49 protein-coding genes and 1 tRNA gene are annotated in these 57,671 nt (G+C 41.2%); 26 read left to right on the forward strand and 24 right to left on the reverse strand.

The annotated features are described in order from the left end of the window. Positions 1 to 139: 139 nt before the first annotated feature. Positions 140 to 1,576 (reverse strand): sodium:proton antiporter NhaD, encoded by a 1,437-nt coding sequence (gene nhaD, locus A923_RS0117240; RefSeq protein ID WP_017222938.1) that lies wholly within the window; start codon positions 1,574 to 1,576, stop codon positions 140 to 142. 297 nt (positions 1,577 to 1,873) lie between these two features. Between nhaD and A923_RS0117245 the strand changes: the two genes are divergently transcribed. Then, on the forward strand, positions 1,874 to 3,130 hold the full coding sequence (locus tag A923_RS0117245; RefSeq protein WP_017222939.1) for a mechanosensitive ion channel family protein: 1,257 nt from the start codon (positions 1,874 to 1,876) through the stop codon (positions 3,128 to 3,130). 148 nt (positions 3,131 to 3,278) lie between these two features. After that, positions 3,279 to 5,777: a bifunctional diguanylate cyclase/phosphodiesterase gene (locus tag A923_RS0117250; protein ID WP_017222940.1), complete on the forward strand. Its 2,499-nt coding sequence runs from the start codon at positions 3,279 to 3,281 to the stop codon at positions 5,775 to 5,777. Between the two features lie 104 nt (positions 5,778 to 5,881). Here the strand turns inward: A923_RS0117250 and rluB are convergent, their stop codons facing one another. The 5 genes from rluB to rnm form a co-directional block, all read right to left on the reverse strand. Then, positions 5,882 to 6,889 (reverse strand): 23S rRNA pseudouridine(2605) synthase RluB, encoded by a 1,008-nt coding sequence (rluB, locus tag A923_RS0117255; protein WP_017222941.1) that lies wholly within the window; start codon positions 6,887 to 6,889, stop codon positions 5,882 to 5,884. 58 nt (positions 6,890 to 6,947) lie between these two features. After that, a complete protein-coding gene (scpB, locus tag A923_RS0117260) occupies positions 6,948 to 7,514 on the reverse strand; it encodes an SMC-Scp complex subunit ScpB (protein ID WP_017222942.1) in 567 nt (188 codons plus the stop codon). Between the two features lie 15 nt (positions 7,515 to 7,529). Then, positions 7,530 to 8,315, reverse strand: coding sequence for a segregation and condensation protein A (locus A923_RS0117265; RefSeq protein WP_017222943.1), 786 nt, complete (start codon positions 8,313 to 8,315; stop codon positions 7,530 to 7,532). 3 nt (positions 8,316 to 8,318) lie between these two features. Then, on the reverse strand, positions 8,319 to 8,939 hold the full coding sequence (locus A923_RS0117270; RefSeq protein ID WP_017222944.1) for an L-threonylcarbamoyladenylate synthase: 621 nt from the start codon (positions 8,937 to 8,939) through the stop codon (positions 8,319 to 8,321). 161 nt (positions 8,940 to 9,100) lie between these two features. Further along, on the reverse strand, positions 9,101 to 9,982 hold the full coding sequence (gene rnm / locus A923_RS0117275; RefSeq protein WP_017222945.1) for an RNase RNM: 882 nt from the start codon (positions 9,980 to 9,982) through the stop codon (positions 9,101 to 9,103). A gap of 346 nt (positions 9,983 to 10,328) precedes the next feature. On the opposite strand from rnm, the gene A923_RS22320 reads away from it, so the two are divergent. The 8 genes from A923_RS22320 to ybaK all read left to right on the forward strand — a co-directional run bounded on the left by A923_RS22320 (position 10,329) and on the right by ybaK (position 19,773). Continuing rightward, positions 10,329 to 12,014 carry an anthranilate synthase component 1 gene (locus A923_RS22320; protein ID WP_017222946.1) on the forward strand — a complete coding sequence of 562 codons (1,686 nt, stop codon included), beginning with the start codon at positions 10,329 to 10,331 and terminating at the stop codon, positions 12,012 to 12,014. Positions 12,015 to 12,024: 10 nt separating this feature from the next. After that, the gene (locus tag A923_RS0117285; protein WP_017222947.1) at positions 12,025 to 12,630 is read left to right on the forward strand and encodes an aminodeoxychorismate/anthranilate synthase component II; all 606 of its coding nucleotides are present in this window, start codon (positions 12,025 to 12,027) and stop codon (positions 12,628 to 12,630) included. Positions 12,631 to 12,634: 4 nt separating this feature from the next. After that, positions 12,635 to 13,675 (forward strand): anthranilate phosphoribosyltransferase, encoded by a 1,041-nt coding sequence (gene trpD / locus A923_RS0117290; protein WP_017222948.1) that lies wholly within the window; start codon positions 12,635 to 12,637, stop codon positions 13,673 to 13,675. Positions 13,676 to 13,735: 60 nt separating this feature from the next. Continuing rightward, entirely contained in the window at positions 13,736 to 15,148 is a 1,413-nt protein-coding gene (gene trpCF, locus A923_RS0117295; protein WP_017222949.1) for a bifunctional indole-3-glycerol-phosphate synthase TrpC/phosphoribosylanthranilate isomerase TrpF, read from the forward strand. An 11-nt stretch (positions 15,149 to 15,159) separates the two neighbouring features. After that, positions 15,160 to 16,350, forward strand: coding sequence for a tryptophan synthase subunit beta (gene trpB / locus A923_RS0117300; RefSeq protein ID WP_017222950.1), 1,191 nt, complete (start codon positions 15,160 to 15,162; stop codon positions 16,348 to 16,350). Then, positions 16,350 to 17,156: a tryptophan synthase subunit alpha gene (gene trpA, locus A923_RS0117305; protein ID WP_017222951.1), complete on the forward strand. Its 807-nt coding sequence runs from the start codon at positions 16,350 to 16,352 to the stop codon at positions 17,154 to 17,156. The genes trpB and trpA overlap by 1 nt, the downstream gene beginning before the upstream one ends. Positions 17,157 to 17,377: 221 nt before the next feature. Next, positions 17,378 to 19,252 carry a monovalent cation:proton antiporter-2 (CPA2) family protein gene (locus tag A923_RS0117310; RefSeq protein WP_017222952.1) on the forward strand — a complete coding sequence of 625 codons (1,875 nt, stop codon included), beginning with the start codon at positions 17,378 to 17,380 and terminating at the stop codon, positions 19,250 to 19,252. Positions 19,253 to 19,302: 50 nt separating this feature from the next. After that, a complete protein-coding gene (gene ybaK, locus A923_RS0117315) occupies positions 19,303 to 19,773 on the forward strand; it encodes a Cys-tRNA(Pro) deacylase (RefSeq protein ID WP_017222953.1) in 471 nt (156 codons plus the stop codon). Between the two features lie 115 nt (positions 19,774 to 19,888). Here ybaK and A923_RS0117320 read toward each other — a convergent pair whose 3' ends face one another. Continuing rightward, the gene (locus A923_RS0117320; RefSeq protein WP_017222954.1) at positions 19,889 to 20,893 is read right to left on the reverse strand and encodes a porin; all 1,005 of its coding nucleotides are present in this window, start codon (positions 20,891 to 20,893) and stop codon (positions 19,889 to 19,891) included. Between the two features lie 281 nt (positions 20,894 to 21,174). Continuing rightward, the gene (locus A923_RS0117325) at positions 21,175 to 22,542 is read right to left on the reverse strand and encodes a sodium-dependent transporter (protein WP_017222955.1); all 1,368 of its coding nucleotides are present in this window, start codon (positions 22,540 to 22,542) and stop codon (positions 21,175 to 21,177) included. 361 nt (positions 22,543 to 22,903) lie between these two features. Here A923_RS0117325 and A923_RS0117330 point away from each other — a divergent pair, with 361 nt between their 5' ends. The 3 genes from A923_RS0117330 to A923_RS22550 all read left to right on the forward strand — a co-directional run bounded on the left by A923_RS0117330 (position 22,904) and on the right by A923_RS22550 (position 26,630). Further along, positions 22,904 to 24,190, forward strand: a complete 1,287-nt coding sequence (locus tag A923_RS0117330) for a sphingomyelin phosphodiesterase (RefSeq protein ID WP_017222956.1) — start codon at positions 22,904 to 22,906, stop codon at positions 24,188 to 24,190. Between the two features lie 554 nt (positions 24,191 to 24,744). Continuing rightward, on the forward strand, positions 24,745 to 26,085 hold the full coding sequence (locus tag A923_RS0117335) for an SLC5/6 family protein (protein WP_017222957.1): 1,341 nt from the start codon (positions 24,745 to 24,747) through the stop codon (positions 26,083 to 26,085). A gap of 242 nt (positions 26,086 to 26,327) precedes the next feature. After that, the gene (locus A923_RS22550; RefSeq protein WP_017222958.1) at positions 26,328 to 26,630 is read left to right on the forward strand and encodes a substrate-binding domain-containing protein; all 303 of its coding nucleotides are present in this window, start codon (positions 26,328 to 26,330) and stop codon (positions 26,628 to 26,630) included. A gap of 89 nt (positions 26,631 to 26,719) precedes the next feature. Here A923_RS22550 and A923_RS0117345 read toward each other — a convergent pair whose 3' ends face one another. Next, positions 26,720 to 29,284, reverse strand: a complete 2,565-nt coding sequence (locus A923_RS0117345) for an ATP-binding protein (protein ID WP_026006314.1) — start codon at positions 29,282 to 29,284, stop codon at positions 26,720 to 26,722. Between the two features lie 328 nt (positions 29,285 to 29,612). Continuing rightward, a complete protein-coding gene (aroC, locus tag A923_RS0117350) occupies positions 29,613 to 30,701 on the reverse strand; it encodes a chorismate synthase (RefSeq protein ID WP_017222960.1) in 1,089 nt (362 codons plus the stop codon). A 467-nt stretch (positions 30,702 to 31,168) separates the two neighbouring features. Between aroC and A923_RS0117355 the strand changes: the two genes are divergently transcribed. After that, the gene (locus A923_RS0117355) at positions 31,169 to 31,738 is read left to right on the forward strand and encodes a hypothetical protein (protein WP_026006315.1); all 570 of its coding nucleotides are present in this window, start codon (positions 31,169 to 31,171) and stop codon (positions 31,736 to 31,738) included. A 106-nt stretch (positions 31,739 to 31,844) separates the two neighbouring features. Here the strand turns inward: A923_RS0117355 and prmB are convergent, their stop codons facing one another. Further along, the gene (prmB, locus tag A923_RS0117360; RefSeq protein ID WP_017222962.1) at positions 31,845 to 32,774 is read right to left on the reverse strand and encodes a 50S ribosomal protein L3 N(5)-glutamine methyltransferase; all 930 of its coding nucleotides are present in this window, start codon (positions 32,772 to 32,774) and stop codon (positions 31,845 to 31,847) included. Between the two features lie 77 nt (positions 32,775 to 32,851). On the opposite strand from prmB, the gene smrB reads away from it, so the two are divergent. Both smrB and A923_RS0117370 read left to right on the forward strand, forming a co-directional pair. Then, a complete protein-coding gene (gene smrB / locus A923_RS0117365) occupies positions 32,852 to 33,481 on the forward strand; it encodes an endonuclease SmrB (protein ID WP_017222963.1) in 630 nt (209 codons plus the stop codon). Between the two features lie 3 nt (positions 33,482 to 33,484). Next, positions 33,485 to 33,754 (forward strand): hypothetical protein, encoded by a 270-nt coding sequence (locus A923_RS0117370; protein WP_017222964.1) that lies wholly within the window; start codon positions 33,485 to 33,487, stop codon positions 33,752 to 33,754. Positions 33,755 to 33,851: 97 nt separating this feature from the next. On the opposite strand, the gene A923_RS0117375 is transcribed toward A923_RS0117370, so the two are convergent. Next, positions 33,852 to 34,049 (reverse strand): DUF1107 family protein, encoded by a 198-nt coding sequence (locus A923_RS0117375; RefSeq protein WP_017222965.1) that lies wholly within the window; start codon positions 34,047 to 34,049, stop codon positions 33,852 to 33,854. Positions 34,050 to 34,208: 159 nt separating this feature from the next. After that, the gene (sixA, locus tag A923_RS0117380; RefSeq protein WP_017222966.1) at positions 34,209 to 34,676 is read right to left on the reverse strand and encodes a phosphohistidine phosphatase SixA; all 468 of its coding nucleotides are present in this window, start codon (positions 34,674 to 34,676) and stop codon (positions 34,209 to 34,211) included. Positions 34,677 to 35,005: 329 nt separating this feature from the next. Between sixA and A923_RS0117385 the strand changes: the two genes are divergently transcribed. Then, positions 35,006 to 37,813: an insulinase family protein gene (locus A923_RS0117385; protein ID WP_017222967.1), complete on the forward strand. Its 2,808-nt coding sequence runs from the start codon at positions 35,006 to 35,008 to the stop codon at positions 37,811 to 37,813. 108 nt (positions 37,814 to 37,921) lie between these two features. Here A923_RS0117385 and A923_RS0117390 read toward each other — a convergent pair whose 3' ends face one another. From A923_RS0117390 to traF, 5 genes are all read right to left on the reverse strand, one after another. Then, a complete protein-coding gene (locus A923_RS0117390) occupies positions 37,922 to 38,533 on the reverse strand; it encodes a LysE family translocator (RefSeq protein ID WP_026006318.1) in 612 nt (203 codons plus the stop codon). A gap of 68 nt (positions 38,534 to 38,601) precedes the next feature. Next, positions 38,602 to 39,528 carry a LysR family transcriptional regulator gene (locus A923_RS0117395; protein ID WP_017222969.1) on the reverse strand — a complete coding sequence of 309 codons (927 nt, stop codon included), beginning with the start codon at positions 39,526 to 39,528 and terminating at the stop codon, positions 38,602 to 38,604. Next, positions 39,521 to 41,974, reverse strand: a complete 2,454-nt coding sequence (locus A923_RS0117400; protein ID WP_017222970.1) for a bifunctional acetate--CoA ligase family protein/GNAT family N-acetyltransferase — start codon at positions 41,972 to 41,974, stop codon at positions 39,521 to 39,523. The genes A923_RS0117395 and A923_RS0117400 overlap by 8 nt, the downstream gene beginning before the upstream one ends. A gap of 17 nt (positions 41,975 to 41,991) precedes the next feature. Continuing rightward, on the reverse strand, positions 41,992 to 42,813 hold the full coding sequence (locus A923_RS0117405) for a crotonase/enoyl-CoA hydratase family protein (RefSeq protein WP_017222971.1): 822 nt from the start codon (positions 42,811 to 42,813) through the stop codon (positions 41,992 to 41,994). A gap of 173 nt (positions 42,814 to 42,986) precedes the next feature. After that, positions 42,987 to 44,078: a conjugal transfer protein TraF gene (traF, locus tag A923_RS0117410; protein ID WP_017222972.1), complete on the reverse strand. Its 1,092-nt coding sequence runs from the start codon at positions 44,076 to 44,078 to the stop codon at positions 42,987 to 42,989. A gap of 288 nt (positions 44,079 to 44,366) precedes the next feature. Between traF and A923_RS0117415 the strand changes: the two genes are divergently transcribed. Then, positions 44,367 to 44,454, forward strand: a tRNA-Ser gene (locus A923_RS0117415). 271 nt (positions 44,455 to 44,725) lie between these two features. On the opposite strand, the gene A923_RS0117420 is transcribed toward A923_RS0117415, so the two are convergent. From A923_RS0117420 to A923_RS22555, 5 genes are all read right to left on the reverse strand, one after another. Then, complete coding sequence (locus tag A923_RS0117420; RefSeq protein WP_017222973.1) at positions 44,726 to 45,325, reverse strand: hypothetical protein; 600 nt, start codon at positions 45,323 to 45,325, stop codon at positions 44,726 to 44,728. Positions 45,326 to 45,530: 205 nt separating this feature from the next. Continuing rightward, complete coding sequence (locus A923_RS0117425; protein WP_017222974.1) at positions 45,531 to 45,935, reverse strand: hypothetical protein; 405 nt, start codon at positions 45,933 to 45,935, stop codon at positions 45,531 to 45,533. A gap of 53 nt (positions 45,936 to 45,988) precedes the next feature. Beyond that, the gene (locus tag A923_RS0117430; protein ID WP_017222975.1) at positions 45,989 to 47,164 is read right to left on the reverse strand and encodes an OmpP1/FadL family transporter; all 1,176 of its coding nucleotides are present in this window, start codon (positions 47,162 to 47,164) and stop codon (positions 45,989 to 45,991) included. Between the two features lie 76 nt (positions 47,165 to 47,240). After that, positions 47,241 to 47,540 (reverse strand): hypothetical protein, encoded by a 300-nt coding sequence (locus A923_RS23280; protein WP_017222976.1) that lies wholly within the window; start codon positions 47,538 to 47,540, stop codon positions 47,241 to 47,243. Next, on the reverse strand, positions 47,510 to 48,070 hold the full coding sequence (locus tag A923_RS22555; RefSeq protein WP_237716238.1) for an SDR family NAD(P)-dependent oxidoreductase: 561 nt from the start codon (positions 48,068 to 48,070) through the stop codon (positions 47,510 to 47,512). Before A923_RS22555 ends, A923_RS23280 begins: the two co-directional genes overlap by 31 nt. Before the next feature lie 273 nt (positions 48,071 to 48,343). On the opposite strand from A923_RS22555, the gene A923_RS0117440 reads away from it, so the two are divergent. The 5 genes from A923_RS0117440 (at position 48,344) to A923_RS0117460 (ending at position 52,808) form a co-directional block, all read left to right on the forward strand. After that, positions 48,344 to 48,889 carry a hypothetical protein gene (locus tag A923_RS0117440; protein ID WP_026006319.1) on the forward strand — a complete coding sequence of 182 codons (546 nt, stop codon included), beginning with the start codon at positions 48,344 to 48,346 and terminating at the stop codon, positions 48,887 to 48,889. Between the two features lie 42 nt (positions 48,890 to 48,931). Then, the gene (locus tag A923_RS0117445; protein ID WP_017222978.1) at positions 48,932 to 49,420 is read left to right on the forward strand and encodes a methylated-DNA--[protein]-cysteine S-methyltransferase; all 489 of its coding nucleotides are present in this window, start codon (positions 48,932 to 48,934) and stop codon (positions 49,418 to 49,420) included. A gap of 312 nt (positions 49,421 to 49,732) precedes the next feature. Then, a complete protein-coding gene (locus tag A923_RS0117450; protein WP_017222979.1) occupies positions 49,733 to 50,686 on the forward strand; it encodes a YbgA family protein in 954 nt (317 codons plus the stop codon). 35 nt (positions 50,687 to 50,721) lie between these two features. Then, positions 50,722 to 52,137, forward strand: a complete 1,416-nt coding sequence (gene phrB / locus A923_RS0117455) for a deoxyribodipyrimidine photo-lyase (RefSeq protein ID WP_026006320.1) — start codon at positions 50,722 to 50,724, stop codon at positions 52,135 to 52,137. Positions 52,138 to 52,463: 326 nt separating this feature from the next. After that, positions 52,464 to 52,808, forward strand: coding sequence for a winged helix-turn-helix domain-containing protein (locus A923_RS0117460; protein ID WP_017222981.1), 345 nt, complete (start codon positions 52,464 to 52,466; stop codon positions 52,806 to 52,808). A 109-nt stretch (positions 52,809 to 52,917) separates the two neighbouring features. Here the strand turns inward: A923_RS0117460 and A923_RS0117465 are convergent, their stop codons facing one another. Then, positions 52,918 to 53,772 (reverse strand): crotonase/enoyl-CoA hydratase family protein, encoded by an 855-nt coding sequence (locus tag A923_RS0117465; RefSeq protein ID WP_017222982.1) that lies wholly within the window; start codon positions 53,770 to 53,772, stop codon positions 52,918 to 52,920. 345 nt (positions 53,773 to 54,117) lie between these two features. Here A923_RS0117465 and A923_RS22335 point away from each other — a divergent pair, with 345 nt between their 5' ends. From A923_RS22335 to A923_RS0117480, 3 genes are all read left to right on the forward strand, one after another. After that, on the forward strand, positions 54,118 to 55,029 hold the full coding sequence (locus tag A923_RS22335) for a hypothetical protein (RefSeq protein ID WP_017222983.1): 912 nt from the start codon (positions 54,118 to 54,120) through the stop codon (positions 55,027 to 55,029). Between the two features lie 77 nt (positions 55,030 to 55,106). Further along, a complete protein-coding gene (locus A923_RS0117475) occupies positions 55,107 to 56,297 on the forward strand; it encodes a DUF5692 family protein (protein ID WP_017222984.1) in 1,191 nt (396 codons plus the stop codon). A gap of 481 nt (positions 56,298 to 56,778) precedes the next feature. Further along, complete coding sequence (locus A923_RS0117480) at positions 56,779 to 57,645, forward strand: hypothetical protein (RefSeq protein WP_017222985.1); 867 nt, start codon at positions 56,779 to 56,781, stop codon at positions 57,643 to 57,645. The last annotated feature ends 26 nt before the right edge of the window (positions 57,646 to 57,671 follow it).

Genomic DNA, 57,671 nt, shown 5'->3' on the forward strand with positions numbered 1-57,671 from the left:
CAGTTAATACAGTTAATACAGTCTAAATAATAAAAACAGAACTAACCCACATTATATGTAAGTTAGTTCTGTTTATTTATTCCAGTACACACAGCTTCGATAACGCTAATTAAGCTGCTTAGTCACAAGTAATTACCCGTTAAAACAAGGCTTCATTCAACCATAGATGACATAGAATAGACGCGATGTAACCCAGTGCAATCACTGGTGCCCAACGTAAGTGACCTGCAAACGTATACAGACCACGCGCTTGACCCATTAGCGCCACACCAGCTGCAGAACCGATAGACAGTAAACTACCGCCCACGCCGGCTGTTAACGTCACTAATAACCATTGGCCTAATGACATATCAGGTTGCATGCTTAATACCGCAAACATCACCGGAATATTATCTACAACTGCAGACAACAGACCCACGACCACGTTAGCAACCGTCGTATCCCACGAGCCGTACATGATGCCAGATGCCAGACTGAGGTAACCCATAAAGCCTAAACCACCCACACACATGATCACACCGTAGAAGAATAACAGCGTATCCCACTCGGCTTTCGCCACTTTGTGAAATACATCAAACGGCACGACGCTACCAAGCTGTTCTAACGCTTTCTCGTCCTGAGCAAGTTCTGCTTTAGCACGTTTACGTTCTAACGAAATGGGTAATGTTTTACGCAGGAAGTAACCGAAGAATTGTAGATAACCCAGACCTGTCATCATACCCAGAACTGGCGGCATGTGCAGAACACTGTGCGCAGCAACCGCTGATGCCACAGTCAGTAGGAATAACAACACAATACGTTTGGCACCACGCTTGGTATGCACAACTTCTTGAACGCCGGATAACTTGGCATTTTTAGGAATGAAGAACGTCATGATAGTCGCTGGTACAACAAAGTTAATCACAGATGGTAGGAATAGCGCGGCAAATTCGTTAAATGCAACCATGCCTTTTTGCCATACCATTAACGTTGTAATATCACCAAATGGGCTAAACGCACCACCGGCATTCGCGGCAACAACAATATTAATACACGCCAGGTTAATAAATTTCTTATCTTCCCCCGCTACTTTTAATACCACAGCACACATAAGCAGTGCCGTTGTTAAGTTATCGGCAATCGGCGAAATAAAGAATGCCAAAATACCCGTTAACCAAAACAGTCCTCTTAAATCCAACCCTTTGCTTAACATCCAACTGCGCAATGCATCAAATAACTGACGCTCTTCCATCGCATTGATGTAAGTCATCGCTACCAGCAAGAACAGTAATAGCTCTGCATACTCTAACAGGTTATGCCTAAACGCGGCCTCAGCAACGTCTGACATACCTAAGTTAGCATAATGCCAACCGATAAGGGTCCAGATAACACCAGCTGCCACCAGTACAGGTTTTGATTTTCGTAAATGTAAATGCTCTTCCGCCATTACCAACAAGTATGCGCAGGTAAAGATGATGATAGCAAAATAGCCTATTCTGGATGTGGTGAGATCAATGATTTCTCCACCACCTGACGCAAACGCAAACGTTGCCGGTGCTAATCCAAACAAGATAATTAAAATAAGCTTCATTGCCATGTTATGTGCCTTCCCTCTCAAAATGATAAAAACTTGTTCAATATATGTTATATAATTGTTTTTCGCTATTGGAAAAATGCTGTTTAATGAAGTAATAGCTATTTAAATGTGCTTTATCAATTCGCTTTTAATTAATTGTTCACGATAAATACATTTAAATGCTCTTTTATGCCACAGTGATTAGCAACAAGAATAAGATAAGCACTTGCTCAACGCTCCGCAATTACCTAACATCGACCGTTACTCACATGGATAATTAACATTGACTGCCATAATGCATGAGCAAGGAACCCCACATTGAATCAAGAATTAAGATTAATCGTTTCCCAATTCCTCGCCGATAGCGACACATTAAATAACGCAGATTCAAATGTTTATAATTTAATATTAATCGCACTTTGCCTGACTTTAGCGGCTGTCAGTTATTGGATAGTCAAACGTGTCGTCGTCAAAGCCTTAAAAATAATGTCTGTGCGCTCGAAAGTGACTTGGGATGACACATTCGTTGCTCATGGTGTATTAGAAAAATTTGCGTTATTAGTACCGCTATTGGTGATCGATTTATTACTGCCATTATTTACGGTGCTCTCATCCTTTATCACCGAAGTCTTTGGCCGTATTCTCAGTGCGCTATTAGTGATTTTATTGATACGCGGTATTTATGCGGTGCTTAATGCCATAGCCCAAATTGCCGATGAACATACTGCTACTCACAGATTGCCTATCACCAGTTTCAATCAGTTACTTAAATTGTTTTTATTCTGCGTGGCAGCCATTATCACCGTATCCATTTTATCTGACCGTTCACCAATCTACTTCTTGAGTGGATTAGGTGTGGCGACAGGTTTCATCATGCTGATATTCAAGGATACCATTTTAGGTTTTGTCGCTGGTATCCAGTTAGCCACGAATCAAATGGTGACCAGAGGCGATTGGATACAAATGGATAAATACGGGGCCGATGGAACCGTAGAAGAAGTATCTCTCACCACAGTAAAAGTACGTAACTTTGATAAAACAATTACCATGCTACCCGCTTATGCCTTGGTGTCTGACGCCTTTAAGAATTGGCGCGGCATGACCGAGTCTGGTGGTCGCCGGATCAAACGTAGTGTGTTTATCGATATACAAAGTATTGGCTTTTTAAGCAAAGAAGATACTGAGCGTCTTAGCCATGTACATTTATTAAAAAACTATCTCACCGATAAAAGTTTTGATATTAATACCTTTAATCTGCCTTTTAGTGACGATGAACATGCAGTAAATAGCCGAGGTTTAACCAATGTCGGCACCTTTAGGGTTTATTTGTTGGCATATTTACAACAACACCCACAAGTACGTAAAGACATGACATTATTGGTAAGGCAGTTGGCGCCCACGACGCAAGGTATGCCTATCGAGATCTATATCTTTACCAATGACATCCGTTGGGCTTTTTATGAAGACATACAAGCAGATATATTTGATCATATTTTCTCAGTATTACCTGCGTTTGGGTTGCAGGCTTTTCAACAGCCGAGTGGCAATGATATTCAAGGATTACAGCGTAACTAACCAGCCTAACTCGAATGTATACGTATAGACCTGTTCTGGTCAAACAAGAACGGGTTTATGGTTTTATTACCGTAGAAGCCTTTCTTTTCTTAGCTGTTTTTATTATATTGCTAGGTTCTGATAATCAACCGTAAGCTATTTAATAAAAATGACTCATGACCTTAAAATACTGCGGTTGATAAAAGTAATTCCCCCTATCATTGTCATTATCTTTGCTATTTTGGTTAACATTATTGTTATTAGCAATAATCAAAGCACGCTCAAAAACGATATAAAAACACTGCGTCAAGATTTTATAAAAAAAGAAAAAGAGTTAGTTAAATATCAAGTTAAACAAATTTTTCAGCAAGTTACCTACGAAAAAAGTAATACCGAAGCGTTATTAAAAGAATCCATTAAATCACGTGTTTATCAGGCTCATCGCATCGCTACTACGATTTATGAAGCAAACAAGGATAAATCTGAAGCGCAAGTCACCAAGTTAATTACTGACGCCTTAAGAAGTATTCGCTTTAACCAAGGCCGTGGTTATTATTTCATTTATAAAACCAATGGTTTGAGTGTTATGCACCCGACCGTACCTGCATTTGAGGGTACTTCAAAATGGGACTACCAAGATGGAAGAGGTAATTACATTGCTCGTGATATGGGGAAATTAATTAAAACTCACGATGAAAGTTTTTACCGGTGGTGGTTTGTTAAACCCGAGAATAACAATAAAGAATTTGAAAAAATTGGTTTTGGTAAACGATTTGCACCTTACGATTGGTTTATAGGCACAGGTGAATATGTTATCGATGTCGAAAATGACATTAAACAACGTCTATTACAGCGTATTTCCAATATCCGTTATGGTAATAATGGCTATATTTTCGTGATTGATTATCAGGGCAATTATTTATCCCATTATCAAAAAGACTTTGAGGGAACAAATCGGTTTAACGTGCTGAACCAACAAGGTATAGCAACTGTTCAGCAAATTATTGACGTTGCCAAACAAGGTGAAGATTACCTGCACTATGTTGGGCCCGTGATACCAACCACCGCTAGATCAGCGGATAAAATAAGCTATATCATGGGCTTCCCTGATTGGCAGTGGGCAATTGGATCTGGGGTATATATTAGCGAAATCGAAGATTACCTCACTACTCGTGAGCAGGCCATTGAGCAACAGCATAAGAATGAGTTCGCCAACATTTTATGGTTAAGTTTATTCACCACGTTATTTTTTGTGGCCTTATCATTTATTCTAGCTAATTATTTAAGTCGTCGTTTTGCCTTGTATGAACGCCAAATTAGCGCTGATTTTTCAACGCTGAATAAAGTAAAAGAACAACTACAATATCAAGCATTACACGATACGTTAACGGCATTACCAAATCGCACATTACTCGATATGCAAATAGCCAAAGGCATTGCCCTATCTAAGATGAGTAATAAAAAATTAGCAATCATGTTTGTCGACCTCGATGATTTTAAAAAAATAAATGACCTGTATGGCCATTCTGTTGGTGATGAATTGCTAACGACACTTGGCACTGTATTTAATCAGCTATTATCTCCTGGTGATAATGTCGCCCGTTTTGGTGGTGATGAATTTGTCTTTTGTTTCCCTGAGTTAGACGATTTAGCCGCTGCAGAAAGAAAAGTTCAAAGCATATGTGCGATCTTTAAACAAAGCTTTATCATAAATGGTAAATCAATTTATTCAAGTTGCAGTATCGGTGTGGCAATGTATCCAGATGATGGTGACGCTAGCGAGCAGTTGATTAGTAAGGCTGACATTGTCCTGTATAAATCAAAAGCACAACGTAAAGGCAATTATCTATTCTTCAATGACACTATCAATACCCAAGTGCAACACGATCTACTGCTCGAATCTGAATTACATTTAGCGATAGAAAATAATGAGTTAGACGTGCTTTATCAGCCGCAAATTGATGTCAGCACAGGTCAGATCTACGGGGTCGAGGCCTTGGCGCGCTGGTATAACCCTAAGTTGGGACATATCTCGCCAGTAGAATTTATTAAAGTGGCTGAAGATGTAGGAATGATCAACGAAATCGGTCGTTTTGTGATTGAAAAATCTTTAACTGATATCTTACTGTTTAATCGCGACAGTGACATTCAGCTGCAGCTATCAATTAATATTTCACCCAAGCAATTAATGGAACCCCATTTTGTCAGTAATCTAATTAAGATAACCACTGACATAGCCGTGGATAACCATCTTGTGACCTTAGAAATTACTGAAAACGTGCTGATTAATGATTTAGCGACAGTACAGCCCATTCTACAATCGGTCAGGGACAACGGCTTTAAATTATCGCTGGATGACTTTGGTACCGGATATTCTTCTTTAAGCTACTTGAGTAATCTGCCGATCAGTGAAATTAAAATTGATCGCTCATTTATCGATAAATTTCTGACGAATGATCAAAGTGAGTCCTTAGTCAAAACCATTATTGCGCTTGGAGAGCTTTGTGATGTAATCGTGATTGCCGAAGGGGTAGAAACTGAAGAACAATATGCTCGTCTTCGTCATTATCGCTGTGATTTGGTTCAAGGCTATTATTTTGACCGACCACTTTCACTGGCTGCTCTTACAGAAAATTATCAACATCATCACGCGACGCATAAAGCATGAGGCATAAAAAAACGCGCTACCCCGATGCTGATTAGCAGCAGGATAACGCGTTAACAATAACTTCTATACGCTGGTAATTAAAGAATGACCATTAGAGCGTGTGCTTAAAGACGAGTACGTGTCTTCGCTTTACCAAATCTTGGTTTAGAAGGTACTTTCTTACCGTGTAGCGGTATACCAGAACCAGCAGGCTTAGTACGGCCTTGGCCTTTACCGCGAGGTTCATTAGTTTCTTCAACTTCTTTACCCAATCGACCGTCTTTCTTCGGCTTTTGACGTGCTTCATTGTTTTTCAATGAACGACGGATACGGCCTTGACGAATACGTGTTTCTTTACGATCTAGGTTACGTGCTGTTGTTTCAGGTGGTAATGAAACGATAGCGCGTAAGTAGTTAATCTCATCAAGCGCTAGCTCTGACCAACCGCCACGAGGTAAACGACGATCCAATACTAAAGAACCATAACGGATACGGATAAGACGACTTACCTGAATACCTTGAGATTCCCATAAGCGACGTACTTCACGGTTACGACCTTCACTCAATAATACGTTGTACCATTGGTTAAGACCTTCGCCGCCAGTACCTTCAGCAACACCTTTAATTTTTTGGAATTTAGCAGGGCCATCTTCCAATTCAACACCCATACGTAGGTTTTGAATGATTTTAGGTGTTACTTCACCAAAGATACGACAAGAGTATTCACGCTCTACTTCGTGGCTTGGGTGCATTAGACGGTTTGCTAGCTCACCATCTGTCGTAAATAATAATAGACCAGAAGTATTGATATCTAGACGACCAATTGCGATCCAACGGCCGCTTTTTAATGGTGGTAGACGATCAAATACAGTCTTACGACCTTCTGGATCTTTACGCGTACATAACTCACCTTCAGGTTTATGGTATGCAAGAATACGACATACGTCTTCTTCTACTGTGATAACTTTAACCGGATGACCATCAAAACGTATTTGATCTGTCTCTTCAACACGGCTACCCAAAGTCACAATGTCACCATTAACGCTGACACGGCCTTCAGTGATCACAGCTTCCATCTCACGACGGGAACCTAAACCAGCACGTGCTAGTACTTTCTGTAGTTTTTCACTCATCAGTTTTCCTAAATATTAAGTTACGATTTCTCATCGTTATTATAAATTATTGATATCATTAGATATCCAATACAATTTCATCATCCATGGCGGCTAATTTAGCCAGTAAAGCTTCATCCAATGGGGGTAATTCTTGAATACTTTTAATACCAAAGTAATCTAAAAATTGTGTGGTTGTCGCATACAAAGCCGGTCGTCCCGGTACTTCCTTACGGCCAATCACTTTGATCCATTCCCGTTCTTCAAGGGTGTGGATCGTTTGGCTGCTTACTGCAACCCCACGAACTGCCTCAATATCTCCCCGACTAACGGGTTGACGATAGGCAATCAGTGCTAATGTTTCTAATGTCGCGCGCGAGTATTTTGCTGGTTTATCTTGCAACATCCGCTGCAACCAAGGCGATAAATGCGAACGCGCTTGAAAGCGATAACCACTGGCAACTTCCACCAGCTCGACACCTTTACCTTGATAATCTGTGGTTATCTCGGCAATGTAAGCGCTAACTTGCTGACGAGTTAAACCTTCATCGGCAAGCACGTCACGGCATAAAGCCGCTAATGATAACGGTTTCTTAGCAACAAAAATAGCCGCTTCGATAATCTGTTTATAAGGTGTTGTATTCACACTCAGGTCTCATACTTATTCGGCTAAGCTTAAGTATATCTCACCCAAAGGATTATTCTGGATAAGGCTAATTAAAGACTCTTTCAGTAACTCAAGAATGGCGAGAAAACTCACCACAATACCGCGTCGTCCTTCAGCGGGATCGATAACTTGATGGAAAGTTCGCACTTTACCATCTTGCAGTAATGCCAGTATATGAGTCATCTTTTCACGCGTGGTTAATATTTCACGTTGGATCTGATGATGCTCGAAGTGTTCTGCCTTCTTGAGTAATTTTTGCAGATTATACGCCAAGTCTCGCAGAGATACTTCAGCTAATAACGGTGTAGTGATAATATTTTCTGGCAGTTCTGCGTTAGCAACAAAAATATCCCGTTGGATCCGGGGTTGCTTGTCCAAATCTTCTGCCGCATTCTTAAATATTTCGTATTCTTGTAACTGTCGGATCAGCACTAAACGTGGATCATCAAGTTCTTCTTCTGCCATCACTAATTTAGGTAGCAGTAAACGCGATTTAATTTCTGCCAGTAATGCGGCCATCACTAAATACTCACCGGCTAATTCAATTTTCAACGTGGTCATCAGATCCACGTATTCCATGTATTGCGCAGTGATTTTTTGCATTGGTAACTGCAAAATATCGAGTTTTTGCTTTTTAATTAAATACAGCAATAAATCTAATGGGCCTTCAAATGCGTCTAAGAATACACTCAGCGCATCTGGCGGAATAAACAAATCCTTTGGTACTTTACGTAATAACTCGCCATTAACCTTGGCAATCGCAGTGCTAGATTCTACCACTGGTTACACAAAAGCAGATGCATCACCAGCACCTTGACGCAGCAGCACTGCATTACCTTCAGAATAATCAATAACCGTGGTCGCTTGCTCACCTAAATAACCACCATTAATGATCAGGTCTACTTGGTTTTCAAGTTGATCGCGGATCGCCTCAGGATCAAATTCAGTGCCTTCATTACCCGGTAAGATTAACGATGTTGACATCATCGGCTCACCCAACGCTTCTAATATAGCTAAAGCGATGGCATTGTCTGGCACTCGAATACCGATGGTTTTACGCTTCGGATTCATTAAACGACGCGGCACTTCTTTAGTGCCTTTAAAAATAAAGGTAAACGGACCCGGGGTATTGTTTTTAAGCGCGCGGTAAGCACTATTTTCAACACGTGCATACGACGACAGTTCCGATAAATCACGACACAATAACGTAAAGTTATGGTCTTTATCTAACTTACGAATTTTACAAATACGTTCTAACGCGTTTTTGTCCCCGGTATGACAACCTAGCGCATAGCCAGAATCTGTCGGATAGATGATCACGCCACCATCACGTAATATAGTAACGGCCTGACTGATTAAACGCGCTTGCGGGTTATCAGGATGCACGTAAAAAAATTGACTCATAATAATGATTCCTTAACTGTTGAATGACCGTAGCTCACGCTGCTTAACGGCTATGCAGCCATTCAACTCAGCTTAGTTACGCTTTGAGCAATTTACTTAATCAATTTGCTTAACCAGTTGTCTTAATTAATGGTCTTAATTAATGGCCTTAATATAGCCCCTTACTCCACTACAGCACTTTGCTCAGCAGCAGAGACTGATTGCACCTCTATTTCAGGCCAAGACGACCACACAGGCGTACAATCTTTAGGGATATATAAATTTCGACCTAATTCAGTCCAGCTACTTGGTCGATGAAAATCAGAACCAACAGACCCAGATAAATTATAATCACGAGCATAAGTCGCGAGCTGGGTACGTTCAGTAATACCTTGTTGCGGCTGCCCAACCTCCATGGCATCACCACCCGCTTCTTCAAAGGCAGCGAGTAATCTTTTAAACCACTTAGTTGACAGTTTATACTGCAGCGGATGAGCCAGTACAGCTTGCCCACCAGATTGATGAATTATTTCTATCGTTTGTTCAATTGTTGCCCAGTTGGGTGGCACATAACCGGTTTTACCTTTGGCTAAGAAACGTTTGAATACATTTTGAAAGGTATTCTCAACGCCTTGTTCAACCAAGTATTGGGCAAAGTGGCTGCGGGTTATACTGGCATCACCAGCCAAGGCTTTTGCGCCTTCATAGGCACCAACAATACGCGCTTTCGCTAAACGATTACCCATTTCAATAGCACGTTCTTCACGCTTATTACGTTGTTCGGCTAAAAACGCCTGCAATGCTGGGTTAGCAAGCTCTACATTTAAGCCAACCACATGAATTTCATGATTTTGCCAGTTCGTTGAAACTTCAACACCATTGATTAACGTCAACGGCAATTGCATTGCTGCAATGGTGTCATGACCTTCTTGTAGGCCATCAGTAGTATCGTGATCGGTAATAGCGAACACATCAACACGACGTTCAACCGCACGTTGTACCAATTCAGCTGGACTTAAAGAGCCGTCAGAGGCTGTAGTATGAGAATGTAAATCGTATATCATAAAAATAGAGCGTATCCAGCGATAAAGTGTGTCAAAAAAGAAACAATAAAGTCCCATTATAAGTTTTATTTAACAATTTCACACAAATATTAATAAATGTATTGACAGTAATGGCCCAAAACGCATAAGTTTAACCTACTTAGATAACTTTATGGCTCAGAAGCAATGCAAATTATTACAAACCAAACAATCAGTTGGTGGTGGCACATTCCTCTTTAAACGGGCATGTGATTTTGTGATATCTGCAGTAAATGTAAATCTACAAAAATAACAAACATTAAAGCCCGTTTCATTGAAACGGGCTTTTTTATTGGAAATTTTAGCACTCTAAAGCAAGGAAAGTACTATGACGCAACGATTAGCGCCAGGTAAATTACATTCAATTCAGCAAGATTGTCCGCACATTGATGATCCCCTTGCATTCTACCGTCACATGTATCGCCCAAGCGGTAACAGCTTATTATTAGAATCTGCTGACATCGTTACCAAAGCCGCATTGCAAAGTTTAATCTTGCTAGATGCTGCGGTTAAAATCTCTTGTTTTGGCCGCACGGTTCAATTCAGTGCATTAACTAAAAATGGTGAAAATTTACTGCCATTTTTAGCCGGTGAATTTACAGCTCAATTTGGTGCCGATACCGTTACATCTCTGAGTCATAACCAATTAGCATTAAGCTTTGCGCCGACAGACGACAGTCTCGATGAAGATTCTCGCTTACAGTCATCATCACCGTTCGATGCACTGCGCACCATTATCCAGCGTGTCATTCCAGAAACTCCGTTTCACGAAGCGTTATTCTTAGGTGGCTGTTTTGCCTATGACATGATTGCTAGTGTCGAAGAATTACCTAAAGTACCGGATGGCGCTAATATCTGTCCTGACTTTGTGTTCTACGTCGCTGAAACTTTAATTGTCATTGATCGTCAAACCCAACAATCAAAGTTAATTGGTAGCGTATTTGGTGGCGAGCACTTTGCTACGGCATTGAACGAAACGGAAGCAAAACTAGCCCGCATCCAAACCGAATGCACAACGGTATTAGCCGCTAACACCGACATTAAAACCGCAGACCTAACACTCAACGTCGATATCAGCGACAGTGCGTTTTGCGCAACGGTAGAAGGATTAAAAGACTACATTCGCAAAGGTGATATTTTCCAAGTAGTGCCATCACGTTGCTTTAACTTACCTTGCCCTGATTCACTAGCAGCTTATGAAAAACTAAAGCAAACTAATGCTAGCCCGTACATGTTCTATTTGAACGATTCAGACTTTGTATTATTTGGTGCATCACCAGAAAGTGCATTGAAATATGATGCGCAAAGCAATGACGTTGAGATTTACCCAATTGCTGGCACACGTCGCCGTGGTTTCCGCGCTGACGGTTCGATTTGCCCAGACTTAGATGGTCGTATTGAATTAGAACTTCGCCAAGATAAAAAAGAAACCGCAGAACACATTATGCTGGTTGATTTAGCGCGTAACGATGTGGCCCGTATTAGCCAACCCGGTACACGTTACGTTGCCAACCTATTAAACGTAGATCGTTACAGCTACGTGATGCATTTAGTGTCACGCGTAAAAGGTAAACTGCGTAACGATCTTGATGCCCTACACGCTTATCAAGCGTGCATGAACATGGGTACCTTAGTCGGCGCACCCAAAATACGCGCAGCAGAATTAGTACGCCAAGTTGAACAGCAGCGCCGTGGTAGTTATGGTGGCGCAGTAGGTTACCTTACTGGTGACGGTACCATGGATACTTGTATTGTTATTCGTTCAGCATTTGTTAAAGATGACACAGCCTATGTACAAGCAGGCGCTGGTGTGGTTTACGATTCCAACCCACAAGCTGAAGCCGATGAAACCCGCAGTAAAGCCGCCGCAGTATTAAATGCCGTGGCACTAGCGCAAGGTTCATCATTGGCAGAGATTATGCAAGCAGAGAGCATGAAAGCAGAAGCTAACTCGACTACAAACAACCCAAACACAAACACAAACTATTCAAGCATAACTAGCAACGCTAAGTAACGGAGGCAACATGAGCAACACTTTATTTTTATTAGACAACTTTGACTCTTTTACTTACAACCTAGTCGATCAGTTTCGCAGCCTAGGCCATGACGTTAAAATTTACCGTAACAGCATCAGCGCAGAAGCAATCAAACAACAAATTGATGCATGTGAAAATGACCCAATTGTGGTACTTTCACCGGGTCCCGGTAATCCATCAGAAGCGGGTTGTTTGTTGGAACTAATCCGCTTATGTCGTGGTCAATATCCAATGATTGGCATTTGCTTAGGGCATCAAGCTCTGGTACAACAATATGGTGGAGTAGTTGGCCGTGCAGAAGAGATCATGCACGGTAAAGCATCATCAATTAACCATGATGGTCAGTTAATGTTTGCAGGTTTAAGCCAGCCACTACCCGTTGCCCGTTATCACTCATTAGTGGCAACCGAAGTGCCAAGTAGCTTAACGGTTAATGCCGAGTTTAACGGCATGCCAATGGCCATTATTCAGCCTGAAGACAAAGTGATAGGCTTTCAATTTCATCCAGAATCAATATTAACCAGTGAAGGCGCCGAGTTGTTAAAGAATACCCTAGCATGGGCAACAGCATCAGCAACAAGTCCTAAGGAGTAGGCCAATGGAAAATAATAATGTAGTAGCACCAACAATCGCCGACATTCTAGAAAAATTATATGCAAACCAAGTACTGACACTCGAAGAGTCAGAAACGGTATTTAGCGCGGTTGTAAAAGGTGAAATGGATCCAATCGTACTTTCATCAGTGCTTACAGCGTTAAAAATACGCGGTGAGCAACCCGATGAGATTGCCGGTGCAGCGCAAGCGTTATTAGCGGCCGCAACGCCTTTCCCTGCGATAGATGAAGTACATGCCGATTGCTGTGGCACCGGTGGCGACAACATGAATACCATTAATATATCTACTACAGCTGCGTTTGTCGCTGCTGCTTGTGGATTAAAAATGACTAAACATGGTAACCGCAGCGTATCGAGTAAATCAGGCTCGTCAGACCTATTAGAAGCGTTTGGTATTAACCTTACTCAGACTCCAGAACAAGCAAAAGCGTGCCTTGATGAATTAGGTATTTGCTTTTTATTCGCACCACAATACCATGCAGGTATTCGCCATGCGATGCCTGTGCGTCAAGCGCTCAAAACCCGCACCATCTTTAATGTGCTTGGGCCATTGCTCAACCCAACTCGCCCACAAGTACAGCTGATGGGTGTGTATGATGAATGCCTGATACTCCCAATCGCCCAAACCATGGATAAACTCGGTGTGCAACGTGCATTAGTTGTCCACGGTAGTGGTTTAGACGAAGTCGCGCTACACGGTGAAACCAAAGTAGCTGAATTGAATAACGGCATGATCACCGAGTACACTTTAAGCCCGGCAGACTTTGGCGTCGCACGTTATGACGTGGCGGCACTTCGCGGCGGTGATGCAGCGGAAAATAAAGTTATTATCGAGCGCCTATTATCAGGTCACGGTACAGATGCACAAAAAGCCGCAGTGGCGATCAACGTATCGGCATTATTAGTGGTTGCCGAGATAGCCACAGACTTTAAACACGGTACTGAATTAGCCATGGCAGCGATTGATAATGGCAGCGCCTTAGCCTTAATCAATCAACTGGCCGTAAAAAGTCAGCAAGTCTAATCTTACCTTGTTCTTAGTAGAGCTTTGAGTACAGGTCTTAATAAAAGGAAGTGAGCATAAATGTTAACGCAAGAGTTACAGCAAACCATTCTCGGTAATATTGTTGACGATAAAGTGATTTGGGTTGCCGCGCGTAAAGCCAGCCAACCATTAGCGAGTTTTATTGCTGACTTAGTACCAACAGACCGTGATTTCTATGCCGCGTTATCAGGTAAGCCGACCAAGTTTATTCTGGAATGCAAAAAAGCATCACCATCGAAAGGGCTAATCCGTCCAGAGTTTGATTTAGATTTAATTGCTGGTGTCTACAAAAACTATGCCGCAGCAATCTCGGTATTAACCGATGAAAAATACTTCCAAGGTGACTTTGAGTACGTGACAAAAGTACGTAGCATAGTGACACAGCCAGTGATCTGTAAAGACTTCATCATTGACGAATACCAGATCTATTTGGCGCGTTTACATCAAGCAGATGCAACACTATTGATGTTGTCAGTATTAGATGATGCTGAATATATTGCCTTAGCGAAAGTAGCTCACGACCTTAATATGGGCGTGCTTACTGAAGTCAGCAACGAAGAAGAATTAGTACGTGCAATCGCCTTAGATGCAAAAGTAATTGGTATTAATAACCGTGACTTACGCGATCTGTCAATTGACTTGAACCGCACTAAGGTTATTGCCCCGCAAATTCCAGCGGATCGCATCATCATTTCAGAATCGGGCATTTATAGTAACCAGCAAGTCCGTGATTTAGCCAACTACGCCAACGGTTTCTTAGTCGGCAGTTCATTAATGTCACAAGACAATGTTGATTTAGCTTGTCGTCGTTTGATTTTAGGTGACAATAAAGTCTGCGGCCTAACACGCCCAGAAGATGCAAAAACAGTCTATGAACAAGGTGCTATTTATGGCGGCCTTATCTTTGCAAAAAAATCGCCACGTTGCGTAAACTTAGCAACAGCGCAAGACGTGATTGCCGCAGCCCCACTGGCTTACGTGGGTGTGTTTGTGGATGAACAAGTTACCCTTGTTGCCCAGCTAGCGAATCATTTAGGTTTAGCCGCGGTGCAACTGCATGGCAGCGAAGACGACAGTTACATTGCCATGTTACGCGTCTTACTCGACGACAACATTCAAATTTGGCAGGCGCACGGTGTTAGCGAACAAGCAGCAGAATTAAGTAAAGAGTTAAGTAAAGAGCTAGATACAGCCAACGTTGATCGTCATTTAGTCGATACGAAGGTAGCAGGACAATCAGGCGGCACAGGACAAGCATTTGATTGGTCACTGCTAACACCAGAAGATTGCAGTAAAACCATGCTGGCAGGTGGCTTAACCCCTGACAACGTAGCAGACGCAGCAAAACTAGGTTGCTTAGGACTGGATCTAAACTCAGGATTAGAATCAGCACCCGGTATTAAAGATACAAACAAAATTATTGCGGCATTTAGCGCGCTTAGACATTATTAAAGGAACTTATCATGGCAAAACTTAATGCCTTTTTTGGCGAATTCGGCGGCCAATACGTATCGCAAATCTTAATACCTGCATTAGATGAATTAGAAGATGCATTTATCGATTCACAAAACGATCCTGCATTTGAAAAAGAGTTTCAAACGCTATTGAATGAATACGCTGGTCGTCCAACACCGTTGACGCTATGCCGTAACATTACTAAAGGTTCAAAAACTAAAATCTACCTAAAACGTGAAGATCTACTCCACGGTGGCGCTCACAAGACCAACCAAGTATTAGGTCAAGCCCTATTGGCTAAACGCATGGGTAAAACCGAAGTCATTGCCGAAACTGGCGCTGGTCAACACGGTACAGCATCGGCGCTTGCTTGTGCTTTATTGGGCCTAAAATGTCGCATCTATATGGGTGTGAAGGACATGGAACGCCAAAAGCCCAACGTATTTCGCATGAAATTAATGGGCGCAGAAGTCATCGGCGTTGATTCCGGTGCTGGCACATTAAAAGATGCCTGTAATGAAGCGCTGCGTGACTGGTCTGCCAACTACGAAAATGCACATTACCTATTAGGTACTGCCGCTGGTCCTCACCCATTCCCTACGATTGTGCGTGAATTCCAAAAAATGATCGGTGAAGAAGCCAAACAGCAGATCTTAAAAGCAGAAGGTCGCTTGCCTGATGCTGTTATTGCCTGTGTTGGTGGTGGTTCAAATGCCATTGGTATCTTCAACGACTTCATCGAAGAAGAAGGTGTGAAACTGTACGGTGTTGAACCTGCAGGTAAAGGTATTGCAAGTGGCGAACATGGCGCACCTATTGCCGAAGGGACTAACGGTATTTTCTTTGGTATGCACTCACTATTGATGCAAGATACTTACGGTCAGATCCAAGAGTCTTATTCTGTATCAGCTGGTTTAGATTTCCCATCTGTTGGTCCACAGCACGCACATTTATACACATCAGGTCGTGCTGAATACCCATCTGTAACCGATGAAGAAGCACTGGCGTCATTCCAGTTATTATCATCGCAAGAAGGTATTATCCCTGCGCTTGAATCATCTCATGCATTAGCATTCGCATTGCAAATGATGGAAAAAGACATGGATAAAGAACAAATTTTAGTGGTTAATTTATCTGGACGTGGTGATAAAGATATCTTCACTGTTGCAGATATTCTTGAAGGTAAAGGAGCGCTATAATGGGACGTTATCAACAAGCTTTTGCTGCACTAGCAGAAAAAAATGAAGGTGCTTTCGTACCATTCGTCACGATTGGCGATCCAAACCGCGAGCAATCAATGGCGATCATCGACACATTAGTTGCCGCTGGTGCTGACGCGCTAGAACTGGGAATTCCCTTCTCAGATCCAGTTGCTGATGGTCCAACAATTCAAAAAGCGACATCTCGTGCACTAAATGCTGGTATCAACCCAAATATTTGCTTTGAAATGCTCACTGAGATCCGTGCTAAATATCCACAAATGCCAATCGGTCTATTGTTGTATGCCAACCTAGTATACGGTAATGGCACTGCAAACTTCATGGCTAAAGCGGCTGCTGCCGGTGTTGATTCATTATTGATTGCTGACGTGCCAGTACAATACGGCCAGCAGTTTAAAGAAGCGGGTGATAAAGTCGGTATAGAAAGTATCTATATTGCACCGCCAAATGCCGATGACGCGACACTGAAACAAGTAGCAGAGCAAGGTGCTGGTTATACTTACCTGCTAAGCCGCGCTGGTGTAACGGGTGCAGAAACGAAAGCTGAAATGCCAGTAGGTCCATTATTGGCCAAACTGAAATCGTTTAATGCCGCGCCTTGTCTACTTGGTTTTGGTATTTCATCACCAGAACAAGTTAAAAAAGCCATTGAAGCAGGTGCCGCTGGCGCGATTTCCGGTTCAGCGATTGTCAATATCATTGAGAAAAACCTAGGTGATAACCCGCAAATGCTGCAAGAATTAGCTGAATTCGTGACGCCAATGAAAGCGGCGACACGCGCGTAAGCGGGATTAATAGCCAAGTTATATTAAAACGCTTGGCCATTGACGACATATAAAGCTTTACCAATTAAGCCCTTAATGCCTATTATTATGACTATCACAAGACGATAGTTAGATAAGTTAGCGCTAAGGGCTTTTTATTATTTGAATCTAAGTTTGAATCTAAGTTTTAACTTAACGACTATCGATTACTTTTCAGCTCCCCTAAGGAACAAGGAAGCACCATGACAGGTTATTTCATTCAAGCATTCATCTATCTGTTTGCCGCCGTTATCACGGTACCCATTGCTAAACGGCTGGGACTCGGCTCGGTACTCGGTTACCTCATTGCCGGTGTTATTATTGGCCCAGTGATTGGCTTAGTGGGGAGTGAGACAGCAACAATTCAGCACTTTGCCGAGTTCGGTGTAGTGATGATGCTATTCCTAGTCGGACTGGAATTAGAACCACGCATGTTGTGGGATATGCGCCACCGTCTTATTGGTCTAGGTGGTTTACAAGTTGGTTTAACGATTGCCGCAGTGATGGGCGTTGCCCTCGCACTTGATTTAGATTGGGGACTTGCCCTGACCATTGGCTTGGTATTTTCATTGTCATCAACCGCGATCGTATTGCAAACCTTTAACGAAAAAGGCCTGACCAAAACCGAAGGCGCACGCTCTGCATTCTCCGTATTATTGTTTCAAGATATTGCCGTGATCCCAATGTTAGCGTTAATTCCATTATTAGCGATTCCTGAATTGGTTGAACAGGCACAAAATGCCGTGCAAGCTGCCAGTGCACAACATGAAGAGTTATCTCTTGTCGCGAATATCTCAGGTATTTATTATGCCTTAGTCATTGTGGTGGCGATCACAGGCGTGATAGTTGGCGGTCATTACCTAAGTCGTCCGCTGTTTAAATTTGTCGCTAGCTCTAAAGTTAACGAAATCTTTACTGCCACCTCATTGATGCTGGTCATCGGTATTGCTGCCATCATGAATTTAGTCGGTCTGTCCCCTGCCCTTGGCGCCTTCTTGGCCGGTGTCGTCTTAGCGACCAGTGAATTTAGACATCAGCTTGAAGCCACTATCGAACCTTTCAAAGGCTTGCTATTAGGTTTGTTCTTTATGACCGTAGGCGCTGGTATTGATTTCGCAATCCTGTTTAACGATACGGCCACTATTGTTTCAATCACGTTGGGATTGATGCTGATAAAAGCCACGGTATTATTTATTCTAACGGTAGTATTTAAAATTAAAGGCAGTGACCGCTGGTTACTGGCGCTGAGTTTAGCCCAAGCGGGTGAGTTTGGTTTTGTATTACTTGGCTTTACCGTGAACAACCATGTGTTACCTGTTGACCTTGCGCAAACCTTATCCCTTTCAGTTGCGCTATCGATGTTCTTAACACCAGCATTATTTATCTTTTATGATCGTGTGATCTTACCGCGCTACATGGATAAGACCAATCAACAAGAAAGTGATGATATCGAAGAACATGGCGATGTCATCGTCGCAGGGATTGGTCGATTTGGCCAGATTGTTAACCGTCTATTAGTTGCCAACGGCGTGAAAACAGTTGTACTGGATCATGATGTGAATATGATCGAAAGAGTGCGATCATTTAAAATGACAAGTTACTTTGGTGATGCAACACAACCAAGCTTGCTTGAAACCGCGGGGATCGCTAACGCCAGCTTATTTATCGTTGCCATTGACGATAAAGCCCGCGCGGTAGATTTAGTCCGCTACATCAAGCAGCATTACCCACAAGTTAAAGTACTAGCGCGTGCTTATGACCGTGGTCATGGTTATTCACTACGTCACGCGGGTGCGGATCATGTGGTGAGTGAAACTTATCATTCAGCCTTAATACTCGGTTCACACGCACTGACAAACCTAGGCTTTAATGAAGAACAAGCAAAAGACGTTAAACTCACTTTCAAAGATATTGAAAAACACAGTAAAGAGACCTTGTATCAAACTTGGCTCAATAATAGTGAAGACGATAAGTTTAATACCGCTTATCGTGACCTGTATCTACAGCTTGAAGATAGTTTAGCCGAAGTAATGAAAAATAAAGATAAATCGAAAAAACCAATCAACTTTGATATTTAAAAATATAGCGCCATTTAATAAAACGACTTTAATAAGGCTGAATAAATACCATGACTCCAGCAGTACAATTAGCGAAAAAGGCAAAGGTAGCCCACAAGACCCATGAATATAAGCATGATTCAAATGCCGAGTCGTATGGCTTAGAGGCGGCAGAAAAAATGGCTGTCGCAGCTGAGCGCATATTTAAAACCTTAGTGGTGGATATAGGTGATAAAAAGCTGGTCGTTGCTGTCGTCCCTGTCACCGCGATGCTCAATTTAAAAGCCATTGCTAAGGCCACCAAAGCCAAGAAAGCAGTAATGGCGGACAAAGATGACGTGATGCGTTCAACAGGTTATGTTCTTGGCGGGGTTAGTCCGTTAGGGCAAAAGAAACGGCTATTAACAGTGATTGATAACTCAGCGCAAGATCATGAGACGATCTATGTCAGTGCTGGTCGCCGAGGCTTGGAAATTGAACTAAGCCCGTTAGACTTGAAGCAGTTAACCAATGCTGAGTTTGCTGCAATTAGTAATGAATAGTCATTAGCAGCTACGATCAACTATCTAAAGTCGAAACCTATAAAAATAAAGCCCAGTAGAGCGATCTACTGGGCTTTATTATGCACACTTAAGAATAAATAATAACAGGGGTTAACTAGAAGTCATATCGTGCTGCCATATGTAACTGATCTTCATTACCATCAACGCCATCAATAACATACTCAGTCACCAACCGGAAGTTGGGATTAAAATTATAAGCAAGGCCCAATGCGGTTTGATCAACCGTATTATCATTTATAGCATCAGTATCACGTTGTTTATAAGTAACCGTGCCAGTGAGCTTATCTAAGCTGTAAGCAAGCGAAAATTCATAAGCCATCCAGTCATTACTATCTTTAGCCTTCAGTGCTGTATTAGGCGTATCAACGGATGAACTATCGCCAACAATAGATGCGGTTAAACCTTTCAGTTTATAACGCGCAGCGACGAGAATAGTGGAACGATCATAATCTGAATTTAACGTATAATTTTCAGTCATGACACCGGTATAAGTTGCACCGAGTTCTAAACCAAAATCAAAACCATAAACACCACCTACTGCGTAGCTTGATTGGCTGTCTTTACCTGTCCCAGCATCAACACTGGATTCCGGCTGGACATGCGCCACTAAGTTAAGGTTATCATCAAGCATCTTAGCTTCAAGTTTTAAAATATTAGCTTGTCGACCTAATGCACCTAGCGCAGGGTTACCCGAATAGTCCGTGGTACCGGCATCAGCCCAATCAGCAATAATTTCATCTACGGCATAGTTACGACCAAAAGTCAGTTGTCCCCAACCATTTTTCAATCCAGCATACAGCAAACGTGTTTTAGAAGTGGAGTTAGCATCAACGTTATCTTTGGATTCAAATTGCATCTCAATATGCCCAAGCGCCGTTAAATCATTGGCTAAATTTGAAGAAGCTTTAAAACCAGTACGAAAATAGCTACCTGAGCGACCATCACTTTTTACATCTTTACCATCTTGATAAATATAAGCCGCGTAAGCTCGACCATACAAATCAACCTGATTAGCATCGTCCTTGTACACATTAACAGTGGCGTGTGCTGTAGGAACCAGACTCGCGAGAATAGCTGTGACTAATAAAGTATTTTTCATTATCCATCCTTGTTATTTAAGTCGTTTTTTATTTAACCAAAGTGTGCTTTATATTCAAGGTAAGTGATTGCAGCCTTACAACTAGCTACTAGTCAAGGGTAGTTCTTTTCTGTGAAATTGATGTTGTGGTTATACTTTTTATGCCAAAAGGTGATCGCACATCAGTATTTTTAAAGATAAATGAAAGGAACACTATAAATAAAAAAGCCCAGTAGCGTGAACTACTGAGCTTTTTACACCAAAATATTTTGGTTCAATATTTAATTAAAGCTGAGTGCTAATTAAAGCGAAGTACTAATTAATACAATGATTAAAGCAGGACAAACAAACTTCACATACAATGGCCATACTTTCCAGAATATACCATTTACGTCAGCACCATCTTGACCTTTAATTTCAGTCAACAGGTTATTACGATGCCATACCCAACCCACAAAGATAGCAAGACCTAAGCATACTAGGGGCTGAATAATTTCAGTCGATATCTTAATCATAAAGCCAAACATAAAGTCGAAGTTACTCACAACAGCCATAGCCAATACAGTCAGTACTGCACCAACAATCCAAGTTACTTTCTTACGTGACATTGACGTTTTATCAACAATATAACTCGTTGGTACTTCAACTACCGACATTGCTGACGTTAATGCCGCAACAGACATCAATGCAAAGAAGATAATCGCAACAACATGTTCTGCAGCGCCCATCGTCGCAAACAATGCAGGTAATACTGTAAACACTAATGTGTCAGAGCTCAGTAAGTTACCGTCAGCATCAAAAATTGTCACACCATTATGCTTAGCAACATACATAGCAGGTAAGATCAACATCGCCGCTAGGAAAGCAACACCTGTATCCATAAAGGTAACGTGCACAGCTAACTTACTGATGTTTTCATTTGCTTTAAGGTATGAACCATAGATCATCATTGCGCCCGTACCAATCGACAGCGAGAAGAATGTCTGACCAAGTGCACCAATAATCACATCAGGGTGTAATATTTTGTCAAAATCAACGGTAAATAATGCTTCAACACCTTCCATTGCGCCTGGTTGGAACAAGATATAAATAACGCTGGCAATCAAGATAGCGAACAGTAGCGGCATTAAACGCTTCGACCATTTTTCAATACCGTCTTGCACGCCTTTTTGAATAACGTAAACACACATCAATGCAAATACTAAGGTAAATACAACATTACGCGATAGCGAGAAGTCGATTAACCAACGGCTTACTTCATCAGCACCTACTATCGAGGCAATCGGCGCTAGCGTGTTACTCACGAACCAGCCAGAAAGCACAGCGTAGAAGCTGAAGATCAGTGCAGCACAGATAATAGAAGCAAGACCAATCAAACTACCAATCATTTTAGTCGCAGGTGAACGGCCTAATTTAGCCATTGCGTCCGCAGGGTTAGTTTGACCATGGCGACCCACCATTAGCTCTGCAACTAACATTGGATAACCAAGTAAGAAGATAAGGAACATATACACCATTAAAAATGCACCGCCGCCATTACTTGCAGCTTGCGTTGGAAAGCCCCAAATATTACCGACACCAACAGCAGAACCAGCGGCTGCCATTATAAAACCAAAGCGAGAACCAAAATGTCCGCGTTCTGCACCATTATTACTCTGTACTGTTGCCATTATTCCGTACCATATTTGCTAAATTCAATTAATAATAGGATTTATACCTAAAAAAACACCAAAGGCAACAACTAAAAACTATAAAATACCACAAAGGTCAGTGTTTAAATCTAAAATAAAGCCAAATCATCACAATATAAAATCAAATTAACAACCATTGACACGATTAAATTGCGTAAAGGTGAATGTTCCGACTTCAAATAGCAGCTCCTACCAAGAGACCAACACCACAAATATTATATTTTTCATAAAATTGTCAAATCGACTGGTTAATATACGTACTTGTCATATCAAATCATAATGTACAATAAAACAACGTGTCACATTCATGACACTGGTAATAAACAAAAAGGACGCAAACATGTTACGGAAGATAACAATATTACTCGGGTTATTTATATTCCCTCCAGCATTATGGGCGATGAGCCAGGTACCAGTTGAACGCCATACTATTATTCAATTTACGAACAGCACGCCACACACCTTATCAACCTATATAGCAACAGGTAACAATGTTGAGTTGCTAACAACACAAATAATGCCGTTAAGCACAGTGGCATTAGCCGACATTACGCGCACAGCTACTGACGATGACATCACGCTAACATTAAGTAATGCTGAATATAGCTTTAACTTAACCCAACGCGTTACCAACAGCGAGCTTGCCTTTGGCATAGACAGTGAAACCGTGACCATCGAACCGCAAACCGACAGTGCCATCCAGCGTGTTGAACTACAACTTGCCGATAAAACCAATACTTTGGCTTTTAATAGCGAGAAACTCAGCAAAGGTGGCAAGGTGAATTATGTGTTACAGCTGCAAGATCAAAAACCAACTATTGGTGCGGGTAACGAGTTTAGCTTATTAAGTTACAACATTTGGGCCACTACTATATTTGGTTCAAAAAAAGTCGATACCCGTTTAACGGAAATGCCTGCAATAATGTCAGGTTACGATGCTTTGGTATTAACCGAGGTCTTTGATCCGATCAGAACAAATAAATTACTTAAACAGCTCAGTAAAGAATATAGCTTTACCAGCAGTGAGATATTTAAACTCGGTAAGATCATGCAATCAGGTACACGTATCTTAACGCCATGGCTAGTCGAAGTAGAAAAAAGCCTGAAGTATAGCAACTGCAATGGCATTCAGTGTGCCGCAACCCGTGGCGTTATTTATACCCGTATTAATAAGCAAGGTTACATTTACCATGTTTTTGCTACGCACACACAATCATCTGATGATGATGTTAATCGCTCAGCACGCCTAGCCCAGCTAGAGGAAATGGGGGAATTTATTCGCCAACAAAACATTCCGGAAGATGAAGCTGTCATTCTAGCGGGCGATTTCAACGTCAACAAAATTGGCTTGCCTGGTGATCGAGATCTGATGACTATAATTCTTAATGCTAGCGAACCAGAGAATAAAGGTCACAATCTGTCTTTTGATTCCAACACCAATCACTGGGCTGAGAAACCTTATTTAGAATATCTGGATTACACGTTAACTGGTAATGACAATTTACAACCGCTCAGTGCCAGTCAAGAAATATTCGCACCACGGGCATTAACTGAATCTCTTTGGGGAATCTGGGACTTATCCGATCATTACGCCGCTCGTGGATATTTTACCTACCCAAGCAAGTAATCGCAGGATAAAACTCTGCACATTTATTTTTCAGCATCTATTCTCTTTAGATGCTGAAAAATCGGCTTAAAACTCGATATTACTACTAGATGAATACTCAAAACTGGGTGGTTACACTGTTTTCACCTTGAAACGCCCAAAAGTCACACTCAAATAAAGTTGAAGCCTGCTATGATTAGTGTGATCTGCATCTACAAATAAATTGCTATCAACTTGTTAAAACCAGTAAAACTACCCATTATTGGCTACCAGCATGTTTTATTAATCATTATAGGAACAATATTAACACTGAATAACTGGTAATTTGCAGTATAAAACACTATACCAGTATAGTGTAACGCTACAACTCAGAACAAAAACAATTGACTGCTCGATAAGCATACAAAAACAAGGGTTGTTAATAAAAAATACGTAAAACATCAAATTATTTTGATAAATACAGGGTATTTTTTAGGTTCGAAGCAAAAAAGCGATCTGCATCACTTTAAATAAAACTCAAATCATTATCCTATGCAGCAGTTGAGATTAAGCATAAAAAAACAGGTGAGAACGAAATGTCAGAGCAAGCTACTACAACGATCACGGATGGCACTAAGAACGCTGCTAAATGGAACAAAGCAGACACAACATGGGTATTAAGTTTATTCGGCACAGCAGTAGGTGCTGGTGTTTTATTCTTACCTATTAAAGCAGGCTTAGGTGGTTTTTGGCCGTTAGTAGTTCTAGCACTACTTGCTGGTCCAATGACGTGGTTCGCGCATAGATCACTTGCTCGTTTCGTTCTATCATCAAAAAATCCAAATTCAGACATCACAGATGTTGTTGAAGAACATTTTGGTAAAGGCGCAGCAAAACTAATTACATTTGCTTACTTCTTTGCTATCTACCCTATCGTATTAATCTACGGTGTTGGTATTACAAATACATTTGAAAGCTTCATTGTTAACCAACTTGATATCTTCACTGAAATCCCACGCCTAGCGGCTGATGGCGCACCTTTGCTTAACGAAGCTGGTGTTCAATTAATGGATAAAGTAAGCGGTATTCCACGTTGGTTACTATCTGGTGGTCTAATTTTAGTGATGACTGCACTGATTCTATTCGGTAAAGAGTTAATGCTTAAAGCAACATCAGCATTAGTTTACCCACTAGTATTCATCTTATTCGGTCTATCACTATTCTTGATTCCAAGCTGGAATACAAGCATGATCACTGTGGTACCTGAAGCATCATCTTTCTTACCTGCTATCTGGTTATCGATTCCACTGATTGTGTTCTCATTCAACCACTCTCCAGTAATCAGCCAGTTTGCTAAAGCACAACGTGAATCTTACGGTGACAACGCAGTACAAAAAACAGACCTTATCTGTAAGCGTGCTGGACAAATGTTACTTGGTTTCGTTATGTTATTCGTATTCTCTTGTGTGTTATCACTATCACCAGAGCAACTAGGTGAAGCTAAAGATCAAAACATCTCAATCCTGTCTTACCTTGCAAACGTACATGACTCAGTATTAATTCAATACTTCGGTCCTTTCGTAGCATTCGCAGCGATTACGTCTAGCTACTTCGGTCACTACTTAGGTGCTCAAGAAGGTCTAAACGGTCTAGTTAAGCAAGTTGTGCCAAAAGCATCAGAGAAGAACATCAGTACTTTCTCTATCGCATTCATCGTACTAACTACATGGGCTGTAGCAATTATCAACCCAAGTGTACTAGGTCTTATCGAAACAATTGGCGCACCAATGATTGCAGCTATCTTGTTCCTAATGCCAATGTACGCAATCAAGAAAGTACCTGCGATGCAAAAATATGCTAGTGCTAAAGCAGCAAACATCTTCGTTACTATCTGTGGTCTAATGGCTATCACTTCAGTTATCTACGGTTCATTCTAAACCGCATCTAACTTAAGACGTTAATAACGAATCAAACCGGCGAGTCACCTCGCCGGTTTTTTTGTATCTTCAATTTGAGAAAGACATGACCCTGCCTAGCACTCTATCGTAAAACATGAAAGTATGACCCCGCCTGAATTATCACGTTGAAAAATATAGCAAAAGCATCAGACGTATCAGTTGCCAGCGTTTCCTGAGTCGTCAACAAATCACCGAAAGCCAGTAAATCCGCAATAGCCTTGGTGAATTCGCCGGTCACAGCCGTCGTTTGTTATAACGATTATGTCGTAGCAGGGGCGTTAACGGCGCTTGAAACACACCATATCTCAGTCCCAAATGACATTTCATTGATGGGTTTTGATAATGGCCTAATTGCTAAATACCTGCACCCGAAACTCAGTACGATGCACTATCCAATTCAAACGATGGCAGAGCAAGCAGCAGCATTATCTTTAGCACTGGCGAAAGGCAATAATAGTGACATTAAAGGTAAGGTGTTTGAGGCCATATTAGTTGAAAGGTTATCAGTGACAAAAAGAGCATAGTATTAAAAAATTAACCCAGTTGGTTAAGCTTTTTAGTCGTGCTCATGACCGATGCTCTTGAAATTGCGGCGTTAGATTAGCGATTAATATCAAGTATAAGCAGCGATCTTCTCAAAAACGACTTCTTTATTAAAAGGTTTAGCGACATAATCATCCATACCTGATTGGTAACATTTTTCAATATCCTCGACAAACACACTCGCTGTTAAGGCAATAATTGGTACGCGCTTTTTCGCTTGTTGTTGCTCCCATTCACGTATCGCGCTTGTGGCAGTAAAACCATCCATCACCGGCATCATGCAATCCATTAATACCAAAGAATATGCTACAGCCTCTGCTTTTATCATCTCTACCGCTTCCTTGCCGTCATTGGCCAACGCAACAATAAAGCCTTGTTTTTTAAGTAATAACGTCGCGACTTTCTGATTGATCACATTATCTTCAACGACTAAGATAATTTGCTTTTCACTGTCGTCATTTAGACTGTTATTACCTTGTTCATTAACCCATTTAGCGGGCGGAGTTGCTCGTGATGTACGATTTTTAGCTGATGTTGTTAATGCTTTACGAACGACAGCCTTAAAGCGTCTCCCCAACAATGGCAATGTAATTAAGCCATCGATAGTGTGGTTAAAATCAATATTTTCATTTTGTTGCTGTGTACAAATTATCAAAGCAGGATGGTTATCTAAACCATTCAATTTTTCGATGTCTGCAAGCGTCGCGCCGACTGTAGACTGACAATAGATGATCAGCGCATACTGCTTAGCAACATCCATAAAGTTAGCTTCCTGCGCCATGACTGTCGGGACAAGCCCCAGCTTCAGGCATTCTGATTTAAGTTGTACCGCATCATAACGGCTATTATTTAGAATTAAGCACTGAGTGCCATTGAACTCAGGTAATACTGACTTTTCAGACTCAATAACATCAATATCGAGCGTGAAATAGAATTTACTGCCAACGCCTTTTTTGGAATCAAGTTTAATATCGCCGCCAAGTAATACCACCAATTGACGGCATATTGCTAACCCAAGTCCTGTACCACCAAATTTACGCGTGATCGAGCCATCCTCTTGGATAAAAGGCGCAAATACCTGCTCTAATTTATCTTCACTTATACCGATACCTGTATCTTTCACCGCAAATAATAATGTCCCTCGAGTGCGAGTTTGCTGTTGATAACCAACGGATAAAGTCACGCTTCCTTGTTGAGTAAATTTAACCGCGTTAGACATCAGATTCATCAAAATTTGATGTAGACGGTGCGCATCTATCATGACCAATCCAGGTAGCTCTGGCGCTAATTCAATTTGTAACGCTAAACCTTTAGCCGAAGCTTTACCCTGCAAGATTGTGACGGTGTCATACACCACTTCAGCGACATTCGATTCTTGAGCCACCAGCACAAGATGGCCAGATTCTATCTTCGATAGATCTAAAATGTCATTAATCAGTAATAGTAATATTTGCGATGAGGTATCTATGGTTTGTAAATACTCCACCTGTACAGGGGTTAGATCTGTGCTAGCAAGAATATCCGACATACCAATAATGCCATTCAATGGCGTGCGAATTTCATGAGACATATTTGCTAAAAAAGAGGTTTTAGCTTTGGTTGATGATTCCGCTTTTATTTTTTCTATTTCAAGATATTCAGTCTTCTTATTAAAAGACTCTATTAAATTGGCAATTTCATCTTTATAACGATAATTAATATCGATAATTTCACCGGTATCATTTTCATTTATCTGCTTTGATATTCTCGTAATTGGATTTATTAACCAATGGCTTATAATGTAATAACCAATAATCACACAGACCAATAATAGCGGTATAATGCCCATTTCAATATTAACCACTTGGGTATAAACATCATCTGCCACGGTATGGTGAGAGTTAATAACCTCAAGCTGCCAATTAAACTTATCCAAACTACTGTTAACAATGTACATCCCTTCTATTACATTGAATTTATAGTCTGCAATGGCAATACTGTCGCTGTAAATACGCACGCCTAATTGATGTTCTGCGGCATGAGATTCTATGACGCCAACCATACCCTTTAACGAAATATCTATCGTTGCTACACCCGCAAATTGACCATTATTAAAATACGGTTGTGATGCTGTGATCATTTTTTGCTTAGTGAAAGGATCGACGTATACCGCTGACCAGGATATTTTACGCTGACTATTTTCATGTGCGACAGCGGTATACCAAGGCTCTGACTGATAAGGTGCAGCTGCAGGATTGTTATAATCATTAATGAATTGAACATTGCCCTGTTCATCTCGAGAAAAGAATAAACTCGCTAAATTTTGTGCTGGAACTAAGGTGTTGGGTTCAGGCCAGATACCACCACTGATGATGATATTATTACTCTGGTTAAATACCGAAAAAATCATTTTTTCAAGTACGTCGACAGGATAACCGCTTACCGCTACGCCAACTAATCCATGTAAAGTGGCGACAGAACGCTCTAAAGGCTCTTCAATTTCATGGGACAGTAACTGGGTTCTTAAATTAAGGTTATTTTCGAGATTATCCCGGATAGGTGGTTCAACGACATAATAGGTAATGCTGGCAATGATGGTTATGAGTAAACAAGTATAAAAACCCAGTGCAATAATACTTTTTTTCTTTAAAGACATTTGACCACCATAAAAACCAATCACTTACCTAGTAGTATAAGTAATATCAGTCCTTTGCCTTAAAAAAGTATTATAACTATGATCTAAGCCGCATTTATTTGTGCCAGATTATCACCTAACAAGCCATAGCGACTGTTAAGGGCTTATATATACATCATAGAAATAGTGTAAGAAAGAATCGGACTACAGCTTAAACAGGTAACGAGTTTGCTGTTGATACCAACTACCCCGCTAAGCAAACATTAGCTGCTGCGAAGTAACTATGATTCATTGGCAATGAAGTCTGATCCTCCCCCTTGCTTTAAGGGGGAGGATGGGGGGGGAGGTCTTACATATTTGGTGTATCTGTTACTACATGTAGATTCTGTGCTCGGTGTCTTAGCAAGTGGTCCATTAGCGTGATAGCAAGTTGCGCTTCAGCAATTGGCACTGCGCGGATACCCACACATGGATCGTGACGACCTTTAGTAACCACCTCAATGGCGTTACCAAATTTATCAATTGATTTACCTGGAATGGTAATACTTGATGTTGGCTTCATCGCAATGTGTGCAATGATATCTTGGCCGCTTGAGATGCCACCCAGTACGCCACCAGCGTGATTAGAAAGGAAACCATCTTCTGGTGTCATCTCATCACGGTGTTCGCTACCAAGCTGTTCTACAACGTCAAAGCCATCACCAATCTCAACACCTTTAACCGCATTGATGCTCATTAATGAATGCGCTATTTCAGCATCTAAACGATCAAATACTGGTTCACCTAAACCAACAGGTACACCTTGTGCAACAACCGTTACTTTAGCGCCCACAGAGTTACCTGATTTTTTCAGGCCACGCATGTATTCATCAAGCGCTTCTAATTTACTTGGATCAGGAAAGAAGAATGGGTTTTGCTCAACTTGATCCCATTGCAGTGCTTCTGCTTTGATTGGACCCAGTTGTGATAAATAACCACGAATAACAATACCGTGTTGCTCTTTTAGGTATTTCTTCGCAATGGCACCAGCCGCTACGCGCATTGCTGTTTCGCGTGCCGATGAACGACCGCCGCCACGGTAATCACGATGACCAAATTTCTGATGGTAAGTATAATCAGCGTGACCTGGACGGAAGGTATCTTTAATATTTGAATAATCTTGTGAACGTTGATCGATATTCTTGATCATCAGACCAATTGAAGAACCTGTGGTTTTACCTTCAAAAATACCCGAAAGGATCTGCACTTCGTCAGCTTCACGTCGTTGAGTGGTATAGCGAGATGTGCCAGGCTTACGACGGTCAAGATCAAACTGCAAGTCGTCGACTGAAATTTCTAGTCCTGGAGGGCAGCCATCAATGATGCACCCAAGTGCTGGTCCGTGGCTTTCTCCGAATGTGGAGATCTTAAATAATTGCCCAATACTATTCCCTGCCATAACAGCGTTTCCTTTATATAATGCTTACCGATACCTTCGAGAATACAAGACCCGCGGCTTAGCGACAATAGCAAACAGAGAAAAAAGTGAAGACCGAGCAAATCATAAACTCAGCGAGAAAATGTCCCAACCAGCCAACAATATATAACAGCTCTAAAGATAAAAAACCAAACGCAGCATTTAACACTGGATACCAAGTATCGTACCGAGCGATCGCCTTGTAAACTTTAGGTGCTGTGCTATTGTTTGAATTACTTCCTTACATCTAAATGTATCAGCATAAACACGGCGACATGGTGATTCAAACCATGGATCTCAGTGCGTCCAATTTAAAAAATGCTGAAAATAAAACCACTCTCTTTTCATTGCCATACAAGAAGTTCAAAAAAATGCACAAAATCAATGTGCTCATTATCACAAACGTACTTTCTATCATTGTAAGTACTGTTGTGAAAGGACAATTTATTATGAACATAAAAATTGTAATTATAGCTGTTATATCTATTTTACTCGGTATGTCATCGACGGTGTCTGCAGCAGACAAGAAAGGAGGGAAAATACTGGTAATGAATTTAGTCGGCTCTGGGGCCATGTACGAAAGAATGGTGCCAGATTCAAATGGCGATGGGGAGGATGAAACGGCTTTTTGTTTTGATATTGACTTATTCAATGCGAAAAATGGCCGCTTAGTCGGTACCGCTACAGATTGTCTATCTAACATTACCGGCGCTGACGTTGGCGCTGGTTTGGCTTTAGTTGGCACAACTTATTTTCATTTACCACAAGGAAATCTGGTCACCAGGGGTAATACATCAGTGCGACCTGTGACACAGGCTATAACCACTGCAGATGGACAGTTAATAACGCACATCACTGGCGCCGCTGGTACTAACAATGCCATTTTAGAAGGAACAGGGCGATTTAAAAACAGTACTGGGGCAGTACGTTTGTCAGGTATGGTCGACTTGTCACAATTTTCAGCCGCTGTTGGCGATCCAATTGCATTTGATTGCTTATTTGTGATCATACTCGATTGAGCACAATATTTACTGATGTGATGTTATTAATGTGATAACAATTAAAAAAGAGCAACCACTTTAGGTTGCTCTTCGTTTTGCTCGCAAGCCTATTTAAACGGTGCGACTATTTAAACGGTGCAAATTCTGCCATTGAAGCTAAGATTTGCTCTTTGCTGATCACGAAAATACCGTGGCCGCCATTTTGCATTTCTAACCAAGTAAATGGTACTTCTGGAAATTTATCTTGCATGTGAACCATGCTGTTACCAATCTCAACGAACAGTAAACCACCATCGTTTAGCATATCAGGTGCTTGTGCTAGCATTTTCAACGTTAGCTCTAGACCATCAAAACCAGACTGTAAACCAATCTCAGGTTCATGTTTGAACTCTTCAGGTAGGTTATCAATGTCTTCTTGATCAACATAAGGAGGATTCGATACGATCATGTCGTAACGTAAACCTGTTAAGTTAGAGAACAAGTCAGATTGAATTGGTGTTACTTGCTGCTCAACACCATGGTCTTGGATATTGATCTCGGCAACTTCAATCGCACCGTGTTCAATATCAACTGCATCAATTTCTGAATCAGGGAATGCGTGAGACATCGCAATTGCAATACAACCACTACCCGTACACATATCCAGGATACGCATTGGTTCGTTGGTTAACCAAGGTTGGAAACCATTCATGATCAGTTCTGCAAACGGTGAGCGTGGCACTAGAACACGTTCATCAACAAAGAACTCTAAACCAGCAAACCAAGCTTTGTTAGTCAGGTATGCAGCTGGGATACGTTCATTAACGCGGCGAACGATTAGCTCAACCAATTTTTGACGTTCAGAAGTAAGCAGTTTCGCATGACGAATTTGAGGGTCAATATCTAAGGGTAAATGTAGTGTCGGTAAGATTAACTGTACAGCTTCATCCCACGCGTTATCAGTACCGTGACCATAGAAAATACCCGCATCGTTAAAACGGCTAACCGCCCAACGGATGATATCTTGTATTGTTGTTAACTCTTTGACTGCTTCGTCAATAAAAATCCTGTCCACAATTGACTCCAATTTTGGTAAAGTAACAAAATGTTTAATCAACTGAGCTTAGCAGTTGAATTTGGGTAACTAACATTATGTTTAATAAACAAATGAAAAAAAAGATGTTGCTGCAAATAGATGTAGCAACAAAACAGGCACACGCTGCGCAAGTGAAAGTATCGCAAGCCGCGTTGAAACCGGATGAACACGCTCTTTTTTCTGATAGTATGAAAGGTATAAAACCTTTGGCACAGGATACCATACGCAAAACAAAAATCAGGGCTAATAAACCGAAAACACAAGCAAATGATTCGATCCGACAAGAATCAGCGCAACGTGAACATTTTTTCTCCGATCAATTTGAACCACACATTGCTGACGAAGGCCCTACCCGTTATATACGTGATGACGTGTCACCCTATGAGTTGAAAAAATTACGTCGTGGTGATTACGAGCCGGAATTGCTTTTGGACTTGCATGGTTTAACCCAAGAAATAGCCAAGGTAGAAATATCTGCATTAATTTCTGAATGTCGTAAACAGCATATTCGCTGCTGTAATGTCATGCACGGTCATGGCAAGAACATTCTTAAACGCCAATTACCGATGTGGTTAGCCCAGCATCCCGATATCGAAGCCTTTCATCAAGCGACTAAAACGTGGGGTGGCAGTGCCGCTATCTCGATTCTCGTTGAATTGACGAACAAAGAAGACTTTTTAAGGTAGTGAATGATGGTGGTTGATAAACAAGACCAGTGGTTTGCAGAACTCGAAAAAGAAAATAACGAACGTCTGGCAGAACTTGAAGAAGCAATACAGGAAGAAGATAGGCTACACGTTATAAAATCAGCCAAGATAAAGGTAAAGGCTGAAAAAACGGCAGCGTTTCACGCCAAGCACCCAAGGCTGAGCTTTTTAAAGCGTTACAATGTCATCATCATGATGCTGCTGAGTGTATGCGTGACTGCAGGATTTAATGCAGCGATGTTTCTTGAGTGAGCCGAAGACGATTTGAATGTCTCGAAAACTATCTTGCACTAAAAAACAGGCACAAAAAAAGGTTAGTGCGTAACACTAACCTTTCATGCTCAGTCTGTTAAACCGCAAATCGTTTAATTTCACGATTCACTTCCGAGATACGCATTTTAACATTGTTACCTGCGTTGCTCGGCATGACTAACATACCTTGCTGAAACTCTAACAGTCCCAAACCTGTGACATAGAGAGTTCCACGAAAAAAACTTTTTACATATCTTGCGATACGTAACGAGTTAAACTGTTTAAAACTACGCATTTAGCACTCCTTTATACGCTTATATAGGTACCATCCAAGTACCCAAACAGAAGCGGCATAATATACTAACAATTGGGTAATGCAAAGGGATTTAACACTGCATTAACCATTGTATAAAGTGTAAGCACTAATCATAAAAATAAATAATAAATCAGTTAACTACTTTATACTCGCTGGTGTTTCTAACCACTTAAAATTACAATCTTTGTCATTAAGTTCTAAGCAAGCAATCGCAGATGTGGCGAATGCTGGCATATGTTTACTGGCTGTTAGCGCTGAGGTTAAATAACTCACCACAGGTAAATGTGAAACCAGTAACACAGTTTTATAATTATGTTGCTCTACCAGTGCACGAACATAATCAGCAATAAATTCGGCATCACCATAAGGCGTAATGTCTTCACATACTTCGACCTTGTTTACGGTAAAAAAGTTCCCGATAACTTGCCAAGTTTGCGTTGCTCGTACATAAGGGCTGTGTAATACACAATCTAAAGTCGGTTCTATTGCACTTAACCAGTTGGCCATATCAACAGACTGTTGTCGTCCAGTGCCAGTTAGTTCACGTTCCGCATCGCTGTTTGCATACAAGCCCGCTTGACCGTGTCGCATAATATATATCTTCATACCACCACACCATATTGTTGATTGAGTTAGCTACTGAAATAGACTTTAACACATCCCAAAAAACGATTGCATGATAACGTCACTTGATGACAGAAATATTAAAAACCACGTTTAGCTTATGTTTTTAAACATTGTTTTCAAAAAATACTTACTTACTGGCATTTTAGCGCCATACTGAATTATATTATAAGTAACAGTATCGTCTTAGTGCGGTATCTATATTAAGCTTAACCCTCAGAATTCATCACTGCATTTTGTATTGGCTATTCTTTGAAGCTGATCTAATTTTAATTATTCGTCTGATGCAGCCGTCACATGGAGCACTCGCCTTGATAACTAGTCCTAATGATTACAAACAATATCGCCACATCACGCTCCCTAATGGATTAGTGGTATTACTGATCCAAGATGATCAATGTAAAAAGTCCGCCGCTTCCATGTCTGTTGCCGTCGGCCATTTTGATGATCCGAGCCAACATGAAGGGCTCGCGCATTTACTCGAACATATGTTATTTTTGGGCACAGACAAGTACCCAAAACCCGGTGAATACCAGTCGTTTATTTCCATGCATGGTGGCAGTAACAACGCCTGGACTGGCACCGAATATACCAACTATTACTTTGATATTAACAACAGCTACTTCCATAACGCCCTTGATCGTTTCGCCCAATTTTTTATCGCGCCCAGTTTTAATGCCGACTTATTAGAACGCGAACGTCATGCCGTTGATTCCGAATATAAGCTCAAGCTTAAAGATGACGTACGTCGTTTCTACCAAGCACACAAAGAAACCGTTAATCCAACCCACCCTTTTAGTAAATTCTCGGTGGGTAACCTCACGACATTGGCCGACACCGAAACTTATACATTACGTGATGAGTTATTACGCTTTTACCAGCAACATTACTGCGCATCTTTAATGAAGTTAGTGATCCAATCCGAGCTGACGCTAGACAAGCAAGAGCACATGCTGAAGGAGATGTTCTCGGCTGTGCCAAATCGAGGTATCAATGCAGTGCCTTTGGCAACGCCGCTGTATACCGATGCACAATTACAACAAGCAATTTGGGTAGAATCACTTAGCGGTCACAAGAAGTTATATATCTGCTTCCCCTTGGGCGATACCCTACCTTATTACCAAATCAAACCGCTGAATTACATCAGCCAGTTAATCGGTGATGAAACCGAAGGCAGTTTATTGTCGCTGTTGAAACGTAAGGGTTGGGTAACCGCATTATCAGCAGGCAGTGGTCAAACGGGTGCTAATTTTAAAGATTATAATGTCATTATGGGGTTAACCAGTGATGGCTTTAACCATATCACCGAGATCGTGGAATTCTGCCTGCAATATATCAAGCTGATTAGCGAACAAGGCTTACAGGCGTGGCGCTATGACGAGAAAAAGAATTTCTTAGAACAAGCCTTTCGTTATCAAGAAAAAATACCGGCGGTTAAAAACGTTTCACACCTATCGCAAAATTTGCATGTCTATCAGCCTGAACATGTCATTTATGGTGATTACATGATGACGGGATTTGATATCGAGGCTTGTCGTTTCTTCTTGCAGCAGCTTAATCCGAAAAATATGCGCTTGATGGTATCGGCACCGAATTTAGACACCAATAAAAAAGCAGCTTGGTATGATACGCCTTATCGCGTGGATGCATTTACACCTAGCCAAAAACAACGCTGGGCGGATGTAGATATTAATCCCAGCCTAGTATTACCCATCAAGAATCTGTTCATGAGTCCTTCTTTAGAAGCCCTTGCGCTGGATAAAGCTAAGCTCACAGAACAACCTAGTTTGATTGATGAAAGTGATGGTTTCAAAACTTGGTTTATGCAGGAACATGAATTCCATTTACCTAAGGGTAATATTTTCATTTCCATTGACAGTGAATATGCCATTGCCAACACCCATAATATCGCCATGACACGATTAGCGGTTGAGTTGTTGATGGAGCAATTAAATACGCTGACGTACCAAGCCGAAATTGCCGGGATTAATTACCATATTTATGCCCATCAAGGCGGGTTCACTTTACACCTTGCCGGGTTTGCGCAGAAACAGTTCGAGTTATTAAAACTGATCATCGGTCATCGTCACTTACAAGCTGTTGATAATGAAACCTTCGCCAGTATTCGTAATCAGATGCTGATTGCATGGGAAAACCAGAAACAAGCAAAACCGATTAATCGCTTATTTTCGGAGTTAACCTCGGTGCTGCAACCGAATAACCCATCGAGTGAGCGCTTAGCCAAAGCCTTGATGAGTATTAAGCAAGAACAGTTACCTGAGTATCTAGAAAAAGTGTATCAAAATATCAGTGTTGAAATATTGATCCACGGTGACTGGCATCACGCTCAAGCACTGGAGATAGGTCAGTACGTCAAAGCTAAACTGCACCCAATTAGTACGCCAGGTAAAGAGACAATACGTAAATTGGTGGATATCCAAGATACCGGTTCTTTGGTGCACGAAGTCGCTGTTGAACATAACGATGCGGCGTTGATTGTGTATTATCAAGCACCAAAAATTTCACCGAAAGAGTTGGCCTATTACAGTTTGGCCAATCATGTGATGTCATCTAAATTCTTCTATGAATTGCGTACCCAGCAACAATTAGGTTATGTCGTTGGTACTGGTAATATACCGCTTAATCGCCACGCGGGTCTGATGTTCTATGTACAATCACCCCATACGTCACCAACGAAACTGCTTGATGCGATCAATGACTTTATTGATTTCTTCCCGTTTGGGATGATCTCGTTTACCGAGCAACAGTGGCAATCGAGTAAGCAAGGATTAGTGTCTAAAGTGCGCGAACCTGACACCAACATCAACAGTAAAAGTAAACGCCTGTGGCATTCTATTGGTATTAAAGATAAAGATTTTGATAAGTCTGAAAAAATTGCTGAAGAATTAGAGAATATCGAGCGTGTCGATTTAATCCGCTTTATGGTTGAGTTGAAATCTCGAACGTCTGACCGTTTGATTATGGCATCCATCAATCCATCACTCCCGCATGATGAAGAAGAAGATGAATATGAAGAACGTCATGTAGAGACGTTTGAAGGCACCTATATTACCGATGTCGAAGCCTTCCAGCAGCAAAGTCATATCTTTGAGCTTTAACGTTAAAAAATAATATAACGAGCACAAAAAAGGCGCTGTCGGTATCAACCCACAGCGCCTTTCTTTTATCAATTTGTTGTTAACACGTGTTAACTGCTTAGCTATTAACTAACTACTTAGACCGATGAAACCACCGAGGGTAATTAACAGACCACCGGTCGCTTTATTGATCTTATCTTGATAACGATTCAGCATCGATTTTAAGCTACCACGGTTAAGCAAGATGATGAAACAAGACCACAGCACTGCCGTTTCGACGAAGATAGATAAGCTGATTAATAACTTGTCTGATGTTGGCGTTTCAGGTGCAATAACCTGACTGAATGCAGCGACCATAAACATCAAAATTTTAGGATTTAATAAATTACACAATAGACCGTCTAAATACGCTTTTACTGGACGATAGTTGAGTGTACCAGCATCGACTTCGATTTCGCTTTTACCCGCTCGTAGCGATTTAATACCAATATAAATAAGGTAAGCAGCGCCTAACCAACGGACGACATTGAATAGCATCGGGTTGCTTGAAATAAGTAATGAGATACCGAACAGACCTAACATCATGTGTACAGCCAAACCACTAATGATACCGCCAACACAATACCAAGCAGCACGTTTCGCATTTAGGCTACCGTATTTTAAAACCAGCATCATGTCTGGCCCAGGGCTGAGCATACCAAAGAAGTTAATAATTAATAAAGACACTATAATTTCGTACATGATCATCACCATTCCATTGCGTTAAGGTTATGATAGAACGCAAATCGAAATGAATAAAATGACTTATCCTACTCCCCTGTAGTCCCAGCTGGAATATTGCTACTTAATTGAGCATGTAGTTCATCACGCAACCACTTATGCGCCAAATCATGGTCAAAACGGGGATGCCAGATGATTGCGGCCTGTAGAATAGGTAATTTAATCGGTAATTTTTTGCGGATAAATTGCTCGCCAATAATAAGTTTATCGGCAATCGAGTTGGGTATGGTCAATAAATGGTCGGTTTTGGCAATAATACTAAAAGCTGAAGAATAAGACGGAATACGCAATGCCACATCTCTAAATACCCCTTGCGCCGACAGTGCCACATCAATATCACTGGATTTATCTGCGCCCGAGGTAATAATACCGTGCGGATATTGGCTGTAATTAGACAAGGTCAGTGCTACCTGTTCTAACGGATGCCCTTGACGCATAATGCACACATAGCTATCTTGCTCTAACGGCAGATAAGACAGGTGTTTATGCTCAGGACGGATAATTGTCGCGCCTAAGTCAATCTCACCACGCTCCATTGCCGCTAAAGTAAACGTATCCCAATAAGTCAGGTTAAGTTTAATATTGGGGGCATGCTGATACAAATGCGCCAGTGCCGCAGGTAGAATATAGTCGGTCACATAATCGGTTGAAGCGATAGTAAATTCACGTTGTGATTGCAAGGGATCAAAGCCCCCTGTCACCAACAAACCATCAATGTTATTTAAGATCTGCGTTAATCGTGGTTTTAACTGCTTGGCCTTCTCAGTTAACTGACTTTTATTATCAATTTTGATCAGTAAAGGGTCGGCAAAAATCTCGCGTAATTTCGCCAGGTTTTTACTCATTGCCGACTGGGTAATAAATTGGCGCTGTGCAGCTGCCGTTACTTGCTGCTCTTGCAACAAGTACTGCAGACTGAGTAATAAGTTGAGATTGATACGTTGTAAATTAATCATTTAGCTTTAATTTTAAATCTGCGTTGCCTTCACGATAATCCATTGTCACTTTAAAGCCACAATATTTTGCTAATTTAATCATGCCGGAATTGGTTGGCATGGTGAAACCGACCATGGTTTTTAAGCCAGATTTTCGGCAAAACTCAATGATTTTCAACATCAGTGCTTTACCTAAGCCCTGTCCTTTCAAATCTGAGCGTACTGAAATAGCAAATTCTGCTTCACCGGTATCCCAGTCAAAAATAGCGCGTACCACGCCTAACGTTTCAGCTTGACCCATCGGGTTCTTCGCGCTGGCAATAAATGCCATTTCACGTTCATAATCAATTTGCGTTAACATCGCCATTTCAAAATGGGTGAACTTAGAGCGCGCACCAAAGTAACGTAAATAACGATCATCTGCGGTTAATGAAGAATCAAATGCTTGATGCTCAGGCTCATCTTCATGACGAATCGGTCTTAGCAGTACCCCTTTACCATTTTTCATGGTGTAGATACTTTCCAGCTCTTTCGGGTAGGGTAATATCGCTAATTTTTGTTGTGAACGGCGACCACGTAAGCCAATTTTAATGTTTTCGATCTTGATGCTATACGCCGTACGGCCTAACTCTAATGGCTCCAGCAAGATAGATTTGATCATCGGAAAATCAATTATCATCTGCGAGATGCGAGTTAATATTTCACACAAACCGTCCATATTTAAGCGTACTGATAAACTACGCTCACGGATAATGCCCTGCTTGATAGCGCCGACGACAAGATAACGTGATAGCGCCATATTCAATGGCGGCAGGGCAACTTCAGCATCTTGATCTATATCCCAGTTACCACCCGCTTCACCGAGGCAGATAATCGGCCCAAATGCAGCATCATCAATCACCTCAATACGGAATTTATTTACCTCATCTCGCGATAATGTGTCATCAGAGGTAATGCCATAAGCGCTAAGCAGTAAATTAATGCCTTTTTCATTCACTTCTTTGACACCTTTATCCATGGCTTTCTCAATCATCATTTTCGCTGCAGTCATCGCATTTGGATTTAAATCAGCCAAGGTTTCAGGTGTTTGGATAAGGAGCTTTTGGTGACGTCTAAACTTAACAATATAATTGAAGGCATTCACCGCCACTTCAGGGGTGCCGTATGACGGGATCCCAGCTTTAATCAAGGTTTGGCGGGCAATGCGGCCACTCGTTTCGCCCATCCAAGAGGTGAATATAATCGGCCCTTTTTTGTTATTCTTAACTAATTGCGGGATTAATTTTTCAGCCGTGACATGGCATGCCTCAGTTACTTGCGGGGCATGAATAATAAGCAATGCATCGTACTTTGCATCTTCCAATACAATTTCAATCACTTTACTGAAAGCCTCTGCATCAACACCACCAAGGATGTTAATCGGATTCATACTGGTGATTTTACCCGGCAGTGCTTTTAATAGTTTTTGTTCTGTTTCATAACTTAACTCTGCCAGTTTACAGCCTGATTTGAGCAGTACATCAACAGCCATATAAGCAGGTGAACCGCCATTAGAGATGATCAACATTTTATCACCACGTACAGATCGCTTGACCGTAGCAATGGTTTTGATTGCCGATAATAACTCGAAGGTATCATTCACCCGTAACATACCAGAACGTTGGAATGCCGCAGTATATGCGGTGTTATAAGATATTTTATTGCGTCGGTTTTGCAATAATTCAGTGGTCCCGCCAATGTTGGAACTTGAACGAACCACGACAATAGGTTTTTTAAACGCCGCAGCGCGAGCAGCAGACATGAAACGACGCGTATCGATAATATTATCAACATACAAGGCAATCGATTTAGTAAAACGGTCACGACTTAAGTAATCGATTAAATCGGCAAAATTAACGTCAATACGGGTGCCAATGGAAATGAAGCAAGAGAAGCCTACCCCACGAGTTTCTGCCCAGTCAATCATCGATGTTGCAAACGCTGCAGACTGTGAAATAACCGCCACATCACCGGCTGGCGGTGCAACATGGGCAACACTGACATTTAATTTTAAACGTGGATTTAATACCCCTAAGCTACTTGGGCCTAATACGCGGATATTATATTTAGCCGCAATCAAGCCAATTTTTTCCCAGGTATCGGCATTGCCTTCATAAGGTTCGTCACTGAATAAAATAACCGCTTTACAGCCAATTTCACCCAGTTCTTTCACTATTCTTGGTACAAAGCGGATTGGCGTACAAATAGCCCCAAGGTCAGGAGCTATCGGTAAATCACTTGGTTTCTCATACGCTAAAATCCCACAGACATTATTAGCCTTTAATGATACCGGCATAATCGGACCATCATACTGACTGGCTATTAAATTTTTAACGACCCAATAACCAATACTATCGGTGCTATTTTTAGCGCCAATAACGGCAATTGATGAAGGTTCTAATAATGCTTTTATATTCAGTTGGGACATAGTTATAAGACCGCCTGTTAAATACTTCGTTTTCTATAGGGTAATGATTTTTTAACAAAATTACGAGTTACTGCCGCAATTTGGTTCCACTTGCCCATGACTTTTTTCTGTGTTTGGGTTTCGAGTACCAGCGCTGCTTGTTCTGATGCAACCCAAGACTCATTCAATAATGATTTAGCCGCGACAATGGCGTCTGGAGAACGTGTTTTAATACTATCAACAAAGGTCATAGCAGCCGCCATTGGATCGTCACAAACATGGGTGACTAATCCATATTTCTCGGCTTCCGTGCCGCTAAATTTACGCCCTGTCATGGTGAGTTCTTTGGCAATATCAATACGCGTTAGTTCACGCATGGTCACCATACCGCTCATATCAGGGATTAATCCCCATTTAATTTCCATCACTGAAAATTCGCAATCTGCAGTGCTGTAACGGAAATCTGCGCCGAGTGCGATTTGTAATCCGCCACCAAAACACACACCGTGCGTCACCGCAATGACAGGTACTGGAATTTGACGCCACAGATAACCGACTTTTTGAGCCAGGTTAGCGAGTTCGCCTTCTTCACGTTTTAATAGTTTGCCGGGATTGAGGGGGTTTTTGATAATACTTTTAACATCAAGGCCAGCGCAGAACACCTTACCATCACCGCGAACGATCACTGCTCGGATGGCTTTGTTATCAGCAAGTTCTGTCGCGGTGTTATCTAATGCATGGAACATATCCATGTCGAGTGCATTATATTTAGCGCCTCGATTGAGGGTGACTATCGCCACTTCATCGATGATTTCCACGGTAATGCGTGGTTGTTTTGCAGCAACTTGACTATTTGGCATCTCTTAACACTCCTTGTATTAGATTCAATAATAAATCGTATCACAAGATAGTAGAGGAAAGAGCGGCTTTAGTTCATGACATATCTCAAGCTTTCATACTCTTAGAGTAATTGCCCGAATTTTATTGAAATACCATACTTAGGTTCAAGTATAGAGGCTACTATAAGTTTTACTTAAAACCACACCATAGTTTGTGCTGCAAGACCAAATTTATTTGAACCACCATAGCTTGCACCAAGGTCAAGTTGGAAAACATTAAACGGTGATAAACCTACACCAGCGGTAACTACTTGGCTTTTATTGCCTTGTAAATCGTACATATAACCGGCACGAAACTGTATCGCTGACTCTGAACCTATTTCACCACCAATTTTCAACATTTGAGTATCGTCAAAACTATCTCCAATCCCAGATAATGTATCCATATCTTGATAACGCTGTGTAGCATTTAAATCAATATCCATCGCTAGCATGGCATAATTACTGCTCCAACTAATACCAGTTGTCACGACAGGATTGAGATTATAACGAGCACTAGAGCCATTCATTGGTTTTAAATCAACTTCTTGTGGTATTAAGTTTTTTACTGCCGCGCCGACACTTAAACCATATAACAATCCCATCTCCATACCCAAATCAAGGTTAAAGCCACTTTCATCACTGCTAGCACCATCTTTGTACTTGTCAGGATCAAAATCATTAACGACTTCAGAGTAGTTATAAGTGGAAATAACGTTATATTTTGGTGAAAAACCAAAATGCATGCCACCGTAACGAGTATCAAACTTACGCGCAAAAGTCATTCCTAATTCTAAAACAGAGATTGCGTATACGCTTACTTTAGAATTGACATCGCCGGGGACTACATCTGCAAATGCTAATGAATCAGCATAGCCTTTAATAAAAACATTGGTGGAGTAATAACGTGTAGGTACTGATGCAACGAGGCCAAAGCCAGCTTCGTAATAAGATTTATCACCAATAAGTTCTAACGGATCAGACGGTAGGTCATTAAATAAATCATTTTCATCATCAATTTGAACACCAAGCACAGGGGCTAGTAAGCCAAAGTCATCACGTACGTCATGCTTTGCCGCCATTGCCGGGTTATGAAACGAAGCGGTGACATAATCTGCCGTCGTGACACCAACGCCACCCATTGCATATGAACGCGCATCAAACTCCGTCGCCAACAGCGAACAACTTGTGAATGCAATCCCTAGAGATAGAGGTAACAATAATGCTTGGCGACGTTGAATGTTCATCAGCTCATGAGTCCTTATGATATTTGAATCGCGATATCTTTAATCGCACAAATTATAATATTTATATCGTCAGCTCTGCTGACAACTTTAGGCAATTCGTGTTGCCGCCTAAAATATACAATTAAACATGCTATTTATGTGCCAATTAGTCATGGTAGGAATAATATGTAATACGGTATGTATGTTCAGTAATGCAGCAGTCAAACTGTAAATCTTAGTTTTTTATTGACCTTTGCAGAGTGATTATCTAAAGTACGACTCGTTATATTCTATATAACTATTTATTTAGGTGACGTGTCCGAGTGGCTGAAGGAGCACGCCTGGAAAGCGTGTAAAGGGTAACCTTTCGAGAGTTCGAATCTCTCCGTCACCGCCATTTAACTACTTAGAGATGCTTATGCATCTTTTTTTGTGCCTGAAATTCAGTAATAACTCACAGCTCACACTATCCCAAATCTAACCCAACTTATCCTGTGAATCCTACGCTTTAACCACAAGGACCAATCTAGGTAATATATTCCCCCCTACTAGTTACAGATTACATATCGTCAATACCGAAATGCCTATAATCGTCGACGATGAGCGCTACTCGTTAACCTTATCGGATAACAAGCAACCTACATCTACATCTACATCTACAATATTATTTAATCAAGCACTGACTTTTCTTCTAAGCTATCAATTGGAAAGCTAAAGAAAGGGGTTGAGAATTTATCACTGCGAGATCGGGCGATGCTACCATCATGTGCAGTGGTGACACCCGTATTGTTGTCTTTAATAAAATAGTACATTTCACTTACGCCGTGATACATACGTACAGCAAGGATATCCAATGACGGCATTTCCCCGTCAGTACTCACCCAAAATACCGGCACACTTAAACCATATACATCCTGGTCAGTCCCTAAAGACGTGAAAAAGAAATCAAATTCAATATCAGCGTCTGCTGCTGAATCAACGAGATTAAGCTTGAATCGACTAGCTAACTCCATTTTCAAACGTTGTTCAGCATAAACAAGTGCTTCTGTTTTACTAATGAAATGCGTGCGTACAAAAATGGATTTTGAACTCAATTCAGTAAAGCTATTATCTGGCAGGTCTGACACTAATTCGTTAATGCTATAGGTCAGTAGTCTTTGGCTAGTGGATCCGCGGTATTGATCTGCGCTCTCTCGTGTCGAGCAAGCACTCATAGTGAAGCAAACAGTCGCGATGAGAAAAATACGCGTAAACGTAGAATTGAACATGAACATCCTTGTGGAAAATAGTAATCAACGAACTTTATACTACATGTTGTCATGTAAACCAAAGTCATTGCTCACTGCTAACCCACATTTCAGACTAATTTATATTCTCGCAACCGATATAACATATTTAAATGTTCGAGTGTAGGTGGAGAATTGAGTGACAATAACGCATCACATCTGTATCCCCCACCTATCTCATTATCAATTACAGTTTCTGTTTATGACGGTATTGTTCATACCAATAACCGAGCGTATAAATGCAAATCGTCACATCCGTGATAGCAAAAGCAATGAAGTCTACGTTTAAATGCGCCGTTTCTGGATTGAAAAAATTCGACATGAATAAATACACCATGAATAATTTTTCAATAAACGAGTAAAGCATGATTGAACCACGCCACGGCACAATAAACGCAGATAACGTAATAAAGAACCCCATCAAACCAACCATGATGCCCCAATGCCTAAATAGGAATACATAGTTGTCGTCATACGGCAGGTTATTCATTTTAAGTAATGCTAATTCAGGGTTGATCGCATAGATACCCGCGAACATTGTGATTAAACCGCCGATGACAAGAAACGGCTTTAAATGGCGTGTAAAAAACATAGTCTATTCCTATATGAAACTGCTTACATAATAGTGCTTAGATGACGAAGTATTTAGAATGTTACGTTAGCACCGATAAAGTGGATCTTGCCGTCGAATTCACCAGTGATTTGGGTATAACTTTCACCAGACCGATCGATTGCCATATTGCCTAAATCAGCATATTCGTAGAAGATATCAATACGGGTTTCATCCCAATAAGTCGTTGCGCCAACAGAGTAGCGGTACTGCTCGCCGACAGGTAAATCAACCCACTGTTTCGTTGGATCATCTTGCGGAGACGTTTCATAAGAGAAACCGGCTTTTAATGCCCACTCAGCGTTTAACTGATAGTCAGCACCGACAGCAAACTTCCATACATCATCCCACTCACGGTCAATGCCAAGACCCGTGGTGTTATCGGTATAAACAGGTGTCTCGCTAAATTCGCTCCACTGATGAAATTGCACTGAAGAAAGTAACGTAAGTTTGTCATTCAAATCATAGCTACCACTTAAATCGACAATCGCAGGGATAATCAGCTCTGTTCCAACACTCAAATTAGCTGGGCTTAATTGGGTAAGATTGACGTCAATATCGTCAAATTCATGTGCTATTTTTGAACGGTAGCTTAAACCGACAGCCCATGTATCAGCTTGATACATCGCGCCAGCATTATAACCAAACGCCCAGTCAGTACCCGTCCCCGTATCAAAACCTGACGTACTCACTTCGATCATGCCGTAATTGATTTGTGCGCCAATCCCCACTGACCAGTTATTATCAATCTTATAACTCATGGTTGGGTTTAATTGCACAGCTGTCATTACTGCTGTATCTAAATGATTACCGCCATCCCAATCAGTACCGTAATCAATTGATGATCCGCCGACTGCGCCAAAGTTAACACCTAAATGGATATCCTCGCTGACCTGCACGACATGGAATATCCCAATGGCAGGCATCACCGTTTCAGCATCTGCATCACCATGAAACTCATTACTCTCATCGATTTCAGCATCGGTATAATCCATCTGCAAATCAAGCACCATCATATTAACCGTGGTTTTCTGTTCGCCCATGTGCGTCATCGTCGCTGGGTTGGTCCAAGACGCTGTTGCAGTTTCGGTATAGACACCATCACCGGCACCTGTTGTACCCGCGTTAGCAACAACCGCTTCTTGTAACAGCAGTCCACTGGCATTGGCGTATGTCGAGCAAATCAATAATGCTAATAGTGTTTTTTTCATCAGAATATCCATCAATATGGGTCATAAAAATATACCGATATGATAGATATAAAATCCGGCAGAAAAATCAGTAATATTACGGATTCACTTTGGTTTTTTTAATCAACAAAACAAACAGTTTACCAATCAGTTTTTCGCCAAAAATACGCTGCGCCCAAACCATTAATTTCGCATCAAGCGTGCTTTGGTAACTAAGTCGCGGTGAAGGGCTAAAACCTGCTTTTATCAAGGTGTTCACCGTTGAACGAGTGTCCGAACCAGATCGATAAGCATTGTCTAAAAAGTCATGGGATTTATGCACCACTTCTTTATAACAAGCTAATGTGTTGGTGTTTTTCATATCCGCTAATTGAATAGCGCCCAATTCTGTTTGCACACAACCGGGTTCAACCGTGACAACTTGAATATTAAAGCCTTCACTTCCTGTGCTAAAGCTTTAACCATGCCATTTAGTGCGTGTTTACTGGCTGAATACCAAGCGTTCATACTGGTCGAAACACGACTCGCAATCGAGGTGGTGAAGACAATACGACCAGCGCCTTGCTCTCGCATGTGTGGTAATACAGCACGCGCGAGTCTTGCTGCGCCATAGACATTGGTATCAAACAGCTGATGTACTTTTTCGATACTGGTTTCCTCTACAGGCCCTGCAATGGGAAATCCGGCGTTGGCATAGACAATATCAATATGCCCGACTTCTTTAGTCATGGTATCGACAATATCGATAATATCTTTTTCTGAACAGACATCGACTTTATGTATTTTCGCGCCCAGAACAGCAAGATTATCGAGTTTATGCAGTCGGCGAGCACCGCAGTAAACATGATGACTATCCTTCAAAAGTTGAATAGCTAAGTCGTAACCAATACCTGAAGAGGCACCAATGATAAGTATATTTTTTTTCATGATACGGTTTCTCTCAATTAGCTTAAATCTATGTGTTGAGAAATTATAAGGATTGACGAGAATAGGAAATACGGTAATTTTACGGATTTAAACATTCACCTCGCGTTGAAACCTGTATAATCCAGCTAAATTTGTCCGTCCTAACTCGATGAACGTATGCACTTGAGTATGCCGGTCGAAGTATTATTGAGTGTTAAGTTATCAGCGCTTATTTTATGTGTGCTGATAAGCTATATCGATTAATTTTTAAATTGTAATGTGTAGGTGAAATAATTGAGTAAAAATAACGAGTCACATTTAGTGCCAAATCGAGAATGTGGAGAGTGCACAGCGTGCTGCGTTGTACTGCAGATTGATGATGACAACTTTAGAAAGCCTGCCGATCAAGTTTGTACCAATTTGATGGACAAAGGCGGTTGTAAGATCTATACCAAAAGACCTTCAGTATGCCAAGAGTGGCATTGTGCATGGCGCTTTATGGCACAGCTAGACGAAAGCTGGCGTCCAGATCTGTCTGGGATCATGTTACGTTCAGACGAAAATGGCATTATTTTTCAGCCAATACGCGATCCTAAAACCGTGTTAATCACAGCGCAAGCAATAGAACTTATCGGCGGCGGTGTAGCGCAAGGCATTCCAATGTCTATGTCTATTCCGGTTAAGCAAGGTTACCGCAGTTATAGCACCGCGCTCAATGAACCTTTAGCGGCGGCTGTAGAGGCAAGAAGCTTACCGATGATCCAAGACAAGATGATTGAACTGATTGAATTTTCATTAGCGCAGCAGACGTCGCAAATCCCAAGTATCGACCGTAGCTAATACAACATCGAACCCTTTAACGACCTAAAGAGAAATAATGCCATGGACGTATACACCCAATTTGAAAGTCTATTAGGTACGGTTACCGTGCATGGCAATGATGATGGTTTACTGGGTATTTGGTATGAAAGCCACGCCAGACAGCTCAGTGATTTTGGCAAGCAAGTCGATGACCACCCGATTTTGCAACTCGCGGTAACTCAGCTGCAAGAATACTTTAACGGTCAGCGTCATGAATTTTCTATTCCGTTAGCGGCGAATGGCACTGAATTTCAAAACAAAGTATGGCAGGCGCTCACGACTATCCCGTATGGCGAGACATGGAGTTATAAAGACTTGGCTGTCGCAGTCGGTAACCCCAAAGCATCGCAAGCTGTTGGTGGCGCAAACAGTAAAAATCCAATATCGATTATTGTGCCATGTCACCGCGTCATTGGTAAAAATGGCAGCCTCACAGGTTACGCGGGTGGTTTAGATATAAAACAACGATTATTAAACTTAGAAACTAAGCATCATCGTTCATCAAACTAAAACTCAAGGCCATACACAATAAAGTCAGGAACGGGTACGCAATGTGATCAGTTTCTTTCTCTCTTTTATTTCATCTTTTCTTCTCTCACTCCACCTAAATCCGGCAATATTAAAACATACAGCCTCTCAACACCCATAAACCGACCTAAAGACCATGATTTAACTAAATAATAAATTTTTTAAATCAATTGTGATCTATTCTTTAACTACTCTCGTATTGTTATCTATAGCAACAAAATAAAACACTTATAAAACATCAAATCGTTCCAGCATGGATGATTTTTAAATTAATTTTTGAAAACGGCGGCCACTATGATCATACCAAAAACAACAATTACGCTCGGTATCAGTGCTTGTGTTAAAGGCGAACCGGTTCGTTTTGATAAGAGTCATAAAAAATCAGACTTCTGTATGAATGAATTAAGCAAACATATGGAGTTCAAAGGCTTTTGTCCCGAAATGGCGGTAGGGTTACCGACGCCACGACCAACAATACGTCAAATTAAACACGGCGATGTCATTGCTGTAAGTCGCCCTGATGGTAGTGGTGACGTAACGCAAGCGTTGACAGACTATGGTCAGTCGGTAGGTCGTAACATTGATGGCTTGAGTGGTTTCATTTTCTGCCAGAAAAGTCCAAGTTGCGGTATGGAACGCGTAAAAGTGTATTACGAACACGGTAAAGGCAGTGCAAATGACGGGGTTGGGCTGTTCACAAAACAAATCATGGAGCTAAACCCACTGTTACCTTGTGAAGAAAATGGTCGCTTAAATGATGCAGGATTACGTGAAAACTTTATTATTCGCGTATATACCTACAAACTTTGGCAAGAACTGGTCGCCAGTGGTTTAACAAAACATAAACTAATTAAATTCCACAGTGAAAGAAAATACCTGTTAATGAGCCATCACACCCCATCATACAAAAGCGTCGGTACATTATTAGGCCGCGCAGATATAAGCTTAGAACAGATGGCGGATGAATATATTACAGGCCTAATGACGGGGTTAAAACACATGGCAAACCGTAAAAGCCATACCAATACCCTACACCATTTACAGGGCTATTTTAAATCCCATTTAAACACCGATGAAAAATCGGAGCTCACCCAACACATCGATGATTACCGCACGGGTTTAGCACCATTATTAGTGCCATTAACGCTGATTAATCACTATTTAAAACAGCATGCGAATGAGTATTTAACCTCACAGGTGTACCTTTCTCCTTACCCTGATTCGCTAAAACTAAGATACGGTATTTGATTTGATGAAAGTAGTTAATGGAAGGGTATAAGATGATGGAAAATAAAGCTGAAAGTGTCATGTGGTTTCGCAGCGACTTACGCGTATTAGATAACCCGGCCTTGTCTCGCGCATTAAGACAAGGTTGCACTAAGGCCTTATTCATTGCGCCGCTTGAACAATGGCTGCAACATGATATGGCGCCTATTCAGCTTGATTTTATCGAACGTCATTTAAATTTATTGCAAGGCCAGTTAGCTGAATTAGGTGTTGAACTAACTTGTTTAACCGTCAGTGATTTTGACGAACAAATTAGCTGCTTAACCACCTACTGCCAAGCACAACAGATCAAGTATATTTACGCCAACAGCGAAGTCGAACTAAGCGAACATCGCCGTGATAAAAAGATCATCGCCAATGGCCTGCAGTTACAACTCACCGAGGCCGATGTCATCGTGCCAAAAGGGTCGGTAATGAATGGCCAAAAAGAAATGTATAAAGTCTTTACGCCCTTTCGTAACGCCTGGTTAAAACAGCTAAGGCAACATCCGTTAAACTTGGCTTTTTTACCTGACCCAACGACAACCGTAGCACTCGAACAGCCAACGGCAAACATCGTATTAGCGGGCGATAAAATTTGCTCAAAAAAATGGCCTTTATCAAACGTTATTTTACAGCAAGTGGTTCCCGAATTTATTGACAATAAGTGTCAGGATTACCAGCAATTAAGAGACTACCCAGGGGTAAAAGGGACGTCTGGATTTTCCCCTTACTTAGCGATTGGCGCGATAAGTCCGCGTACGCTAGTTAACGCCCTGACACAAGCTTTCCCAGCATTACTCGACGACACAGCATCATCTGCGTTTTGCTGGCTCAATGAACTGGCGTGGCGAGACTTCTACAAGCATTTACTCTTTCACTTTCCCGCATTGTGTAAACATCAGAATTACCAACAAAAATATAACCACTTGTATTGGCCTAACGACAACGCCTTGTTTGATGCCTGGTGCCAAGGCAAGACAGGCTACCCTTTAGTCGATGCAGCGATGCGCCAGCTATTACAAACGGGTTGGATGCACAACCGATTACGTATGGTCGTGGCGAGCTTTTTAACCAAGCATCTATTGGTGGACTGGCGACGTGGCGAGCGTTTCTTTATGCAGCACCTTATCGATGGTGACTTTTCCGCGAACAACGGCGGCTGGCAATGGGCGGCGGGGACTGGTTGTGACGCACAACCCTATTTTCGGATTTTCAACCCGATAACCCAGAGTAAGAAATTTGATGCTGAAGGTGAATTTATTCGTAAGTTCGTACCAGAGCTAGCAGCATTACCCAGTAAGCAGATCCATTTCCCCCATCCGTATTTAGCGGATACAGGGCAAACGGCGATCTATTACCCGCCCATTGTCGATCACAAAACTGCGCGGGAGCAGGCACTAGGATTTTATAAGCAGCACCTTTCCCTTTAATATCTTTTCAATAATATATCGCTTGTCTCGTTTATCAGGCGGTATATCTTATGATTCTTACCTTGTTTTTTATTAACATTTTATTTGGGTATTATTATTATCGCTTTATTATTGTTTTAGTTTATTTTTATATTATTTCTTATGGTAATGTTTGAAGCATCTTGGATTTTAGTTAAATGTAATAATTTCTAACCCCCTCCCCCTGCACAATACTGTGCCTTTAATAATTATTAAATTATTAAATCAGTAGTTTTACGGTACTAAGTGTCCGTGCAGTTTATTACCATAAGTCAACTTTAAAGATATGATGAAAACAAGAGAATACGATGCAGTTAGGTAATGACACAGTAGACAGAAATAATATGGTAGAAGAGTACAAACTTGAGATCGATGGTAAAATCATATCGTCAAAAACTAAAGTCATTTTAGATTCTGATTCCGGGCTAATGTTGGCGATAATCTCTCGACCACAACGCAATATTATTCATATGTTATATAAAAATGCAGGGATGATTTTCAGTAAACAAAACATTAAAGACATTGGCTGGCCGGGCCGCATTGTCAGTAATTCTTCTGTTGTGGTGGCGATATCAGAAATTAGAAGTGTGCTTGGTAATGATAAAATAATAACCATCTCGGGTGAAGGTTACTTCTTCAACAATCTATTATAACGTTTTATTATGAGCCTTAATCGCTGTTAGTCATAAATCAGTGAATACGAAAACCTGCGAATCCGCGAGCAGGTCTTCGGCCAAGAAAATACGGTAAAAAATGACGTTATTATTCAGCAAACAAGCCTGTCACATTACGTAGCGGGTCTAACACCGGCGCTTTACGCTGTTTTTTCGCTTGCATGATCGTCATAGTTTCTTCTAAACACAACATACCTGATTGCCACGTTGCCATGTATTTCAAACTGTCATCGACGCCATGATCACGGCTGTAATTAAGCATTTCTTTACTGCCTGTGACTGCCAGTGGTGAGTGAGCAGCTATTTGGCTGGCGATCTGCAATACCCCATCCAACATAGCCTCTTGTGTTTCAAAGACTTGATTAACCAAACCAAATTTATCCGCTTCAGCAGCACTAAAATTACGTCCAGTGTAGGCCAGTTCTCGAACAATACCTTGGGGTAAAATGCTCGGTAAACGCTGCAATGTACCCAGATCGGCAGTAATACCTAACTCCACTTCTTTAATGGTAAAGAACGCATCTTTGGTGCAATAGCGCATGTCTGATGCTGCAGCTAAATCTAACGCACCACCAATACAGCCGCCTTGAATGGCCGTTAATACCGGTACCCTTAATTGCTCAAGGTCGGTAAAGACTTGCTGTAATTGCATGACAAAACGGCGCATGGCTTCGCTAACACGGGCTTTATCTTTACCCATCGGAAACTTGTCAGGGCTTTGGAATACTTCTAAATCCATACCTGCGCAAAAATGTGGGCCTTGCGCCGAAATAATCAAGACGCGTAAATCATCACTCATCGAAAGTGTAGAAATAGCCGCTGGAAACTCGCGCCAAAAATCTAAATTCATCGAATTTAATTTTTCAGGGCGGTTAAATTCGATATGTGCAACCTGATTTTCAAATGTCAGGGTAAACGTATTATAGGCAAGTTTATTTTTCATTTCATCAGCTCCTTGATCATGATTACTTCATGCTAACAAAATCAAACACAGCCAGCATTATCTTTAGCCAACATATTATTATCTGTATCTGACAATTGACTAAACTCTTCATCCGTATCTATTTTTCATCCTTATAACAAGTGCTATGTGGCAGTGCACTCATAAAAAATTAAAAAATGTGAAGTCAACCACAATGCAGTAAGAACATATCACTTTAGGACTAGTTGCATTAAAGGTTGTGATCAAAATCGCTAAATTAATAACTCTAAATGGTTATCATAACCACAAGTTAGAGTTATTACTCTATAAGTGAATTGGGAAGTTATAACAATCATCGGAGGTATTATGAACATTCCTGTTTGGCAATACGCTGTATCTATGACTGGATACATTTTGTTTTTATTAATATTGGTCGAAGGCATGCGCCGAGCACCAAGAGCTACAGCAGTATTCTGGCTACTGTCATTATTAACCGCACCATTATGGGCTGATAACTTAGATGGCTGGTTCCGCTGGGTTAAAACCGTAAGTGTGCTTATTCCAACAGCTATTGTTGTTGGTGGTGCACGTATTGCATGGCTCTATCATGATAATCCAAATAAGTTTTTATCATTCTTCCGCGGTGATTGGGTATTGAAAGTGCTGTATGCCGTACTCTTCCTGAATATTGCCGAAGCAACAGCAAAAGATTTCGCTACCGCTAACTACTTCAATGCTATATGTGGTGTGATCTTATGTATTACGATCCCATTCCCACGTTACAAAAATGGCGAACGTATGTATTGGGTGATCGGTCGTGGTAAACCTAACGATCTACTCTTCTACTCTACAGCAGCATGGAACTTCCTATACACAACTTGGAATCTAGCGTTTGTGTTCGGTGAAAACCCAGGCTTCTTCGCAAGTTCATTCTGTATCTTAATCGCTGCAGAGCTATACCCAATCATCAAAGGACGCCCAGAGCTATACGTCATCGCACGTGTATATACGCTGGCCTTCCATATATTGGTTCGAGCCAACTCAGACATCTTCACCCCTGTGATGGATTCGTCTAGCTGGGCCAATGATCAAGTACTTTGGTTCTGGGGCGCAATTAACCTTGCACTACATATTCCGTTCGCTATTTGGTACTTCAACAAAAAACGCAACAATCCAACTGGTGAGCCACCTTGTGATGCAACAGATCAACCAGTTATTGGTGACTATGCAGGTACAGAACAAGACCCTGCGTGGAAAGGAAGACTAAGTAAAGCTTAACCACATAAATCGTAATCAATACCTAGTGCCCACAGTCATGGGCACTATTTAAAATTCTAAAATAAAGGGAAATAATAATGACAACCAGGATTAACTCACTGTTTATAGCAATGTGTGCCTTGTTATTCATGTTGTTCGCTAGTGGTGCTAATGCAGCGCCGCCGAGTGATGATATGACATATGTAGCTAACGTTGAAGGTGAAATATGGCAAGGTACACGTGATGGCCAACCAGGCCAAGGTAGCCTATTTTACCGTTTAGAATTTGGCGCTGACAATGAAGTTGTAGTGACAAAGCAATCGGGTGGTTTTAATCACTCAGAACCGCACCCGTACCGTCAAGAAGGTAATCAAGTAATCATCGACAGTAGCAGTGATGCACTAATTGGTGATTTTGATGGCGCAACAATGACATTCTATGCAGAAGATCGCATGTTGTTTGAAATTCCAGGTGACCAGTTTAAAGTTCACAAATGGTATGCAAAACGTGCCTATAGCCACGTATTCTTCGTGCTAATTGGTTTAATGTTATTAAACGAATTATGTCGTCGTGTACCAAAATCGAACTACGTTATCTTCTTCATCCTACCTGTAGTATTACTACCACTTTGGTTGAGCTACGATGTTACATACTGGTTTAAATGGATAAAACTATATTCAGTAGTTGGTGCGGCCGCATTATTCACGCTGATCAGGTTTACCAAAGTAGGTAATATGAAATGGGCTAAATTCGGCGCTGCTGCATTCCTTGTAATCAACATCTCCGAAGCGGTTGCTCAAGATTTCAGTATGGGTCTTAGTATTGGCGCTGCTGCAAACATTCTTAACGCTATCGGTGGTATTTTATCTATCATCACGCTTACTGCTTGGGCTAAAATCTACTCAGATAAGTCGAAAGAAAGAGATATGATTTGGCCAGCGATGACATCATTCTGGATCATCGCCTATGACGTTTGGAACATTGTTTTCGTATACCTAAACTTCCCTGGTTCGGCTGCTGCACAATTCATGGTGCTTGTTGCTGCGACACTACCTGCAATGCTTATTAAACCTGGTACTTGGTTACAAGCACGTGCAATTACGCTTGCTGGTTCATTCATGTACTACTTCTCAAACCCTGCAATGTTCGAAAGTAACGTAGTTATGTTACCGCGTACTGATAACTTAATGTTAGCAGCAGGTTTAGCTAGTTTCGTTATTAATGGCGTACTTGCTATAACTGTATTTGGTCCTAAATTGAAAGCGCGTCAAGCAGCTAAAATGGCTTAACGTTAGCCATCAATAAGACAGTACAAATATAGCTTAATAGGTTAGTAGGTTAGTAGGTTAGTAGGTTAGTAGGTTAGTAGGTTAGTAACATAGCATGAAAATATAGCCTTGGAAGTTAAGGCTATATTTACTGCGAGCCCTATGATGACACGAATAATTGTCAGGTTTAATGCCGCCTATATTTTACAAAAATAGTTAAACGCAACAAAACTGAGAGCCAAAGCACAGCGTTTAAAATAAGTACCAACAAAGTATTAGATTGAATCTATTTCGTGACAAGTATCACGTCAAAAAGTTCAAAATAATATTAACATGGCCTCAAGTTAGAGTTAATACTCTACATCAAAACAAGACTCTAAGTCATTATTTATAAAAGATAAATCATGTTTGGAGAAAAGTTTATACAGATGAAGAGAAAAATTCTAAATAAATAAACCATAAAAATTTCCTATTCAATAAATAATGACCAACGGAGTAAATAATGAAAAAAGGTATCTTAACTCTTGCAGTGTTAGCATCTTTTTCGTCAATGGCTGTGATTGCTGAAGAAGCAAAAACAGATGGTCCAGATATGGCAGACCCAACGGCAGTTTATGCTTATGCTGGTTTGGCTTACGGTAACAAAGGCCTTGATTTTGAAGCCATGGGTGTCCTAACTAAAACCGATACACAACGCAGTGGTTTTATCTTCGAAGCCAAAGATATTTTGGATGAGGATAAATATACAGAACCTAAAACTGGTCGTGAAGTTTCTAGCCGTAACTACCGTTTACGCTATGGTAATATCAATACCACAAATGGCCTAGGTGGTTTTGTTGATGTTGTTGCGGCTGAACATCCATTTTTCGGTAACATGGTGGTGGCACAAGCGGGTCCAGTAGCAACCATCCCTGTAGGTGATGACATCTACATCTGGCCAATGCTGTTAGTTGGTGGTGTCGTAGCTGAAGATAATACCTCACAGTTGCTTGATATGAAGATTGCAGGCGCTATCGCTGCGGGTGCACCAGCAGAAGCTATCGCCGCATTAGAAGCACAAAGAGCAATGAGTAACTTGTCTTCTGAAGGCATGGATTGGATGACGACAACCGGTACTGTAATGACTTATGTCCGTTACCAACCACATGATGATTTCTTTGCCCTAGGTAGCATTCGTTATACCAAAGCGCTTGCAGGTAAAGAGTGGGATACCGATATCGCAGACGGTGGTTTACAGATGGCGTCTACCGCTTGGGATCTCAAGCTTGGTTATTACCTAACCAGCACACAAACAGTCACATTATTCTATAGCGGTGACAATACTAGCGCTGACGATAAATACAGCCTTGGTTACAAATACGCATTCTAATTTAAGTTACACAAAGGCTATATCTG

This window comes from Moritella dasanensis ArB 0140 (assembly GCF_000276805.1).
In the GTDB taxonomy this organism is placed as follows: Bacteria; Pseudomonadota; Gammaproteobacteria; order Enterobacterales; family Moritellaceae; genus Moritella; species Moritella dasanensis.

Excerpts from the sequence above, each read along its gene's own strand:
- nhaD (WP_017222938.1), bottom strand. The coding sequence starts at position 1,576 with ATGGCAATGAAGCTTATTTTAATTATCTTGTTTGGATTAGCACCGGCA.
- A923_RS0117250 (WP_017222940.1), top strand. The coding sequence starts at position 3,279 with ATGACTCATGACCTTAAAATACTGCGGTTGATAAAAGTAATTCCCCCT.
- rluB (WP_017222941.1), bottom strand. The coding sequence starts at position 6,889 with ATGAGTGAAAAACTACAGAAAGTACTAGCACGTGCTGGTTTAGGTTCC.
- A923_RS0117270 (WP_017222944.1), bottom strand. The coding sequence starts at position 8,939 with ATGAGTCAATTTTTTTACGTGCATCCTGATAACCCGCAAGCGCGTTTA.
- rnm (WP_017222945.1), bottom strand. The coding sequence starts at position 9,982 with ATGATATACGATTTACATTCTCATACTACAGCCTCTGACGGCTCTTTA.
- A923_RS22320 (WP_017222946.1), top strand. The coding sequence starts at position 10,329 with ATGACGCAACGATTAGCGCCAGGTAAATTACATTCAATTCAGCAAGAT.
- A923_RS0117285 (WP_017222947.1), top strand. The coding sequence starts at position 12,025 with ATGAGCAACACTTTATTTTTATTAGACAACTTTGACTCTTTTACTTAC.
- trpD (WP_017222948.1), top strand. The coding sequence starts at position 12,635 with ATGGAAAATAATAATGTAGTAGCACCAACAATCGCCGACATTCTAGAA.
- trpCF (WP_017222949.1), top strand. The coding sequence starts at position 13,736 with ATGTTAACGCAAGAGTTACAGCAAACCATTCTCGGTAATATTGTTGAC.
- trpB (WP_017222950.1), top strand. The coding sequence starts at position 15,160 with ATGGCAAAACTTAATGCCTTTTTTGGCGAATTCGGCGGCCAATACGTA.
- trpA (WP_017222951.1), top strand. The coding sequence starts at position 16,350 with ATGGGACGTTATCAACAAGCTTTTGCTGCACTAGCAGAAAAAAATGAA.
- A923_RS0117310 (WP_017222952.1), top strand. The coding sequence starts at position 17,378 with ATGACAGGTTATTTCATTCAAGCATTCATCTATCTGTTTGCCGCCGTT.
- ybaK (WP_017222953.1), top strand. The coding sequence starts at position 19,303 with ATGACTCCAGCAGTACAATTAGCGAAAAAGGCAAAGGTAGCCCACAAG.
- A923_RS0117320 (WP_017222954.1), bottom strand. The coding sequence starts at position 20,893 with ATGAAAAATACTTTATTAGTCACAGCTATTCTCGCGAGTCTGGTTCCT.
- A923_RS0117325 (WP_017222955.1), bottom strand. The coding sequence starts at position 22,542 with ATGGCAACAGTACAGAGTAATAATGGTGCAGAACGCGGACATTTTGGT.
- A923_RS0117330 (WP_017222956.1), top strand. The coding sequence starts at position 22,904 with ATGTTACGGAAGATAACAATATTACTCGGGTTATTTATATTCCCTCCA.
- A923_RS0117335 (WP_017222957.1), top strand. The coding sequence starts at position 24,745 with ATGTCAGAGCAAGCTACTACAACGATCACGGATGGCACTAAGAACGCT.
- A923_RS0117345 (WP_026006314.1), bottom strand. The coding sequence starts at position 29,284 with ATGTCTTTAAAGAAAAAAAGTATTATTGCACTGGGTTTTTATACTTGT.
- aroC (WP_017222960.1), bottom strand. The coding sequence starts at position 30,701 with ATGGCAGGGAATAGTATTGGGCAATTATTTAAGATCTCCACATTCGGA.
- A923_RS0117355 (WP_026006315.1), top strand. The coding sequence starts at position 31,169 with ATGAACATAAAAATTGTAATTATAGCTGTTATATCTATTTTACTCGGT.
- smrB (WP_017222963.1), top strand. The coding sequence starts at position 32,852 with ATGTTTAATAAACAAATGAAAAAAAAGATGTTGCTGCAAATAGATGTA.
- A923_RS0117370 (WP_017222964.1), top strand. The coding sequence starts at position 33,485 with ATGATGGTGGTTGATAAACAAGACCAGTGGTTTGCAGAACTCGAAAAA.
- A923_RS0117375 (WP_017222965.1), bottom strand. The coding sequence starts at position 34,049 with ATGCGTAGTTTTAAACAGTTTAACTCGTTACGTATCGCAAGATATGTA.
- sixA (WP_017222966.1), bottom strand. The coding sequence starts at position 34,676 with ATGAAGATATATATTATGCGACACGGTCAAGCGGGCTTGTATGCAAAC.
- A923_RS0117390 (WP_026006318.1), bottom strand. The coding sequence starts at position 38,533 with ATGTACGAAATTATAGTGTCTTTATTAATTATTAACTTCTTTGGTATG.
- A923_RS0117395 (WP_017222969.1), bottom strand. The coding sequence starts at position 39,528 with ATGATTAATTTACAACGTATCAATCTCAACTTATTACTCAGTCTGCAG.
- A923_RS0117400 (WP_017222970.1), bottom strand. The coding sequence starts at position 41,974 with ATGTCCCAACTGAATATAAAAGCATTATTAGAACCTTCATCAATTGCC.
- A923_RS0117405 (WP_017222971.1), bottom strand. The coding sequence starts at position 42,813 with ATGCCAAATAGTCAAGTTGCTGCAAAACAACCACGCATTACCGTGGAA.
- traF (WP_017222972.1), bottom strand. The coding sequence starts at position 44,078 with ATGAACATTCAACGTCGCCAAGCATTATTGTTACCTCTATCTCTAGGG.
- A923_RS0117420 (WP_017222973.1), bottom strand. The coding sequence starts at position 45,325 with ATGTTCAATTCTACGTTTACGCGTATTTTTCTCATCGCGACTGTTTGC.
- A923_RS0117425 (WP_017222974.1), bottom strand. The coding sequence starts at position 45,935 with ATGTTTTTTACACGCCATTTAAAGCCGTTTCTTGTCATCGGCGGTTTA.
- A923_RS0117430 (WP_017222975.1), bottom strand. The coding sequence starts at position 47,164 with ATGAAAAAAACACTATTAGCATTATTGATTTGCTCGACATACGCCAAT.
- A923_RS22555 (WP_237716238.1), bottom strand. The coding sequence starts at position 48,070 with ATGAAAAAAAATATACTTATCATTGGTGCCTCTTCAGGTATTGGTTAC.
- A923_RS0117445 (WP_017222978.1), top strand. The coding sequence starts at position 48,932 with ATGGACGTATACACCCAATTTGAAAGTCTATTAGGTACGGTTACCGTG.
- A923_RS0117450 (WP_017222979.1), top strand. The coding sequence starts at position 49,733 with ATGATCATACCAAAAACAACAATTACGCTCGGTATCAGTGCTTGTGTT.
- phrB (WP_026006320.1), top strand. The coding sequence starts at position 50,722 with ATGGAAAATAAAGCTGAAAGTGTCATGTGGTTTCGCAGCGACTTACGC.
- A923_RS0117460 (WP_017222981.1), top strand. The coding sequence starts at position 52,464 with ATGCAGTTAGGTAATGACACAGTAGACAGAAATAATATGGTAGAAGAG.
- A923_RS0117465 (WP_017222982.1), bottom strand. The coding sequence starts at position 53,772 with ATGAAAAATAAACTTGCCTATAATACGTTTACCCTGACATTTGAAAAT.
- A923_RS22335 (WP_017222983.1), top strand. The coding sequence starts at position 54,118 with ATGAACATTCCTGTTTGGCAATACGCTGTATCTATGACTGGATACATT.
- A923_RS0117475 (WP_017222984.1), top strand. The coding sequence starts at position 55,107 with ATGACAACCAGGATTAACTCACTGTTTATAGCAATGTGTGCCTTGTTA.
- A923_RS0117480 (WP_017222985.1), top strand. The coding sequence starts at position 56,779 with ATGAAAAAAGGTATCTTAACTCTTGCAGTGTTAGCATCTTTTTCGTCA.